This window comes from Halomonas sp. HMF6819 (assembly GCF_044335525.1).
In the GTDB taxonomy this organism is placed as follows: domain Bacteria; phylum Pseudomonadota; class Gammaproteobacteria; order Pseudomonadales; family Halomonadaceae; genus Vreelandella.
Window position 1 is genome coordinate 336,693 of the sequence record NZ_JBIQVY010000004.1, and the last position, 55,405, is coordinate 392,097.

The 55,405-nt window shown below is 64.0% G+C and carries 55 protein-coding genes (2 of these 55 only partly in view); 17 read left to right on the forward strand and 38 right to left on the reverse strand.

Going from position 1 to position 55,405, the window contains the following annotated elements:
- On the reverse strand, positions 1-257 hold the start of the coding sequence (glp, locus tag ACGLWX_RS13865; RefSeq protein WP_396240510.1) for a gephyrin-like molybdotransferase Glp. It extends 1,039 nt beyond the left edge of the window; the window shows 257 of its 1,296 coding nt (coding positions 1-257); it begins with the start codon at positions 255-257; the stop codon falls past the left edge of the window.
- Complete coding sequence (mobA, locus tag ACGLWX_RS13870) at positions 254-862, reverse strand: molybdenum cofactor guanylyltransferase MobA (protein WP_396240512.1); 609 nt, start codon at positions 860-862, stop codon at positions 254-256. Before mobA ends, glp (ACGLWX_RS13865) begins: the two co-directional genes overlap by 4 nt.
- Before the next feature lie 177 nt (positions 863-1,039).
- Between mobA and ACGLWX_RS13875 the strand changes: the two genes are divergently transcribed.
- From ACGLWX_RS13875 to glp (ACGLWX_RS13885), 3 genes are read left to right on the forward strand one after another with little or no spacing between them, the layout of a single operon-like run.
- The gene (locus tag ACGLWX_RS13875) at positions 1,040-1,366 is read left to right on the forward strand and encodes a DUF1244 domain-containing protein (protein WP_396240513.1); all 327 of its coding nucleotides are present in this window, start codon (positions 1,040-1,042) and stop codon (positions 1,364-1,366) included.
- A gap of 34 nt (positions 1,367-1,400) precedes the next feature.
- The gene (gene moaB / locus ACGLWX_RS13880) at positions 1,401-1,910 is read left to right on the forward strand and encodes a molybdenum cofactor biosynthesis protein B (RefSeq protein WP_396240643.1); all 510 of its coding nucleotides are present in this window, start codon (positions 1,401-1,403) and stop codon (positions 1,908-1,910) included.
- Positions 1,903-3,108 carry a gephyrin-like molybdotransferase Glp gene (gene glp, locus ACGLWX_RS13885; protein ID WP_396240515.1) on the forward strand — a complete coding sequence of 402 codons (1,206 nt, stop codon included), beginning with the start codon at positions 1,903-1,905 and terminating at the stop codon, positions 3,106-3,108. Before moaB ends, glp (ACGLWX_RS13885) begins: the two co-directional genes overlap by 8 nt.
- 14 nt (positions 3,109-3,122) lie before the next feature.
- Here the strand turns inward: glp (ACGLWX_RS13885) and ACGLWX_RS13890 are convergent, their stop codons facing one another.
- From ACGLWX_RS13890 to ACGLWX_RS13925, 8 genes are read right to left on the reverse strand one after another with little or no spacing between them, the layout of a single operon-like run.
- Positions 3,123-3,503, reverse strand: a complete 381-nt coding sequence (locus ACGLWX_RS13890) for a hypothetical protein (RefSeq protein ID WP_396240517.1) — start codon at positions 3,501-3,503, stop codon at positions 3,123-3,125.
- Between the two features lies 1 nt (position 3,504).
- A complete protein-coding gene (locus ACGLWX_RS13895; RefSeq protein WP_396240519.1) occupies positions 3,505-4,044 on the reverse strand; it encodes a chemotaxis protein CheW in 540 nt (179 codons plus the stop codon).
- On the reverse strand, positions 4,016-5,704 hold the full coding sequence (locus ACGLWX_RS13900) for a diguanylate cyclase (RefSeq protein WP_396240521.1): 1,689 nt from the start codon (positions 5,702-5,704) through the stop codon (positions 4,016-4,018). Before ACGLWX_RS13900 ends, ACGLWX_RS13895 begins: the two co-directional genes overlap by 29 nt.
- A 47-nt stretch (positions 5,705-5,751) precedes the next feature.
- Positions 5,752-6,108 (reverse strand): response regulator, encoded by a 357-nt coding sequence (locus tag ACGLWX_RS13905; protein WP_396240523.1) that lies wholly within the window; start codon positions 6,106-6,108, stop codon positions 5,752-5,754.
- 24 nt (positions 6,109-6,132) lie between these two features.
- Positions 6,133-8,208, reverse strand: coding sequence for a response regulator (locus ACGLWX_RS13910; RefSeq protein ID WP_396240525.1), 2,076 nt, complete (start codon positions 8,206-8,208; stop codon positions 6,133-6,135).
- Complete coding sequence (locus tag ACGLWX_RS13915; protein WP_396240527.1) at positions 8,198-9,562, reverse strand: CheR family methyltransferase; 1,365 nt, start codon at positions 9,560-9,562, stop codon at positions 8,198-8,200. The genes ACGLWX_RS13910 and ACGLWX_RS13915 overlap by 11 nt, the downstream gene beginning before the upstream one ends.
- Positions 9,559-10,602, reverse strand: a complete 1,044-nt coding sequence (gene cheB / locus ACGLWX_RS13920) for a chemotaxis-specific protein-glutamate methyltransferase CheB (protein ID WP_396240529.1) — start codon at positions 10,600-10,602, stop codon at positions 9,559-9,561. The genes ACGLWX_RS13915 and cheB overlap by 4 nt, the downstream gene beginning before the upstream one ends.
- Positions 10,603-10,618: 16 nt before the next feature.
- Positions 10,619-12,634, reverse strand: a complete 2,016-nt coding sequence (locus ACGLWX_RS13925) for a methyl-accepting chemotaxis protein (RefSeq protein WP_396240531.1) — start codon at positions 12,632-12,634, stop codon at positions 10,619-10,621.
- A gap of 375 nt (positions 12,635-13,009) precedes the next feature.
- Here ACGLWX_RS13925 and ACGLWX_RS13930 point away from each other — a divergent pair, with 375 nt between their 5' ends.
- Positions 13,010-13,939, forward strand: coding sequence for a hypothetical protein (locus ACGLWX_RS13930; RefSeq protein ID WP_396240533.1), 930 nt, complete (start codon positions 13,010-13,012; stop codon positions 13,937-13,939).
- Positions 13,940-13,954: 15 nt separating this feature from the next.
- On the opposite strand, the gene ACGLWX_RS13935 is transcribed toward ACGLWX_RS13930, so the two are convergent.
- From ACGLWX_RS13935 to ACGLWX_RS13960, 6 genes are all read right to left on the reverse strand, one after another.
- On the reverse strand, positions 13,955-15,121 hold the full coding sequence (locus ACGLWX_RS13935) for a glutathionylspermidine synthase family protein (RefSeq protein ID WP_396240535.1): 1,167 nt from the start codon (positions 15,119-15,121) through the stop codon (positions 13,955-13,957).
- A 5-nt stretch (positions 15,122-15,126) separates the two neighbouring features.
- A complete protein-coding gene (locus ACGLWX_RS13940; protein ID WP_396240536.1) occupies positions 15,127-15,732 on the reverse strand; it encodes a DUF1190 domain-containing protein in 606 nt (201 codons plus the stop codon).
- Positions 15,733-15,742: 10 nt separating this feature from the next.
- Complete coding sequence (locus ACGLWX_RS13945) at positions 15,743-16,153, reverse strand: DUF350 domain-containing protein (protein ID WP_252106107.1); 411 nt, start codon at positions 16,151-16,153, stop codon at positions 15,743-15,745.
- A 53-nt stretch (positions 16,154-16,206) separates the two neighbouring features.
- Positions 16,207-16,926 carry a DUF2491 family protein gene (locus tag ACGLWX_RS13950; RefSeq protein ID WP_396240538.1) on the reverse strand — a complete coding sequence of 240 codons (720 nt, stop codon included), beginning with the start codon at positions 16,924-16,926 and terminating at the stop codon, positions 16,207-16,209.
- A 77-nt stretch (positions 16,927-17,003) separates the two neighbouring features.
- Entirely contained in the window at positions 17,004-17,696 is a 693-nt protein-coding gene (locus ACGLWX_RS13955) for a PspA/IM30 family protein (protein WP_252106109.1), read from the reverse strand.
- A 15-nt stretch (positions 17,697-17,711) separates the two neighbouring features.
- A complete protein-coding gene (locus tag ACGLWX_RS13960) occupies positions 17,712-18,173 on the reverse strand; it encodes a DUF2170 family protein (RefSeq protein ID WP_252106110.1) in 462 nt (153 codons plus the stop codon).
- Between the two features lie 174 nt (positions 18,174-18,347).
- Between ACGLWX_RS13960 and ACGLWX_RS13965 the strand changes: the two genes are divergently transcribed.
- Positions 18,348-18,971, forward strand: a complete 624-nt coding sequence (locus tag ACGLWX_RS13965) for a cyclodeaminase/cyclohydrolase family protein (RefSeq protein WP_396240539.1) — start codon at positions 18,348-18,350, stop codon at positions 18,969-18,971.
- On the opposite strand, the gene ACGLWX_RS13970 is transcribed toward ACGLWX_RS13965, so the two are convergent.
- From ACGLWX_RS13970 to dctP, 5 genes are all read right to left on the reverse strand, one after another.
- Positions 18,966-20,486 carry a malonyl-CoA synthase gene (locus tag ACGLWX_RS13970; RefSeq protein ID WP_396240541.1) on the reverse strand — a complete coding sequence of 507 codons (1,521 nt, stop codon included), beginning with the start codon at positions 20,484-20,486 and terminating at the stop codon, positions 18,966-18,968. The genes ACGLWX_RS13965 and ACGLWX_RS13970 overlap by 6 nt on opposite strands.
- Positions 20,483-21,841: a malonyl-CoA decarboxylase gene (locus ACGLWX_RS13975; protein ID WP_396240543.1), complete on the reverse strand. Its 1,359-nt coding sequence runs from the start codon at positions 21,839-21,841 to the stop codon at positions 20,483-20,485. Before ACGLWX_RS13975 ends, ACGLWX_RS13970 begins: the two co-directional genes overlap by 4 nt.
- Positions 21,842-21,853: 12 nt before the next feature.
- Complete coding sequence (locus ACGLWX_RS13980) at positions 21,854-23,188, reverse strand: TRAP transporter large permease (protein ID WP_396240545.1); 1,335 nt, start codon at positions 23,186-23,188, stop codon at positions 21,854-21,856.
- A gap of 2 nt (positions 23,189-23,190) precedes the next feature.
- Complete coding sequence (locus ACGLWX_RS13985; protein ID WP_252106115.1) at positions 23,191-23,712, reverse strand: TRAP transporter small permease subunit; 522 nt, start codon at positions 23,710-23,712, stop codon at positions 23,191-23,193.
- 94 nt (positions 23,713-23,806) lie between these two features.
- Complete coding sequence (dctP, locus tag ACGLWX_RS13990; protein ID WP_252106116.1) at positions 23,807-24,796, reverse strand: TRAP transporter substrate-binding protein DctP; 990 nt, start codon at positions 24,794-24,796, stop codon at positions 23,807-23,809.
- A gap of 147 nt (positions 24,797-24,943) precedes the next feature.
- Here dctP and ACGLWX_RS13995 point away from each other — a divergent pair, with 147 nt between their 5' ends.
- The 4 genes from ACGLWX_RS13995 (at position 24,944) to ACGLWX_RS14010 (ending at position 28,061) form a co-directional block, all read left to right on the forward strand.
- Positions 24,944-25,627 (forward strand): GntR family transcriptional regulator, encoded by a 684-nt coding sequence (locus ACGLWX_RS13995; RefSeq protein WP_396240547.1) that lies wholly within the window; start codon positions 24,944-24,946, stop codon positions 25,625-25,627.
- A 90-nt stretch (positions 25,628-25,717) separates the two neighbouring features.
- The gene (locus ACGLWX_RS14000; protein WP_396240549.1) at positions 25,718-26,716 is read left to right on the forward strand and encodes a GlxA family transcriptional regulator; all 999 of its coding nucleotides are present in this window, start codon (positions 25,718-25,720) and stop codon (positions 26,714-26,716) included.
- Complete coding sequence (locus ACGLWX_RS14005; protein ID WP_396240551.1) at positions 26,707-27,855, forward strand: MFS transporter; 1,149 nt, start codon at positions 26,707-26,709, stop codon at positions 27,853-27,855. Before ACGLWX_RS14000 ends, ACGLWX_RS14005 begins: the two co-directional genes overlap by 10 nt.
- 32 nt (positions 27,856-27,887) lie before the next feature.
- On the forward strand, positions 27,888-28,061 hold the full coding sequence (locus tag ACGLWX_RS14010; protein ID WP_396240553.1) for a DUF1289 domain-containing protein: 174 nt from the start codon (positions 27,888-27,890) through the stop codon (positions 28,059-28,061).
- A 27-nt stretch (positions 28,062-28,088) separates the two neighbouring features.
- On the opposite strand, the gene ACGLWX_RS14015 is transcribed toward ACGLWX_RS14010, so the two are convergent.
- From ACGLWX_RS14015 to ACGLWX_RS14030, 4 genes are all read right to left on the reverse strand, one after another.
- On the reverse strand, positions 28,089-29,132 hold the full coding sequence (locus ACGLWX_RS14015) for an ABC transporter ATP-binding protein (protein WP_396240555.1): 1,044 nt from the start codon (positions 29,130-29,132) through the stop codon (positions 28,089-28,091).
- Positions 29,120-30,823 (reverse strand): ABC transporter permease, encoded by a 1,704-nt coding sequence (locus ACGLWX_RS14020; RefSeq protein ID WP_396240557.1) that lies wholly within the window; start codon positions 30,821-30,823, stop codon positions 29,120-29,122. The genes ACGLWX_RS14015 and ACGLWX_RS14020 overlap by 13 nt, the downstream gene beginning before the upstream one ends.
- Positions 30,823-31,800, reverse strand: a complete 978-nt coding sequence (locus tag ACGLWX_RS14025) for an ABC transporter substrate-binding protein (protein WP_396240559.1) — start codon at positions 31,798-31,800, stop codon at positions 30,823-30,825. The genes ACGLWX_RS14020 and ACGLWX_RS14025 overlap by 1 nt, the downstream gene beginning before the upstream one ends.
- An 85-nt stretch (positions 31,801-31,885) precedes the next feature.
- Positions 31,886-32,371 carry a peptide-methionine (S)-S-oxide reductase gene (locus ACGLWX_RS14030; RefSeq protein WP_396240561.1) on the reverse strand — a complete coding sequence of 162 codons (486 nt, stop codon included), beginning with the start codon at positions 32,369-32,371 and terminating at the stop codon, positions 31,886-31,888.
- A gap of 379 nt (positions 32,372-32,750) precedes the next feature.
- Here ACGLWX_RS14030 and ACGLWX_RS14035 point away from each other — a divergent pair, with 379 nt between their 5' ends.
- Genes ACGLWX_RS14035 through ACGLWX_RS14045 form a run of 3 tightly spaced genes read left to right on the forward strand, consistent with a single transcriptional unit; the run spans position 32,751 to position 35,748 of the window.
- Entirely contained in the window at positions 32,751-33,617 is an 867-nt protein-coding gene (locus ACGLWX_RS14035) for a putative selenate ABC transporter substrate-binding protein (RefSeq protein ID WP_396240563.1), read from the forward strand.
- Between the two features lie 2 nt (positions 33,618-33,619).
- Positions 33,620-34,273 (forward strand): phosphonate ABC transporter ATP-binding protein, encoded by a 654-nt coding sequence (locus tag ACGLWX_RS14040; RefSeq protein WP_396240565.1) that lies wholly within the window; start codon positions 33,620-33,622, stop codon positions 34,271-34,273.
- Complete coding sequence (locus tag ACGLWX_RS14045; protein ID WP_396240567.1) at positions 34,273-35,748, forward strand: PhnE/PtxC family ABC transporter permease; 1,476 nt, start codon at positions 34,273-34,275, stop codon at positions 35,746-35,748. Before ACGLWX_RS14040 ends, ACGLWX_RS14045 begins: the two co-directional genes overlap by 1 nt.
- 36 nt (positions 35,749-35,784) lie before the next feature.
- Here ACGLWX_RS14045 and ACGLWX_RS14050 read toward each other — a convergent pair whose 3' ends face one another.
- Entirely contained in the window at positions 35,785-36,069 is a 285-nt protein-coding gene (locus ACGLWX_RS14050) for a YrhK family protein (protein WP_396240569.1), read from the reverse strand.
- A gap of 144 nt (positions 36,070-36,213) precedes the next feature.
- Here ACGLWX_RS14050 and ACGLWX_RS14055 point away from each other — a divergent pair, with 144 nt between their 5' ends.
- Both ACGLWX_RS14055 and mtnK read left to right on the forward strand, forming a co-directional pair.
- A complete protein-coding gene (locus tag ACGLWX_RS14055; protein WP_396240571.1) occupies positions 36,214-37,455 on the forward strand; it encodes a diguanylate cyclase domain-containing protein in 1,242 nt (413 codons plus the stop codon).
- A 73-nt stretch (positions 37,456-37,528) separates the two neighbouring features.
- On the forward strand, positions 37,529-38,794 hold the full coding sequence (gene mtnK / locus ACGLWX_RS14060) for an S-methyl-5-thioribose kinase (protein ID WP_396240573.1): 1,266 nt from the start codon (positions 37,529-37,531) through the stop codon (positions 38,792-38,794).
- A 56-nt stretch (positions 38,795-38,850) separates the two neighbouring features.
- Here the strand turns inward: mtnK and ACGLWX_RS14065 are convergent, their stop codons facing one another.
- The 6 genes from ACGLWX_RS14065 to mtnB form a co-directional block, all read right to left on the reverse strand.
- The gene (locus tag ACGLWX_RS14065; RefSeq protein ID WP_252106131.1) at positions 38,851-39,900 is read right to left on the reverse strand and encodes a substrate-binding domain-containing protein; all 1,050 of its coding nucleotides are present in this window, start codon (positions 39,898-39,900) and stop codon (positions 38,851-38,853) included.
- Positions 39,901-39,984: 84 nt separating this feature from the next.
- On the reverse strand, positions 39,985-41,073 hold the full coding sequence (locus ACGLWX_RS14070; RefSeq protein WP_396240575.1) for an ABC transporter permease: 1,089 nt from the start codon (positions 41,071-41,073) through the stop codon (positions 39,985-39,987).
- A complete protein-coding gene (locus ACGLWX_RS14075) occupies positions 41,009-42,499 on the reverse strand; it encodes a sugar ABC transporter ATP-binding protein (RefSeq protein WP_396240577.1) in 1,491 nt (496 codons plus the stop codon). Before ACGLWX_RS14075 ends, ACGLWX_RS14070 begins: the two co-directional genes overlap by 65 nt.
- A 166-nt stretch (positions 42,500-42,665) precedes the next feature.
- Entirely contained in the window at positions 42,666-43,214 is a 549-nt protein-coding gene (locus tag ACGLWX_RS14080; protein WP_252106134.1) for an acireductone dioxygenase, read from the reverse strand.
- A gap of 30 nt (positions 43,215-43,244) precedes the next feature.
- Positions 43,245-43,931, reverse strand: a complete 687-nt coding sequence (mtnC, locus tag ACGLWX_RS14085; RefSeq protein WP_396240579.1) for an acireductone synthase — start codon at positions 43,929-43,931, stop codon at positions 43,245-43,247.
- A complete protein-coding gene (gene mtnB / locus ACGLWX_RS14090; protein WP_396240581.1) occupies positions 43,928-44,512 on the reverse strand; it encodes a methylthioribulose 1-phosphate dehydratase in 585 nt (194 codons plus the stop codon). Before mtnB ends, mtnC begins: the two co-directional genes overlap by 4 nt.
- An 82-nt stretch (positions 44,513-44,594) precedes the next feature.
- On the opposite strand from mtnB, the gene mtnA reads away from it, so the two are divergent.
- Entirely contained in the window at positions 44,595-45,611 is a 1,017-nt protein-coding gene (gene mtnA / locus ACGLWX_RS14095; protein ID WP_396240583.1) for an S-methyl-5-thioribose-1-phosphate isomerase, read from the forward strand.
- Between the two features lie 7 nt (positions 45,612-45,618).
- Here mtnA and recQ read toward each other — a convergent pair whose 3' ends face one another.
- From recQ to ACGLWX_RS14125, 6 genes are all read right to left on the reverse strand, one after another.
- Entirely contained in the window at positions 45,619-47,742 is a 2,124-nt protein-coding gene (gene recQ, locus ACGLWX_RS14100; protein ID WP_396240585.1) for a DNA helicase RecQ, read from the reverse strand.
- Between the two features lie 55 nt (positions 47,743-47,797).
- Positions 47,798-48,637 carry a carbohydrate ABC transporter permease gene (locus tag ACGLWX_RS14105; RefSeq protein WP_396240645.1) on the reverse strand — a complete coding sequence of 280 codons (840 nt, stop codon included), beginning with the start codon at positions 48,635-48,637 and terminating at the stop codon, positions 47,798-47,800.
- 13 nt (positions 48,638-48,650) lie between these two features.
- A complete protein-coding gene (locus ACGLWX_RS14110) occupies positions 48,651-49,535 on the reverse strand; it encodes a carbohydrate ABC transporter permease (protein WP_396240587.1) in 885 nt (294 codons plus the stop codon).
- Positions 49,536-49,598: 63 nt separating this feature from the next.
- Positions 49,599-50,870, reverse strand: a complete 1,272-nt coding sequence (locus ACGLWX_RS14115; RefSeq protein WP_396240589.1) for an ABC transporter substrate-binding protein — start codon at positions 50,868-50,870, stop codon at positions 49,599-49,601.
- Between the two features lie 33 nt (positions 50,871-50,903).
- Positions 50,904-52,028, reverse strand: a complete 1,125-nt coding sequence (locus ACGLWX_RS14120) for an ABC transporter ATP-binding protein (protein ID WP_396240591.1) — start codon at positions 52,026-52,028, stop codon at positions 50,904-50,906.
- Between the two features lie 83 nt (positions 52,029-52,111).
- Positions 52,112-53,509, reverse strand: a complete 1,398-nt coding sequence (locus tag ACGLWX_RS14125; protein ID WP_396240593.1) for a sigma-54 interaction domain-containing protein — start codon at positions 53,507-53,509, stop codon at positions 52,112-52,114.
- A 217-nt stretch (positions 53,510-53,726) separates the two neighbouring features.
- Here ACGLWX_RS14125 and speB point away from each other — a divergent pair, with 217 nt between their 5' ends.
- Both speB and ACGLWX_RS14135 read left to right on the forward strand, forming a co-directional pair.
- The gene (gene speB, locus ACGLWX_RS14130; protein WP_252106143.1) at positions 53,727-54,677 is read left to right on the forward strand and encodes an agmatinase; all 951 of its coding nucleotides are present in this window, start codon (positions 53,727-53,729) and stop codon (positions 54,675-54,677) included.
- A gap of 124 nt (positions 54,678-54,801) precedes the next feature.
- Positions 54,802-55,405, forward strand: partial view of a YjiH family protein gene (locus tag ACGLWX_RS14135; RefSeq protein ID WP_396240595.1) — the start only. 779 nt of this gene lie beyond the right edge of the window; 604 of the gene's 1,383 nt are visible here — the first part of the coding sequence; the start codon lies at positions 54,802-54,804; the stop codon falls past the right edge of the window.

Genomic DNA, 55,405 nt, shown 5'->3' on the forward strand with positions numbered 1-55,405 from the left:
CGCTGGCCGGCGAAGGCGCTACCGGCCAACTGCCAGCGCGCGGCAAGCGCTCCGCGCCAGCCAAGCGCGACGCCGTCCAGCGCCGCGTTGGTGTAGCGGGGCACGTCCGTGGGTGCGGTGATCGACTCATTCAGCCGGCGCCCGAGCGCCTGGTCGAGCCGGACCTCCTCGGTGCCCATCGGCCGGGTGGCGAGTGCGGCAAGCGCCTGGCGCGCCTGGTCGACGCTCAGCGGCGCGTCGCTTCGATCCAGCGTCATGGCCGCTCCCGGCGGGCGTCCGCGCGGCCAAGCTCCAAACGCTTAAGCTCTTCTTCGCTGTTGAGGTTGACGAACGCCTCTTTCGCGTCCGAGAAATCCACACGCTTCGCCGCGTGGCGCTCGAACCAGCGGCCGAGCTTGCGCTCGCCGCTGGCCAGAAAGGCGCCGAGATCGTCGGCGAGCGCGGTGGCGATCAGCGCCACCGTTGGGTGATCGCGCTCGCCGTCAAAGGCAATGGCCGCCTGGCCGCCGTCGAGCCCGTCGGTCAGGCGCTCGACGAGTGTGGCGGGCAGAAGCGGCGTGTCGCAGGGCACCACGACCAGCCACGGCGTCTTCGCCGCCAGCAGCCCGCTGTAGATGCCCATCAGCGGGCCGAAAAAGCCGGGCTTGGCATCCTCGATCACGCGCGGGCCTAAAAGCGCATAGGCATCCTGGTTACGGTTGGCGCTGACGAGGGTTTCGCTCACGCGCCCCTCCAGACGTTTCAAGACGTGGGCGAACAGCGGCAGGCCTTCGAAGGGCTCCAGGCCCTTGTCGCGCCCACCCATGCGGCGACCTTCGCCGCCGGCCAAAATCAGTCCGGTCAGTTGCTGTGACGCGATCATGAAAGTGCCCTGCGCGTAGTGAGTGAAGCCGACGACGAACCCCAAAAAGCGTGGCCTTCGAGTGTAGGCCCCGGCTGGTCCCGACGTGTTTAGAGTGTGCCATATTCGCAGCGGCGAAAACGTTTTTAAAGCGACTCTTTTGCTATGCTGAGCACCATTCAACCCCGGAGAGCTTTCATGCACGCCTTCAACGATCTGGATCAGACGACCCAAACCGAACTCGAAGCCGCCGCCTTTCGCCGGCTTTTGACCCATCTGGACGCCAACAAGGACGTTCAGAACATCGATCTGATGATTCTGGCGGATTTTTGCCGCAACTGCCTTTCGAAATGGCTAGTCAGCGCCGCCGAAGAGCGCGGCGAACGCCTCGACTACGAGGCCGCCCGCCAGCACGTTTACGGCATGCCCTACAGCGAGTGGAAAGAGCACCACCAAGCCAGGGCCACCCCGGAACAGCTCGCCGCGCTCGAGGCGCGCCAAGCGAAAAAGAGCCACGAGGAGTAGCGCTTTGGAAACGCAAAACAGTGCTCCAGAGGCAATGGAGGCACTGAACATCGCGGTGCTGACCGTCTCCGATACCCGCACCGAGGAGAGCGACCGCTCCGGGGCGCTTCTGGTCGAGCGGCTGGAAGGCGCCGGCCACCAGCTGGTGGAAAAGCGCATCGTAGCCGACGACATGTACCGCATCCGCGCGGTGGTGGCCGAGTGGATCGCCAGTCCTGAGGTGCAGGTGGTGATCACCACCGGCGGCACCGGCTTTACCGGGCGCGACTCCACGCCGGAGGCGGTATCGGTACTGTTCGATAAAGCCATCGAAGGTTTTGGCGAGCGCTTTCGCCAGCTTAGCGGCGACGAGATCGGCAGTTCCACCATCCAGAGCCGCTGCCTTGGGGGGTTAGCCAACGCCACCGTGGTCTTCTGCCTGCCAGGCTCGACTGGCGCGTGTCGCACCGGATGGGACCGCCTTTTGGCCGAGCAGCTCGACAGCCGCCATAAGCCCTGCAACTTCGCTAACCTGGTGATCCCCGGCCGGGGGCAGCATGGCTGAGCTCGCCCCGATCGAACAAGCCCTCGACGCGCTTCTGAGTGACGTGAGCCCGCTTGGCGCTGAGGACGTAGCGCTCGATGACGCCGCCGAGCGCGTGCTGGCCGCCGCCGTCACCGCCGCGCTCGATGTGCCCGCCCGCGATAACAGCGCCATGGACGGCTACGCCCTACGCGCCGCGGACGCCGGCAGCTGGCTGCCGGTGTCCCAGCGCATCGCCGCGGGCCACCCGGCCGCGCCGCTTGCGCCCGGCACCTGCGCGCGCATCTTCACCGGCGGCGAGCTGCCCGAAGGTGCCGACTGCGTGGTGATGCAGGAGGAGGTCGAACTCGACGGCGAGCGGGCGAACATTCCCGCCGGCATCGCGGTAGGCAACAGCGTACGCCGCCGCGCCCGGGACGTCGCCCAAGGCGAGGTACTGCTCGAGGCGGGCACGCGCTTGAACGCCGCCGCGCTTGGCCATTTGGCGGGGCAGGGCATCGCGCGGGTGAGCGTGCGCCGCCGCCCGCGGGTGGCGCTCTTGTCCACCGGTGACGAGGTCATCGAGCCCGGCACGCCGCTCGCGCCCGGCCAGCTCTACAACAGCAACCGGCCGATGCTCAAGCGGCTGCTGGAGAGCTTCGGCGCCGAGGTCGTGCATGTCGAAAGCGTGCCGGACAGCTTCGATGAGACCCGCGCCTGCCTGATCCGGGTAGCCCAAAGCGCCGATGTGGTCATCACCACCGGCGGGGTGAGTGTGGGTGAGGAGGATCACGTAAAAAAGGCGCTGGAGGCGCTTGGCCAGCTCGATCTCTGGCGCTTGGCCATTCGCCCGGGCAAGCCGTTGGCGCTGGGGCGATTGCCCCGGGGTGATGGAAGCGTAGCGCGCTTTGTCGGGCTGCCGGGCAACCCGGTGTCGGGCTTCGTCGGCGCGTGGCTGTTTCTGCGCCCGCTCATGGGGGCGCTTCTGGGCTGCCCTGCGCTCGCCACGCTTGCCCGGCTGCCGGCGGTAGCGCGCTTTTCCACCAGCACCGGCCCGCGCCAGCACTACATGCGCGTAAGGCTCTCCTTCACCCCCGGCGGTATCGAAGCGCACGCCTTCGAGGACCAGGACTCTTCGGTGCTCTCTTCCTGCGTGGCTGCCGACGCGCTCGCCGTGGTTGAGGCGCACGCAAGGGTTGAGGCGGGCGATGCCATTACCTGCCTGTGGCTTCAACCTTGATCGGTCTGAATGAATTAGTCGGGGCTGGGCGGCGCGAAGGGAGAGAGCCTGTCGGCCTCGAGTAGCCAAAGCGCGACGCGGTGGTCATCGAGCGCGACGCCGCAAAGCGCCGGGAGGGTGCTGCGCGCCAGTACCAGCGGCGGCAGCGGATGTAGCGTGCCGGCCGGCCACTCGATGAGTTCGACGCGGCCCTCCACGCCGAGCTGCCAGGCGCCTTCGCGATCATTCAGTGTCAGCCAGCGCTTGGGCGCGTGGTGTCCAGAGGCGCCGAGCAGGGTCGCGGCGGCCATGTGGCGCTCGGTGTCGATCTCAAGGCGCTGTCGCTCGACGCGGCTGGCCTCGAGTGCGTAGCGGTAGGGGCCAGCGTCGAACGCCACCAGCGCGACTCGTTTCACGTTAGCCCTGACCGGCCTGAAAGGCGGTGAGCAGCGCGTTGGCATCGAGGACGACGACCGCTTCGCTGGCGCTCTGGTGAATGAGCGCGTCGACGAAGGGCTTGAGCGCCGTGTCCAGCGTCTCTGGCGGCGCTTTCAATGCGCTGAGCGCGACGTCGCAGACATCGTCGAGCTGATCGATGCGCACGCCGGTGCGCAGGCCGGCGGCTTCGACGAGCAGCACTCGCCCGACCCCGTCGCCAGGTGTAAGCCTCAAAAGCGCATGAAGCGCGATGACGGATTCGATATGCCCGCGCAGATGAATGACGCCCTCCACACTGCTGGCCACGCCCGGTACGAAGTAGACCGGCGCCTCGCCGCTTAAAATCTCCCGAACGTGGGCGCCGTCGAACGCGAAGCGCTGCCCGGCCAGGCGAAACAGCACGAGCTGGCGGGTCGGCTCCTCAAGGGCCGTCGGCGAAGCATCTACTCGGTTGTCTTCCAGCGCACGGGAAAGGCTCGCGTGTTCGGCGTCACGGCTCGGTGGTGTCGGCGTGGTCACGATCCGTCTCCTGGCTGATGGCGACCCGGTTGCGCCCCTGGTCCTTGGCCTGGTAAAGCGCGCGGTCGGCGCTGACTCGTAGGGCCTCGGTCGAGGGCTGATCGGGGAAAACGCTGATGCCGGCGCTAAAGGTGCAGCTAAAGCGCGCGCTGCCAGCGTAGAACTCGACCCGTTCGAAATCCTCGCGCAGCGAGTCGATAAGGCGGGCGGCACCTTCGGCAGAGACGTCTCTGAGCAGCACGACGAACTCTTCACCGCCGTAGCGGCCGATGATGTCGGACACCCGCAGGCGAGTCTTGAGCATACGTGCCAGCGTAATGATGACCTGGTCGCCGGCCAGGTGGCCGTAGGTGTCGTTGATCTCCTTGAAATGATCGATGTCGATCATCGCCATGGCGTGCTGGCCGTCGTCACGGTAGGCCTGAACCAGGGTACGGCTGATCAGGTCGGTGGTGGTACTGTGATTGTAAAGACCGGTCATGCTGTCTTGGGTCATCAGCGTGCGCAAATGGCGCAGCCGCTCAGCGCGTAGTCGCACCGCCGAGACCAACTCCTCCGGGATGACCGGTTTGGTGATAAAGCCTTCGGCCCCAGCGGCCATGGCGGTGAACTGCTTTTGGCTGTTGGTTTCGCCGGACAGGTAGATGATCGGCAGTCCCACGTACTCTGGCTGCTGGCGAACGATGAGGGCGAGCTCTTCCCCGGAGCAAACCGGCATGTACATGTCCACCAGCATCAAGTCCGGGTTGAAGCGTTCGAGCGCCTCGAACGCCTGCGCCGGGTGGTGGGCCTGCTGGGTGATCATGCCCGCGCGCTCGAGTAACGCGGCGTGGTAGGCGGCCGCTTCGGGGTCATCGTCCACCACCAGCACGCGCAGCGGCTCATCGTCCGGCGGCGAGGTCAGCCCGTCCAGCACCAGCATCAAATCCAACGGCTTGACCGGTTTGGTGAAGTAGCCGCTGCATCCGGCCCGAGCGGCGCTCAGCCGGGAATCGAAATCGCCAAAGGCGGAAAGGACGATCGCCGGTAGCCGCTCGCCGGTGAGCTTGTTTAGGCTGGTCAGCGTTTCGGTGCCGGCGGTTTTTCCTTGGGGAAAGTGGACATCCATGATGATGGCGTCCGGCCGGCGTGTCAGTACGGCGTTGAAGAAGGCTTGCGGTTCGTCGAAGTAGACGACGTCGTGACCGAAACAGCGCAAGTGATGCACCAGTTGGCTGAGCGAGTCTGGCTCGTCGTCACACAGATAGATCAACCGTCGACGGTACTCGCCCTGACGCGGCGCAGCAATGAAATCGACGACGTTGAACGCGGGGGGCGGCGCTTTGCCGGCTTGGCGCTGCAACTGTGCCCGCTCCTGAGTGAGCCGCATCAGTAACCGCTCGATGGTGCGATCGATCTCTTCGGGCGGCGACGTCGTGAGCATCTCCTCGCCCTGATGGGCGAGGGCGGCGATCCGTTCGAAGCCTAGCGAGCGTCCAGTGCCTTTCAGGCTATGGAAAAAGCGGTGAAGCTCCGGCGCCAGCCGTGCCCGGGTATCGAGGCAGCTTTGGCTCTGCTGCCATTGGGAAAGGGTGTGCTCCAGCCGCGTGGAGAGCTGCTCGATAAAGCGTTGACGCAGCTCGTCGAGCTTGTCGTGCAGCGTCATGGCAGGAGAGGTCATGAGAATACCTGTAACGTTAGCGACCCGCGGCGGGCGGTGACACGGGACTATCCACTCAGGGCCTGATCGACGGCCTCGCCGAGCGTGAACGCCAGATCCGCCCGCTTTTGCAGGCACGCTCTAAGCCCTGGCGTATTGCCTGGCGTGGGGCCCGCATCGTCACCGGTCAGCAAAATGAACGGCAGCGTCACCCCCTGCTCGCAAAGCATCGTGTAAAGCTCCAGGCCGCTCACCAGCGGCATGTTGAGATCGCTGATGATCAAGGCGATGTCCGGTTCGGCCTCTAGCGAGAGCACCGCCTCCATGGCGTTGTGCGCAATGATCGGCACGTGCTGGCGCGAGGCGACAATCGCGGCCGTCAGCTCAGCGGATAAGGCGTCGTCATCGACCACCAGTATACGCATGTTTATCCTCCTGAACGGGAGCCATCAGCCTAACAGGGCCTTTAGGGTATCCACCAGGTGGTTCTGGTCGAAGCTGCCCTTGACGATATAGGCGTCGGCGCCGACGGCCATGCCGCGCTGACGGTCCGCCTCCTTCTCCCGCGAGGTGACGATCACGATCGGCACCTGACGGTAGCGCTCTTGATCGCGCAGCCGGGCCGTTAGTGTGAAGCCATCCATCACCGGCATCTCCACATCCGTGAGTACCGCGTCGAAGGGCTCGGCCAAGGCCTTGTCGAGCCCGTCCTGGCCGTTCTCTGCCAGTATAACGTGGTAGCCCCAGGCTTCGAGTACGTCCTTTTCGATTTCGCGCGTGTTGAGCGAGTCATCGACGATGAGAATGCGAGGCGCGCTCGGGCGTGCAGCGTTCACTACTGGCGCCCGGCCAGCTCCCTTTGTGATGCACGACAACAGGGCGGGCACGTGCAGCAGGCTAACCAGGGCGTTGCCGCCGGCGCTCGCCATGCCCGATACCAGCGGTATCTCACCCAGATGCGCGGGCAGCGGCTTGATGACCATGTCGCGCTCGTCGAGCACCGTATCGATGGTCAGCGCAAGCTTTTGCGTGCCCTGGCAGACGATCATCAAAAGCAGCCGCTCGCCCGGCGGCGTCTCGTCGAGTTCCAGCAGCGTGGCCAGCGACGCCACGGGAATGAATTCGTCGTTGTGCACCAGGGTGCGCTGGCCCGCCGTATCGATCAACTGCTCGAGGCGAACCTCGGTCAGGCTGCTCACGTAAGGCGCGGTCACCCCCAGGGTCTGCCCGCCCACGCGAAAGAGCAACACGCGCACCAGCGCGAGTGAAAACGGCAGACGCAGGGTAAAGGTGCAGCCCAGGCCCTGGCGCTGCTGCAGGCGAAGATCGCCGCTGAGCTCGTCCACCACCGTGCGCCGGACGACGTCCATGCCCACCCCGCGCCCGGACATATCGGTGATCATCGAGCGCGTGGAAAAACCGGGGTTGAAGATCAACTCGAGCAGCTGTTGCTCGCTGGCAAGCGTGAGCTGTTCAGCGCTTGCCAGCCCCTTGGCAAGAGCCTGCTGGCGTACCGCCTCGAGGTCGATGCCTGCGCCGTCGTCGCCAAGTTCGATCACGACGCCGCTGCCGTCCTGCCACGCCTTGAGCGTCACCCGCCCCTGGGGCGGCTTGCCCGCCCGGCGGCGTGCCTCGGGCGATTCCAGCCCGTGGTCGAGGGCATTGCGCAAAAGATGAATCAGCGGCTCGGAGAGGCGGTCGATCATCTGACGGTCGAGCTCGATGTCACTGCCCGACAGCGTGCAAGTCGCTTCTTTGCCAAGCGTTTGCGCAAGTTCGCGGGTCATTCTAGCGAGAGGGTCGAACACCACTGCCAGTGGCAGCATGCGCAGCTTGAGCGCGCGGTCGTGAAGCTCGCTCATTAGACTGTCCTGGCCTTGGGTGCTCTGCTTGAAGGCGCGATGAAATGTCGTTAGCGGGCGCTGATGTTCGGCCGGCAGGGAAGCACCAAGCGTACGGGCGCGCTCCACCAGCGCATGTTGCTCGTGATGGTTCGATAGCACCTCGCCCATCAGGCGAATCAGATCGTCCAGCTGCTCCATGCGCACGCGCACGGTATCGCTCAAGCGAAGCCGGGTGGGTAGCGCCTGAGCGTTAGGTATCGGCTCGGTCGCAGGCATCGAAATGGGCGCGCCGGGGCTGGCGGCGGTAGTTAGTGCCTGATGAAGCGCCGCATCTGGGGTAGGAAGTGATTCCGGCGGGTGTCCCTCGGCCAGCAGGTCGATCTGGGTATCGAGCAGGTCAGCGGCTTGCTCCAGCAGCGCCAGGGCGTCGGCGTCTGGGGCGCGCGTGCCGTCACGCAGCGCACTCAAAAGCTCCTCCAGCGCGTGGGTCAGCGCACTGATGGCCTCTAAGCGGAGCATGCGCGACGATCCCTTCAGCGTATGTACCGCGCGAAACAGCGCGTTGATCTCGCCAGCCTCGGCGCCCTGGGCGAGCGCGGTAATGCCCTCGCGCAGGCGTGGCTGGTGATCGCGCGCCTCTTCGACGAAGCGCTGGATAAAGCGGGTGATGTCAATCGCCACGGCGCGCGCTCCTGACGACCTCGTCGAGATGGGACCTGGCTAAAAAGCACGCGTCGCCCGGCGCCAGCGGCGAGCGAATGTCGGCGAGCCCGCCTCTGGAGGCCGGGCTCGCCGACAGCAGGCGCAGCGTGGCCTCGTAACCACGGCGAGGCTGGCCAGGTGAGTGTGAAAGCTCGCCGGCACGAAAAAGCTCTGCTTGGTAAAAATGCGCCGGCCAACACTGCGGCGCCACGTAGAGCGCGCGCTTGAAGTACGCCTGAGCCTTGGCGGGTTTTTGCTGCCAGCGAGCCACCAGCCCGGCCAGTAGCAGCGCATCGACGTTCCAGGGGTGCTCGTCGAGCAGCGCGTCCAAAAGCACCTGCGCCTGGTCGAAGCGATTGTGATCCAAGTGCGCGTGGGCCTGGTGCAGTTGCTGCGCAAGCGCCACCTCGGGCGTTGCGCTCGGCGCTGGGGGCGACACGTCGGCTTTCGTCGGTGCCCGCGCGCTCGACACGTTATCGCACCTGACAGGCTGCGGCCGCGGCTCGGAAGGTCGTGGGGCCGTCGCGATGGGGGCGATTGGCTGATCGGCGTGGTGAAAATAAAACACGCCGTCGCGTTCATTGAGCGCGAGTACCCCCAGGTCGTTGCCGAGGGTTTCGGCGACGCCGCACAGCAAAATGCCGCCGGGGGTCAGACGCTCGCCGAGTCGGCGCTGGATGACGGCGCGGGTTGGCTCGTCGAAGTAGATGGAGACGTTGCGAAACAGGATGACATCGAAGGTGTCGCTTTCATCGGCATCGAGCACGTTGAGCACGCGAAAATCGATCCACTCCTTGAACGAGGCATCGATCTCGTAGTGGCCGTTCGAGAAAGTGAAATAGCGCGCCTTGAGTGTTTCCGGCAGAGCGCGAAACGCCATGCCCCTGTAGCACCCGCACCGTGCGCGGGTCAGTGCCTGCTGATCGACGTCGCCTGCCGTAATGTGAAAGAGCGTGCGCGCACGATCGCCGAAACGCTCGGTCAGCAACATGGCCAGGCTATAGGGCTCTTCGCCGGAAGAGCAGCCTGCGCTCAAGATCCGCAAGGGAGGTGCCTTGTCGCCGAGGCGCGCCGGTAGGTAGCGCTCGGCCAGCCAGCCAAGCGCCTTGGGTTCGCGGTAGAAGTAGGTCTCGTTGACGGTCAGCCGACTGATGAAATCGTCGAACAGTGCCGAATTCTGACGCAGCCGTTCGACGAGGGCATCAGGCTGCGTCTCGCCAGTGGCGTCTCGGAGGGCTTTGACCGCTTGTACCAATCGCGCCTCGTGTAGGCCCTCGAGGTGAAGGCCGTAACGTTCGTGGACCAGCCGCTTGAACGGTGCGTAGGCGCTCATGAGTGTGATGACCCGCAGTGAAAGCTGCCTTGGGTGGTGGCAATGAGAAGTTCGGGCAACTCGTCGAGCGAGGCCACGCGTTGAACGGCACCGGCGTTGATGGCTTGGCGATTCATGCCGTAGATCACCGAGCTTGCCTCGTCCTGGGCGAGCGTCATGCCGCCCGCCGCGCAGATTGCTCGCATCCCCTGAACGCCATCACTGCCCATACCGGTCAAGATAACACCGATGGCTTTTCTGCCATAGACCGCCGCCGCGCTGGTCAACAGCGCATCGCAGCTCGGGTGATATAGCGCCCCAATGGGACTTTCGACGAGACGAAAGTGGTGATCGAACGTGATCTCGAGATCGCTCTCCGACGGCGCCAGATAGACCGTTGCGGGCGTCAGCACCTCGCCGTGGCTGGCCACCCGCACCGGCAAGCGGCAAAGCGAGTCGAGCCACTGGGCCATCCCTTCGATGAAACCATGGCTCATGTGCTGGGCGATGACCACGGGCAGCGCGAAGTTGCTGGGCAGCCGGCTCAAAAGCCGCGCCAGCGCCTGAGGGCCGCCGGTGGAGCAGGCGATGGTTACCACGTGGGCGAGCGAGCGGTGCGTGGGCGGAGCCGCCAATGTCTGGTAGGTCTTGAGCGCGCGTGGACGCAGGCGAGTGATCACCGCGACCCCGGCCAGCAGCCTGACCCGCTCTAAAAGCGAGGAGCTTTCGGTGTCGTCCAAGGCCGGTTTGGGCATCACCTCGAGCGCGCCGAGAGCGAGTGCCTGGCCTGCGATGGCCGCCTCGAAGCGATCGCTGACCACCAGAATCGGTAGCGCCCGGGTGTGCATGATCTCCTCGATCGCCGCGAGCCCCTCCATGACCGGCATCGAGAGATCCATGGTAATGAGCTGAGGAGCGAGGGTGCGGGCAAGCGCGACGGCTTCATGCCCGTTACGCGCTTCGCCTACGATCTGAATGTCCCCCTCGCGCGTGAGAAGATGGCGAAGCACGTCCCGCGCCACGGGACTATCGTCGGCGATCAAAACGCGTATAACGCTCATGGCGCGGGCCTTGCCATCAGCGCTCGTCCGTAGGCGGCACGTCGAAGGTGAACTCCTTGACCAGCGCATTGAGCTCGGCGGACATCCGAATCATTTCCTGGCTGATCTCGGTGATATGGCGGACTGACTGGGCGTTGCGGGCGCTGGCGGTATCTATGTCGCGCAGGGCGGTCACTACCTGACTGCTGGCGGTTTTCTGCTGCTGGGTAGAGAGCGATATCTGCTGCGCGGCGCTGCTGGTTTGGCTTGCGGCTTTCAGCACGGCCTCCAGGTCCTGGGCGGTCGTAAGGCTGACTTCAACACCTTTCTCGATCGAGGCCGCGCCTTTTTCCGAGGTCACGACCAGGCGGCTGATAGCACGCTGAATCTCCTCGGTATGGTCCTCGATTTCCTGAGTGGAGTCGGTGACACTATCGGCGAGCCGGCGGATTTCGCTGGCCACCACGGAAAAGCGCCGCCCGGATTCGCCAGCGCTCGACGCCTCGAGCGCGGCGTTGAAGGCGATCAGCTTGGTTTGCGCGGCCAAGGTGTTGATCAGCTCCATGACTTTGCTGATCTGCTTGGACTTGGCTCCCAGCGCCATGATGTCGGCAAGGCTTTGCTCGCTGTCGCTGCGGATCGCCTGCATGCGCGACTGTAAATGCTCCATCGCGCCGGAGCCCTTGCGGCTACGCTCGAGCGTCTGGTTGGCCACGTCCACCACCGATTGGGAGTGGTCGGCAATCTGCGTCGAGGACGCGGAGAGTTCCTCCATCGTGGAGGTAATTTCCGCCACTGACGAGGCCATCTCCTCGACGGCGGCGGCCATGGTCTGGTCGGTCTCGAATAGGGGATCGCTGCGGGTCACGCCGGATAGCCCTGCGGTTTGCGCCAGCCGGTCAGCCACGTGATTAAGTGCTAAGGCGTTGTCGGAAACGGCGGTCATGGCGCGGCTTAGGCGCGCCAACAGCTCGTTGGTTTGATCGGCCAAGTCACCGAGCTCGGCACGGTCGTCGGTGGCGACCCGGCGGGTCAGATCAAGGCTCAGCGTGATCTCCTTGAGCTGGCGCTGAAAGCGCGTCAGCGGGCGCAAGAGGCTTACGGTAAGCGGATAGAGCACCACCAGGCCGATCAGCAGAATCAAAAGCCCCCACCCGGTCGAAGCCAGAAAACGTAGTTGCGCGGCCCGTATATATTCGCTTTTGGCCACTTCGATCATCAGGTAGCGACCAAGCTCGGGCACCCAGCGCGTCGCCGTCAGGTAAGGCGTGTCGTCGCGCAGGACTTCGTCGACGTGGGTGCCGCTTCTTGGCAGTACCGTCGGCGCGGAGCCGACGGCCGGGTCGCCCCGTGCGCCGCTATCGCTATTGATCATCAGCTCGCCGGCAGCGTTGAGTAACGCCGCATGGCCGGTGGCGCCAAGTGAAAAATCCTCGATGAGCTGCGCCATCTGGGTGAGGTTCAGTGCCGCGCCGGCCACTACCACCGGGCGGGCGTTGGGCGCCAGCGCTTCGCTGCGAAAGTTTAGAAACACGAAGTCGTCGCCCGGAGTGAACGTGTCGCTGTCCAGATTGAGGTTGTAGGGCGCTTCGCTATCGGTGAACTCGTAATACCAGCGGTCGTCGCTGGTGGGGCCCTGAAGCGGACGCTGTAACAGATCGCCGTCGCGGTACTGAAAGTAATAGGCACCTACCGGCGACTGTACGGCAAAGAAGAGCAGGTCCGCCTCGAGTTGTTCGACCGGGCGCGCAAGATAGCGAGCGATGTTTAGTCGCTCCTCGACCGGCAGCCCGTCGCGTACCCATTGTTCCAGCACGTAGCTATTGGCAATGCCCTCCGATACCGCCAGCGACGGGCTCAAACGCAGCACCAGGCGCGTAGCCAGGGCCTCGACCCGCTCGGGCAGCTCCTCGTTGATCAAACGCTCCAACCGCGCTTGGCTTTGGGCGTGAGCCTGAAGATAGAGCGCCAGCAGTAACGTGAGCGTCAGCACCGCCGCAAAAGAGAGAAACTGTCTCAAACTCAGGGGCAGGGATTTCCAGCGTGCCTTCATCCGGGCGGGACTCCAAAAGGGTCTAGCGGCGAGCGGTGACCAGATAATTAATAACGTGTGATTAGTTCTATAGTACCTCTAAATGCGCTGAGCGTTACAGCTACTGAGCGCGCTTTAATTGGTCAATTTTGTGAATTAATGTGAAATCCCGAAAAAAACATAAGGTCATAACCTGATTCAATAATTGTACAGTACCCGTGTTGAGAGGATGGACGGATTCACAAGCGAACCGGACTTTTAAAGTAAAATATCGCTTATTAAATAGCGTTCGGCAGGATTTATACAGGTGTGGGCAAAGCGTAATTATTTTGACAAAAGTGATACAAGGCAGTAATTTATAGCGGTCAAAATGACATCTTTGCAGAGGAAGCAATCATGTTGTCACTCTCTCACCGGTCGACGTTGAGCGTTCTTCGCTCGGTCGCGGCTCAGCACCACAAGGTAAAGCATACGGACATGCTGCCCTGTGTCGGCACGCCGGAACGCGCCGGTCTGGCCCACGCGGTTGCCCATCTGTTCGGCACCCAAAAGCTGACGCTGGCGGATACCGCGATCACGCTTGATGAGTGGGCCGGCGCCATCGCCGAGCGCGCGGATATCGAGTATTTAAACCTGTTCGATACCTCGCCCAACGCGTTTTGTAACCGCTTGCAGCGCCCATACCGCCACGCGGGTACGGCGCTGGCGCAGGAGGCCCAGTCGCTCAAAGCGTTTTTGGGGCTGTCTGGCTCCAGTGAGCGCACGTTGATCAGTTGGCTCTCACTGCAAACCGTGTCCGGCTTCATGCTCGGCGTGCTGCTGCCCCAAGCGGGCGGCTGGCAAACACGTTCGCTGTTCGAAAGCGCCAGCGCGCTCTGGGAGCTCAATGCCGGTGACGTCGTGGCCACCGACAGCCAGCGCTGGCGCCAGCTCGCTCAGCGCCTGCCGTCGCTGCCCGCCGATATTACCGCGATCGCGACTTCGCCGCTGGACGCCGCCACCTGGCAGGCATTGAAGGAGAAAGGGGTAGCGCATATCGTCGAGCTATACAGCGAGCCGGCGCTGGGTGTGATCGCCGCGCGGCGCTCCCAAACAGAGGCGTTCGAGCTTTTAGCGCACTGGCATCCGACCGAAAGTGACGACTACCTTCTGTGCCTGTCCAAAGGCAGCGCGCCGCGGGAAGTCAGACTTGAAGAGCCGGTCGCCTGGACCGGCGCCCGCAACTTCAAGGCGATCGAGTCAGAGCCGCTCACCCACCAGACACTTTCCCGTTGGGTAAGCCGGTCGGCGATTTCGAGGCCGCTTCAGGACGCGACGGCCGCGTAAGCGATTTCGCTTAAGTTAAATGATCGCGTGGGGCACGAAGCAGGACGAATCCTTGGTAATGCGCCCCACGTCTTCGCGAATGCCCATACCGCAGGCGCGATCGCCCACCACCCAGCTGCCCACCAGCGCGTGAAACTGCCCGAAACGCGGCATCGGGTGGTAAGCCTGTCGAATCCAGGGGCTGTCCACGTAAGGCCCCGCCACGTCTTCGAACTCCCCGTCGTTGGTCTTGAGCTGAACGTTACTCCCCTCGCGGGAGAAAAACGGCTTGCGCACCCAGCCAGGCGTTAGCGCTTTCTCGTCCGGTTTTTCGAAGTAGGCGGGCAGCAGATTGGGATGATCCGGATACTCTTCCCATAAAAGCGGCAAAATCCCCTTGTTGGAGAGCACCGCCTTCCAGGGCGGCTCGAACCAATGGGTGGAAAGCTCGGGGATGAGTTTGCCGAATTCCTCCTGGGCCAGCTCCTCCCAGGGGTAGAGCTTGAACAGCGCCTTGATCGGCGCCTCACTCAGATCCACGAAGTAGTCGCAGCCGGGCTGAACGCCAATATCCTCGGTATGAATGAACGGTGCCTCGAGGCCCGCCTGCACGGCGATATCCTGCAGGTAGTGAACCGTGGCGCGCTCCTCGACGTTGTCCTTGATGCAGGAGAAGTGGAGCGTGTTATCACTCAGGCGTTGGCCGATATGCGCCAGCGCCCCTAAAAGTTTCTCCTGAATCGAGTTGAACTGATCCGCGTGGCGCGGGATCAGCCCCTGCTCGATCGCCTGCTCGAGCCATACCCACTGGAAGATGCCGGCTTCATAAAGCGAGGTGGGTGTGTCGTAGTTGAGCTCCAACAGCTTGGCCGGGCCGTCCCCCGAGTAGGCGAAATCCATGCGCCCGTAAAGATGAGGTTGGCCCGCGCGCCAGGAGTCGAAAATGGCGTCCCACATGAACTCCGGAATGCTCAAACGCTGCATCAGGGCGTTGGAGTGACACACCTTGTCCACCAGCGCCATGCACATCTCGTGAAGCTCTTCAGTCGGGGCCTCGATGTCGCGCTCTACCTGTTCGAGAGTGAACTGGTAGTAAGCACTCTCTTTCCAGTAGGGTTCGCCGTCGATGGTATGAAAATGAAACCCCAGCTCTTGGGCCAGGGCTTTCCACTGCGCGCGCTCCTTGATCTCGACTCTGAGCATGAAGGTCAGGAACCCCAACCGCCGCGGGCGGAGGAGCGCGAGCCGAAGCCGCTGCGCTGGGTCGCTTGGCGGTTTTGCATCGCCGAGGTGCGCATGGTTTGCTGGCGCTGATTGACGCGCTGGCTGGCCTGGTTGGTGGCTGCGTTCCAGTTGCCCTGGTTTTGCCGGTTGCGATAGACAGGCTCCTGATAAAGCCCTTGGCTCGTCGCGCCACGGCTGGTGCGGGACATCATGTTGCCCACCATGTAGCCCATCAGCGCCGGCATGAACCAGCCGCCGCCACCGCCGCCGGTCGCGGCCTGGGCCTGCTCCTCGGTCGGCGCCACGCAGGCACCTTCGCCGTGTTCGGCTTCGCAGGCCTCGAGCGAGTCAAAGCGCGGGACTTCCTTGATCGAGGCTTCGTAAGACTCCTCGCAGGCGCTTTGGGTATAGACGTTCGCCTCGACGCACTCCTCGACACTCTGGTAGCTGCGCGGGCTGTCGAAACGGACGTCGGTCACTTCCTCGGGCTGGCCACAGCCGGTCAGCGTGAAGGCGCCGGCGCCCATCAGTGCCAAAGAGAGCCGCGCGCTGCGCTTGCGCGAGGGCAGGTGATTGTCGTGCTGGTTCATGAAAGACTCCTTACCACGTCATCGAGGCGGCGTTGAGTAAACCGACCGCAATGCAAATACTGCCGACCAGAATCCCGTAGGCCATGTGGCCTTCGTTGATATGGGTCGAAAGGCTTTCGCCCTGATTCTGAAGAACGACTTTCAAGCCGAAGAACGTCGCCAGCTGTACGCCGAAGGCGATCACACCCCACAGCAAAAAGTCGATGAAGTTGATCGAGTTCGCCATGGCGCTATAAAGCGGCAGGGTAAAGCCGATGATCGAGCCCGCGTAGGCGGTAGCGGCCGCTGCGTTACCCTGACGAATCAGCGCCCACTCCTTGTGCGGTGTGATGCGGCTGTAGCAGTACATAAACGCGCCCAAAAGAATCAGCGCGCCGATTAGATAGCCGAGAAAGTGGGGCAGGCCTTGCAAATAGTTCATGGTCGAGTCTTCCGTGTTGACGAATGAGGTCTGACAGCATAAGACGCCGGGGGTCAAATAGCATCAATGTCTATCGAGGCGACGTCAACGCCCAGATTCTCTACCAGCATGAAGCCACCTTCGCCATCGTCCTCGGCGCTCAAAAGCACGTACTCCATGCGCTCGGCGCCTTCGATGGAGCGCTCGTACAGCATGGCGTGGTGCACCACTTGCCTTGTCATGACGCTTTCCTGAGTCATGACCTGCTCCTCGAACTGCACCGGCGGCGACCACTCGCTTTCCGGCTCGCCCCATACGCGGTCGAAGACGCGCTCGCCTTCGTCTGCGGTCGAGGCCACGGTAAGGCGCTTGACGCCGAGCGTGCTCGTCTGGCCCTCATCCGGGTTCAAGAGCGCGTCGAACTCGTCGTTTGAGAGATGGCTCACCCGGTAGAAGTCGAACACCTTGTACTCGATGACCTGCTTGCCCTCGACGTTGGCCTGAAGCCAGGTATCGTTTTCCAGATAAAAGCGCACCAGGTGCGCGCCCTGGCCCAGCTCCACGTGGCCCACGGCGGCGATGTGGTAATCACGCTCGCTTTTCCACTGAAACAGCGTATCCGGGTAGGCGGCGAGCTCGTTGAGCTTCAGCCGCACCCGCCCATCCAGACGCAGCCCGGCGAAGTCGCTCGACGACATGCCGATGGGAAGGCCAGCGGTGAAATCCGATGACGGCGCTTGCGCTTCAAAACGCTCGCGTTGCCCGCCAAGCAGCGCTTTCAGAGTTTTCAGCATTCGGCTCTCCAAGGGATCGGTCGACGCTCGGCGACGGCCTGGCGGCCATCGCCGTGGGCGTTACGGGTTAAAAGGGCTCACTCGGTGGGCGTCTTTTTTGCCCGAATGCGGGCCAATACGTCGTCCGCGCGGCGCTCGTTGGCACCGATACCTGCGGCCTTTAGGCGGCTTTCGAGTTCGCTTCCGCTCTCTTCGGCGCTGAGCTGCTCGGCGGCCTTCATCTGGGCGCTATCCAGCGCCTGGCGCTCGCGGATACGCTCGAGCGACTCCATCGCGCTACCCATGGCGCTGTTTTGGCCGGAGTGGCGAGCGGCCACGGCGGACTGGGCGCGCTGGGCGGACTCCGTCGCCTTGACCACGCTGACCTGCTGCTTGAGCTGGCGCAGCTGGTTTTCGGTGTTGCGAATGGTGTTGCGCAAACTCTCGATGCTGGTATCGAACTCGCCCACGATCTGCTGCTCGGCCTCGAGCGCCTCGGTCAGGGCAACGATGCGCTCGGCTACCTCGACGGCGAGCTGCTCTTCGCCGCGATCCAACGCCGCTTCGGCGCTGTGCTCGAGCTCATCGATCTTCTTTTCGAGGGTGGCGGCCTTGTCGCTATTGATCTGGCGCTGGCCCATCAGGCGGGCAAGCTCGGTTTTCGAAGCTTTCAGGTTCTGCTCGGCGTCGCGAATCTCTTGGTCGAGGATACGCAGGGCCTGGGAGTCGACGACGGCCTGGCCGGTTTCATTGGCCTTGCCGCGCAGCGCGGTCATGATCTTGTTGAGCATAAAAATTCCTCGGGGTTAACGCGGCGAATGGGAAAAATCGGACTGGATAAGGCGCGCCACTTCCATCGCCGCGCTCGCCGTGGCGTGAAGCTCAGCACAGATGGAGGCGAGTCGCGAGTCGCCGAAAAGCTGGCCGTAAGCCACGTAGTAGTCGCGCCCATCCAGGGTGACGATCCCGACGGAGGCCAGCGGCAGCATTACGCCTTGGCGCAGCAGCTCTTCGTTTAGCGCGGTCTGGTCCGGCACGCTGTCGACCGGCGTAATGGTGGTCATCGCCACCCACTCGTCGTCGCTTTTGGAAAGCGTGAGCGTCAGGTTGCCGTAGTCGTGCAGCGCAAAAATGAGGGTGTCGTTGTCCTCGTCGAGCTCCATATCGGCTCTGGGCCACTCGAGGGAGCCGTCGTGGGCGGCGCTGGCCACGATGCGCTCGTGAAGTTCGGCCGCGGAGGCGGCGGGTGTGTCGGTAAGCGTCGTCACAAGTGATACTCCCTGATAAAAAAGCGTCCATGAATAAAAGCGAAGATCGAAAGACAAGGATAGACCCTGACACTCCGATACGGCGCGGGACAAATGAATTAACCTGAAACGTGTCTTTCTAAGACCCGGCACGCCCGTGCGAGTTCTCGCACCCACCGCTTTCGAGGAACGTTCATGACTCATGATACAGCGCACACCGGTGTTTGGCAGATGCCGCTCGATGACTTTCGCGATGCCCTGGCCCTAAAACCCATGCCGGGCTGCGGCGCCGCGGCCGCCGTCAGCGCATGCGTTGGCCTGGCCCTGATACTCAAGGGGCTACACCTTGGCCAGCAGCACGCGCAAAGCGATGACCGTCAGGCGTTGATCGATGAGGGGGAGGCGTTAAAACAGGCGCTGTCGCCGCTGGCCGACGAGGACGTGGCCGCGTTCGAGGCGATGATGGCCGCGCTACAGCGGCCCAAACGCTCATTTGATGAGAAAGCCGCCCGGCGCGAGGCCATCCACGCGGCGGCCAGCCGGGCCGTTCAGGTGCCGCTGGATACCGCTCGGCGCTGCCTGGATGCGCTCACGCTTGGCCAACAAGCGCTTTCGCACATCGAGTCGCAGTTTGAAAGCGACGCCACCGCCGGCGCCTATCTGCTTCACGCCGCGGTTCAAAGCGTGCTGCTCAACGTCGACGCCAATCTCGACGCGCTGGGCGACGAGCAGGCCAAAGGCAGCGCGCGCGCGGCGCAAGAAGCGATTCGCGAGCAATCCCGGACGCTGATACAGGCGTTCGAGGCGCGCTCATCATGACCGGTAGGTGTCCTCGAAGCGCTGGCGCAGCTGGTTTTTCTGCACCTTGCCCATGGTGTTGCGCGGAAGCTCATCGACAAAAAACACCCGCTTGGGCTGCTTGTATTTGGCCAGCCGCCCTTGAAGGTGCTCGAGAATCGCTTGCTCGTTGGCCTCGGCGGCGGGCTTGAGCACGACCACGGCGGTCACGCCTTCGCCGAAATCCGGGTGGGGCAGGCCGATCACCGCGGATTCGTCGACCGCATCGAGCTCGTCGATCAACTGCTCGACCTCCTTGGGGTAGACGTTGTAGCCCCCGGAGATCACCAAATCCTTGTCGCGCCCGACGATATGCACGTAGCCCTGGGTGTCGCGCAGGGCCAGGTCGCCGGTGATGAAAAAGCCGTCGTCCAGTAGCTCCTCGCGGGTTTTTTCCGGCATGCGCCAGTAGCCGATGAACACGTTGGGCCCGCGCACCTGCAGAATGCCGATATCGCCGTCCTCGACATCACGGCCAGACTCGCGGTCGATGATACGGATCTCGACCCCGTCCAGCGGCATACCGACCGTGCCCGCTCGCCGCTCGCCTTCATAGGGGTTGGAGAGGTTCATGTTGGTTTCGGTCATGCCGTAGCGCTCGAGAATCGCCTGGCCGGTTTTCTCCTCGAAGGCCTGGTGGGTTTCCGCCGTGAGCGGCGCCGAGCCCGAAACGAACAGGCGCATGTGGGCCGTCGCCTCCGGGGTCAGGCGCGTATCCTGAACCAGCCGGGTGTAAAAGGTGGGAACGCCCATCATCACGGTGCCCTGCGGTAGCTCCTCGAAAATCACGTCGGCGTCGAATTTGGGCAAAAAGAGCATGCGCGCGCCGGCCATCAGCACCACATTGCAGGCGACGAACAGGCCGTGGGTATGAAAGATGGGCAGCGCGTGAATCAGCCGGTCCTCGGCGCTAAAGTGCCACGCCTTGGCCAGCGTTCTGGCGTTGGAGGCCAGGTTTTGATGGGTCAGCATGGCGCCCTTGGAGCGCCCGGTGGTGCCGGAGGTATAGAGAATGGCGGCCAGATCCCGGGAAGAGAGCTCGGCGATCTCCTCCTGCGGCGTTGCCTTGATGGCTTTTTCCCACAGCGTGCCGTCGGCACTTTGCCCCAGGGTCTCCACCGCGGGGCAGCCGGTTTTCTCGGCGATCTCGCGCGCCTGCTCCAGCGAGGCCGGGGCGCAGACGAATAGCGCAGGCTCGGCGTCGCTCAGGAAATAGTCGATTTCATCGCCGGTGTAGCCGGTATTGAGCGGCAGGTAGACGCCGCCGATACGCAGGCAGGCAAGATACAGCAGAATCGCCTCGGGGCTTTTCTCGACCTGCACGGCCACGCGGTCGCCTTTCTTGACGCCCAGGGCGACGAGCGCACCGGCCAGGTGCGCGCTTTTATCATGCGCGTCACGGTAGGTGTAGCGCCGGCCTTCGCGGGTAGTGATGAACTCGGCCTCGGCACGCGCGCTCATCGTCGCGGCAAAGGTGTCGAACAGGTTGTGGTTCATTTGGAAATCTCTCCCTTGGCCAGTGTTTTTCGCGCCCGGCGGGCCAGATCGCGGACCTCGCTGGTGCAGGCCACGGCCTTTTTAGCGGTGTAGTTTTCGTGATTGCGCTCGATGTCGTCCAGCACGTAGAGGTAGTTGACCATGAGCCCCGCCGCCTGCTGAACGCCCTTGGTCGAGGTGTCGCCCAGCCAGTTGATGCGGTGAAGCTCGGCACCGTTGCCCAGATGAAAGCGCGCCACCGGGTTGAGCGGCAGCCCGCCTGGATGTTTGACATCGACCAGGTAGTGGGCCGCCAGCGGCTTGATCACCTCTTTCAAGCGCTCCTCGCGCTCGCTGTCCGCCGGCCAGCCCGGGGTGTCGAGCGTCTTGAGCGCCGCTTGGACCTCTTCTGACCACAGCGGGCTTTGACGTTGCTCTGAAAGCCACTGGGTAAAGCCCGGCACCGGCGAGAGCGTGACGAAGTACTTGAGCGGGGGCAGCTCCTGTTTGAGCTCCTGCACGACCTGCTTGATCAAAAAGTTGCCAAACGAGATGCCGCGGAGCCCGGTCTGGCAGTTGCTGATGCCGAAAAAAGCAGCGGTATCGGCGTTGTCGGGCTCCTTCAGGCCGCTCTCCTCACCCTTGAGAATCGGCTGGATGCGGTTGGGCAGGCCCTTGTGTAGCGCCACCTCGACGAAGATTAGCGGTTCGTCGCCGATCGCCGGATGAAAGAAGGCGAAGCAGCGCCGGTCGCGCGCATCGAGACGGCGGCGCAGATCGTTCCAGTCCTGAATCTCGTGCACCGCTTCGTAGCGAATAATCTTCTCGAGGATCGAGGCCGGCGTGTTCCAGTCGATGCGCTTGAGCATCAAAAAGCCGCGGTTGAACCAGGAGCCGAACAGGTGGGCGAAGTCCTCGTCGATGGGCGCAAGCGCTGGCTGTTCGCGCAAAAGCCCGAGCAGGTCCTCGCGCATCTTGACCAGCTCGAAAGTGCCGTCGCTTGCCAGGTTCAAACGCCGAAAAAGCTCCTGACGCCGGGGCTCGCAGGCCTCGAACAGCGCCTGAAGCGTGAGGTTGTCGCGCTCTTTCGAGTACGCCGCGTAGGCGGTGTCGATCTGCGCCGGGTCGGCGGCGAAATCCGCGGCCAGGCGCTCGAAGAAAGCGGTTTTCTCGTTGGCAGCGAGGCGCTGGTAGAGCGCCAGCGCTCTGCTTGCCAGCGCAATACTCGACGCCTCGCCGTCGCTTGCCATCAAGGCGTTACATGCCTTGATCAGCTGGTGATGATCCGGCGTCGCCGCTTCCGGCTGCTTGCGCCGCAACAGCGCGTCACGCTGGGTGATGTTGTTGAAAAGCTCCTGCAGAAACGTCATGTTCACGATGCGCCTCCTCTAGCCCATGATCAGATTGGGCAGCCACAGGGCGATACCGGGGAAGAGGCACAAAAGCAGGATGCCCAGCACCATGCACAGCGCGTAGGGCAGGCTTCCCAGCAAAATGTCGCGCAGCGAAATATCCGGCGCGATGCCCTTGATGATGAACAGGTTCAGACCCACCGGCGGGGTGATCAGGCCGATTTCCAGATTGATGGTCAGGATGACCGCGAACCAGTAGGGGTCGAAGTCGGCGGCCAGAATGATTGGCAGCAAAATCGGCGCGGTCATCACGATCACCGCCACCGGCGGCAAAAAGAAGCCGGCGACCAGCAAAAACAGGTTGATGACGCCCATCAGCACCCAGCGATTGACCTCCAGATTGGCGATCGCCTCGGCCACGGTCTGGGTGATGAACATCGACGAGAGCGCGTAGGCGAACACCTCGGCGGTGGCGATCACCAGCATGATCATCACGCTTTCACGCAGCGAGTCGCGCATGATCAGCTTGATCGGCCCCACCTGCCACATGCGGTAGATGATCACCGCCAGGGCCAGACAGAGAAACGCACCGACGCCAGCGGCCTCCGACGGCGTGGCCACACCGCCGTAAAGCGCGAATAGAATGCCCGCGACCACGGCCAGGAAGGGCAGCACCCGTACCAGTGCTTTCAGGTTGGCATCGACATTCTCTTTGACCGTTTGAGTGAGCTTTTCCGCCGACGCCGCCATGGGGTTGTTATACCCACCGGCCAGCTTGCAGGCGATCATCGTCCACACCATGAACAGCCCGGCCAGCATGAAGCCGGGTACGACGCCGGCAATGAAGAGCCGCCCGATCGAGGTCTCCGTCGAGATGCCGTAAATGATCATGGTGACCGAGGGCGGAATCAGAATTCCCAGCGTGCCGCCGGCGGCAATGCAGCCCGCCGCCACGCCGTCGGGGTAGCCGCGCACGCGCATTTCCGGAATGCCCATCTTGCCGATCGCCGCGCAGGTCGCCGGCGACGAGCCGGAAAGCGCAGCAAAGATCGAACACGCCCCGATGTTGGACACGGCAAGCCCACCGGGCAGCCGGCCCATCCACAGATCCAGCGAGCGATAAAGATCGCGCCCGGTCGGCGAGGAGGCCACCGCCGCGCCCATCAGAATGAACATCGGAATGGCGATGAAGCCGAACTCGGCGATACGATCGAAGAAGGTTTCACCGAAGTAGGTAAGCTCTGACGGCCCGCGATCGTAGAGCAGGGCGAGCAGCGACACGCCGCCGAGGGCAAACGCGATCGGCGTGCCGATCGCCATCAGCACAATCAAGCCCACCGCCACCACGATACCCAGCGTAATCGGATCCATGGCTAGCCCTCCCCGCGCAGAATTTCGGCGACGTACTGAAGCGACAGCAGCGTCGCGCCCAGCGCCATGGGTAGAAGTGCCGGCCAGAGCGTCGGGTTCCAGACCGAGCCGGTGGTCCAGCCGCCGTGAAACGCCTCCAGCACGTAGACCCAAGCGCCGTAGGCAAGTGCGGCACAAAAGCCCAGCCCGAAGAGCGCGGCGACCAGCTGCATCGCACGCTTGATCACGCCCCCGAGAGCGTCGGGCAAAATGGTGATGGCGACGTGGCCGCCGGTCATCAGCACGTAGGGGCTGCCCAGCAGCATGGCGCCGGTCACGGAGAAGATGGTGAACTCGGTTTGCCAACTGGTGCTCATGCCCAGCGCGTAGCGGATGAACACCATTTGGCAGATCGCCAGTACCCCGGCGATGAAAAGCGCGCAGGCGAGATAAGCAAAAAAGCGCGAGAGCATATCCATGGAGCGGATATACCCGCCGATGACCCCGGCGCGCGCGGCGGGGCGTTGCGTCGTTGTAGTCGTCATAAAGGCCTCATCGAGCTAAGCGGGCGATACCCCTGGTTGGCCACTTCCTGCGTACTGACGCGCGAAGTGGCCAAGGGGGAGCGTGAGTAAGGGCTTACTCGACCGCTAATGCCGCATCGATGATGGCTTGGCCGTTGGGAACGTTATCGGCGAAGTTTTTGTATGAGGTCTCGCGGGCAATATCCAGCCAGGCGTTGTAATCCTCTTCGCTCATGCTGACTACCTCGACCCCGTTCTCCTCATAGACATCGACCATCTGCTGATCGATCGCCGCGGCCTCTTCGGCGAAGAACGCCTCGGCGGCTTCGCCGGCCTCCATCAGCGCGTTCTGCTGGGCCTCATCGAGGCCCTGCCAGACCTGCTCGGAGATCAGAATGGGCTCGTACATGAACCACAGTGCAAAGTCGCCAGGCTGGGTCATGCAGTCGACCTGCTCAAAAAGCCGGTAGGAGATGAACGACATCGAGGAGGTGTTGGCAGCGTCGAGTACGCCGGTCTGCATGGCGGTATAGATCTCGGAGGAGGGCATCGAGGAGATCGAGGCGCCAGCGGCTTCTAGCATCTCTTCAAACGCCGGGCCCGCCGCGCGGATAATCTGGCCGTCGACCGTATCGGGAGACGTAATACACTGCTCGCTGGAGGCAAAGCCGCCGGAGAGCCAGGCGTCCGCCAGCACGCGGGCACCGCCATCGATGATCACGTCCTTGATCATCGTCATGTACTCGGAGTCGTTGAGACGTTGGGCGTGAGCCTGGTTGCGCACCAGCCCCGGCATCAGTGTCGCCGAAAACTCCGGGTGGCGGCCGCTGGCATAATCCAGCGGCAGCGACGTGATATCGAGGCGGCCGCGGGTAATGGCGCCCCACTGTTCGCGAGCCTTGAACAGCGACTGACCGGGGTAGACTTCGATGGTCAGGCCCACATCGGCGGCGGCCACGTCGCGGGCCATCATCTGGACCATTTCATCGCGAATGTCGCCCTGGCCACCGGGAAACTGGTGCGAGGCGCGTAGAACGGTATCGGCAGAGGCGGCGGATGCGCAGAGCGCAAGGGCGGTCGCCATCGGAAGTACGATGGGTTTCATGAGGCATCTCCAACGTTTGTTTTTGTGTGTTTGGAAGCGCTTTTTAATGTTCATCAGTGAGACTGATGTATATTTCAATAGCGTTTCAGTGTGCTAATGTCAAGAAGCATGCATAACAAAAATAAGTGATAAGCACGAGGAAAAGCCATGGTTTCCACCAAGCGCTCCAGCGCTCAGCGACTACGCGACAGTCTCGAAGACGACATCATCAACGGCCGACGAAAACCCGGCGAGCGGCTCGACCCGGAAGAGCTTGGCCGCGCGTTCAACGTATCGCGCACGCCGGTTCGCGAGGCCTTCCAGCACTTGGTGGCGAGCGGGCTGGTCACCGTGTCGCCCAAAAAGGGCACCTTCGTGGCAAGCGTGGGGCTTGACCGGCTCATCGAGATGTTCGAGGTCATGGCGGAGCTCGAAGGCATGTGCGCTCGGCTGGCGGCGCGGCGCATCACCGAGGCGGAGCTCGACGGCCTGCAGGCTGCCCATCGGCGCTGCGAGGCGGCGGCGCTGGCCGGCGATACCGACGAGTACTACTACGAAAACGAGCGCTTCCACGAGTGCATCTACGCCGCCAGCCACAACACCTTTTTGGCCCTCGAGGCGCGCCAGCTCAAGCAGCGGCTCAAGCCCTACCGACGCCTGCAGCTGCAGGTCCGCCAGCGCATGCGCGGCTCTTTGGCCGAGCATCAAACGATCGTCGATGCGATCACTCAGGGCGACGCCGCCCAGGCCGAGCAGGCGCTTTGCGAACACGTGTTGATCCAGGGTGAGCGATTCAGCGATTTCGCCGCCAGCGTTCATCGCCTTCAAGCCCAGGTAGGCTCGACTGGCTAAGGGGATGTCCGGATCGGTGGGGTGATGGTCCTTGCCGACATAACGCCGGCGGCGGACACTGGGCTGATCCTTTCGCTTCGGAGACGCCGCGTGACGCGCCCCATCGCTTTCATCGCCTACCCCGACTGCCAGATGCTCGATATCAGCGGGCCCTGGCAGGTCTTTGCCACCGCCAACAAGCTCAGCGGTGAAACGCGCTATCGCTTGAGCCTCGCGGCGAGCGCCCCGGGCTTGATCACCACCAACGGCGGCCTCGCGGTAAAGGCCGACTGCGCCGTGAGTGAGCTTTCGCATCAGCCGCTCGATACGCTGCTCGTCGTCGGCGGCAGCGGCGTGATGCAGGCGCGCTTTGATCCGGCCCTGACGGCGGCAATTTGCAAGCTGGCACCCCAGGTGCGCCGGCTGGGGTCGATCTGCAGCGGGGCGTTTCTGCTCGCCGAGGCGGGGCTTCTGGACGGCTGCCGCGTGACCACCCACTGGCGCCGGGCAGAGCAGCTGGCGCGCGAATATCCGCGCCTTGCCGTCGAGCCCGACGCGCTGTATCTCGAAAGCCGCGGGCGCTACACCAGCGCCGGGGTCACGGCGGGCATCGACCTGGCGCTTTCGCTGGTCGAGGCCGATCAGGGCGCCACGCTTGCCGGGCAGATCGCCCGGGAGCTGGTGATGTTCTTGCATCGGCCCGGCGGGCAGTCGCAGTTCAGCGAAATGCTGCGTGGCCAGAGCCGGGCCGGGCCGCTCAAGCGCCTGTTGGATGTGCTTCACGCCGACCCCGGCGGCGCGCATAGTCTGGAGAGTATGGCGGCGGTCATGGCGGTTTCGCCGCGCCACCTCACGCGACTGTTCAAGCGCCACTTGGCGGTCACTCCCGGCACCTACCTGACCCGGCTGCGCCTGGAGCAGACGCGCACGGCGCTGCTCGACGTCCCGAACGTCTCGCTCGAGCAGCTGGCGGGGCGCTGGGGGCTTGGCGGCGCGGAGCAGCTGCGCAGGCTCTTTCAGCGCCACTATGGCGTGTCGCCGTCCGTTTACCGTCAGCGCTTTCACCACGGGCGCAGCGAACCCCTTCAAGGAGATACCCCATGCCGCTAACGGTCATCCTGCTATCGCTTTGCCAGGCGCTGCTGGTCAGCGGCAACATTTTGTTGATCGCGGTTTCGCCGCTGGTCGGCGCCGCGCTCGCCCCCAGTGCCTCGCTTGCCACGATGCCGGTGGCGAGCCAGTGGCTGGGACTGATGTGCGCCACCGTGCCCGCCTCCTTGATCATGGGCAGGCTTGGGCGTAAGCGCGGCTTCGTGCTGGGTAATCTGATCGGGCTTCTGGGTACCGGTGTGGCCATGGCGGCGCTGACGCTGGGCCGCTTCCCGCTTTTTTTGCTCGCGACCTTTCTGATCGGCGTGGGCATCGGCTTTGGCCAGCTCTACCGCTTTGCCGCGCTGGAAGCCGCCGAGGCGCGCCACCGCGAGCGCGCCCTGGGGCTGGTCATGGGCGGCGGCTTGCTCGCCGCCTTCGCCGGCCCCTGGCTTGCCCGGTTCAGCCGCGAGCTCTTTGATATACCGTTTCTGGCAAGCTTTTCGGGGCTCGCCGCGCTCTACGTGCTCGCGCTTGGTCTGCTGCTCGTCACGCGGCTGCCGCCGGCATTCAGCGAGGCACCGACGGGCGGTCAGCGCCCGCTTGGCGTGATTTTGCGCCAGCCCGCCTTCGTTGTGGCGGTCGTCTCGGCGATGGTCGGCTACGCGGTGATGAACCTGGCAATGACGGCAACGCCCTTGGCCATGGCGCATGCGGGCCACGGCTTCGACCACGTGGCGATGACCATTCAGTGGCACGTGGTGGCGATGTTCGCGCCATCGTTTTTCACCGGCCCCTTGATCGCCCGGCTGGGCGCTCGCAGGGTGATCGTCACAGGCTGCCTGCTGTTGGCGGCGAGCACGCTGGCCGCCCAGTTCTCGCTGACCGTTGCCGGCTTTAACGTGGCGCTGGTGCTGCTCGGGCTTGGCTGGAACTTTACGTTTTTGCCGGCCACCGGGCTCGTCGGCCAGGCCTACCGCCCCGCGGAGAAAGCGCGGGTACAGGCGGCCAACGAGTTTCTGGTGTTCGGCACCGTGGCGCTGTCGGCGCTGTTAGCCGGGCCGTTGGTGAGCACACTTGGCTGGGCGGCGCTCAACGCGTGGCTGCTGCCGGTGTCGCTTTTGCCTATCGCCTTGCTGGTGTGGCAAAAATATCGGTAGGATCACGCTTTTGGACAAGGTGCGCGCCACTCATGGCTCAGACGATCGAAAGCCCCTGTATCGGGGTCTGCAAGCTCAAGAGCGGGCTCTGCACCGGCTGCGGGCGCAACATGGACGAGATCAGCCGCTGGTCCTCCATGAAGCGCCCGGAAAAGATGTCAACGCTCAAGCGCGCCGAGCAGCGGCGCAAAAAGCTCGCGCGCTAATATCTTTCCGGCGAGTCCCTTTCGCGACTAATCCCTCTCCAGACACCAGCCCTCGGTCAGCGTGAGCGCCACTGATTGGCCGGGCGTCAGCGCGCGCGGGTGGTAGGCCATGAGCGCGGTGCCGTCTTGTAGTCGCAGGTGCAGCTCGAAGCGCTCGCCGCGAAACGTCTGGTGCTCGACGCGGGCGCTCAGATCCCGGGCGGTCGGGGCATCGGCTTTGATGCGAACGTGCTCCGGGCGCACCAGCACCGGCTGAGTGCGTGATGCGAGCGAGGTGGTTAGGCCCTGCATCAATGTGGCCTCAGTCAGGCGCTGGCCCGGGGCGCCGTTGGCGATGTAAAGCTCGCTGCCCTGGCCGATGAAGCCCGCGACCCACTGGCTTTTGGGCTCGCGGTAGAGCGTTTCGGGCGTGGCCCACTGAACGAGGCGGCCCTCGCGCATTACTGCGATGCGATCCGCCAGCGCCATCGCCTCGCTCTGGTCGTGGGTCACGTAGACCATGGTGGCCTGGGTGCGGCGGTGGAACGCGTGAAAGCTCTGCTCCATGGCGGCGCGCAGGTGACGATCCAGGTTCGCCAGCGGCTCGTCGAGCAGCACCACCGCCGGCTCCACCACCAGGCAGCGCGCCAGCGCCACCCGCTGGCGCTGGCCGCCGGAAAGCGCCTGGGGCGTGCGGCTGGCATAGCCTTCGAGCTCTACCAGCGCCAGCGCCCGATGAACGCGTTCGCGGTAGGCCGCACCGCGCACCTTTTTGAGCTTCAAGGGGTAGCCGACGTTGTCCGCCACGCTCATGTGCGGCCACAGTGCGTAGGACTGAAACACCATCGCCATGTGGCGCTGCTCCGGCTCGACGTGGTGCGAGGCGCTTGCCAGCAGCGTGTCATTCAGGCGGATCTCGCCCCGGGAGACCGGCTCGAAGCCCGCCAGCATGCGCAGCATCGTGGTCTTGCCGCAGCCGCTAGGGCCTAACAGGGCGACGAACTCGCCAGGCTCGACGGTAAGCGACAGCTCATCGACGGCGGCGTGCTCGCCAAAGAACTTGCTGACGCCTTCGATACTCAGCGCTGCCATGGCACGACTCCCTTGGGCAAGCGAGGCGCCAGCAGACTCAGGGCCAGCATCAGCGCGGCGACCAGCATCACCACCAGTATTGATACCGCCGAGGCCAGCACGCTTTCGCCGCCTTCATCCAGATTGAAAATCAGCACGCCCAGGGTTTCGTTGCCGGCGCTCCACAAAAGCGCCGAGACCGTGAGCTCGTTCACCGCGAGCAAAAACACCAACAGCCCGCCGGCGAACAGCGCCGGCGCCACCAGTGGCAGCACGATCGTGGCCATGCGCCGCCAGGGCCCGGCGCCGGCGAGCTGGGCGGCCTCCTCCAGCGACGGATCGAGCTGAGCGAGACTGGCCGCCACCGGTTTCAAACACACCACCAGAAAGCGCGCCAGGTAGGCGATGAAGATCAGCGTCAGCGTGCCGTATAGCGCCATATCGATGATCGGCAGCGGGCGCACGAACAGCAGAATGCAGGCGATGGCAAGCACCACCCCGGGCAGCGCGTAGGGCAGCTCCACCGCGCCGAGCGCCAGGCCTTGAAGCCTGGGCGGCAGTCGGTAAAGGCGGTAGGCCAGCGGCAGGCTCGCGGCCATCAGCAAAAGCGCTGCGCCGCCGGCAAGCCACAGGCTGTTGCTCACCGCTCGCCAGGTCGCGCCCTGGCGGCTCAGTACCTCTTCATAGGCTGCGAGCGTGGCGGTGGCCGCGTTGAGCGGCACGCCCATGGCGGGCACCAGCGAGCTGATCATGAGGGCAGCGAGCGGGGCGACGAGAATCACCAGCAGCACGGCCACCATCAGTGCCGTGACGGGAAGCTTGAGGCGACCAAGTAAAAAGTCGTGTGCGCGGCCGCTGTGGCCGGTCAGCCCAAAGCGGCTGCGGCGCTGATAGCGCTGCTGAAGCGCCACCCCGAGCAGGGCGATAATGCCGATCAACAGCGACAGCGACGCCATTTCCGGCAGCACCCCGGTGCCGAAGCTCGCCATGCGCTGATAGATCAGCGTGGGCAGCACGTAAATCCCGGCGGGAATGCCAAGCATGGCCGGAATGCCGAAGTTACCAAGACTCGAGATGAACGCCATGGCCGCCCCCGCCACCAGAGCGCCGCGCGTGACCGGCAGCACGATATGACCCCATACCTGGGACTGGCGAGCGCCGCTGATACGCGCGGCCTCGATGAGCTCTCGCGGCAGCGCCAAGAGAGAGGTGCGCAGCGCCAGAAACACCAGTGGCGCCGCCTGAATGCCGAGCAGCAGCGCAATGCCCTCGGCGGAGTAGAGCGGCTGGGGGCTACCGAGCGCCGGCGCGATACCTAAGCTTTTGAGTAGCGGGCTCGCCGGGCCGAAGAGCTGCAGCCAGGCAAGGGCCGTCACCTGAGGCGGAATCATCATCGGCAGCATGAAGCAGAACACCAGCGCCGCCTTGGCGCGAATGTCGGTCAGCGTGATCACAAAGGCGAACAGGCTGCCGAGCACGAGCGCGATCAGCGTCCCCAGCCCCGAGGTGTAGACGCTGTACCCGAGCGCCCGCCAGGTGGCGCCACTTTGCAGCACGCGCACAAGCGGCGCGTCGCTGCCCAAGCTTAAATCCCCCAGCGCCTCGAATAGAAGCCGCGCGCTAGGGGCCAGGCTCAAGGTGACGATGACGAGCGTCAGGGCCGTCAAAAGCCGGCGCTGCTGGCCGCCGGCACCGATCTCGAAGATCGCCATCAGCCGCCGAACAACTCGCTAAAGCGCGCCTTCAGCGCCTCTTCCTGCTCGAGGGCCTGGGCGGTATCCACCGGCATCAGCTCGATGGTGTCCCGCGCGGGGAAGCCGTCTGGCGGTGCGACGCCGTCGCGGGCGGGCAGGTAGCCTTGATCGCTGACCAGCTGCTGGCCCTCTTGCGAGAGCACGAAATCGACGAACTGCTGGGCGGCGTCGACGTTGTCGGCATCCGCCATGATCGCCACCGGCTCGGTCACCGCACTTACGCCCTCGTCGGGAAATACGAACGCGACCGGCGGGCCCTTGGCCGCTTCGCGAATCGGTAGAAAATCCACCACGATGCCGTAGGCCTTGGTGCCCGCAGCGACGGCGTTGAACACGCCGCCGTTGCCGCTTTGCGCCTCGACGCGGTTATCGCGAAGCCCCTCGTAATACGCCTCACCCAGCGCGGGGTTGTCGGTGATCGCCGCCATATGGATCAGCGCCGCCCCGGAGTAGAGCGGGCTTGGCATGGCCACCAGGCCTTCGTAATCGGGGTCGAGCAGGTCCTGCCAGCTCGACGGCCGATGCTCGGCGCCGGTGTTGTAGACGATGCCGGTGGTGATCAGCTTGGTGCCGTAGTAGTAGCCGTCCGGATCGAAAATACTCGAATCGAACGCCTCGCGCTCCGGGCTCTGGTAGGGCTGCAGGTGGCCGTCGCGCTTGAGCGACTCCATGGTCATGCTGTCGGCGATCAGGAGCACGTCCGGATTGCTCACGCCGGCGGCAAGCTCCGAGCGCAGCCGCGTCATCAAGCGCGTGGTGCCGTCGCGCACCCACTCCACCTCGATGTCGGGATGGGCGGCCATGAACGCATCGACGGTCTGCTGAGCGTCGCTTTGGGGCTGGCTGGTGTAGAGCGTGAGCGTGTCAGCGGCGCTGGCGCCGGCAAGCGTAAGGGCCGAGAGCACAACGGCAAGGCAAAGCGGGCGTTTGAGCATGGGGACGTCTCCAGAAAGGTGAGCGTCCACTAGCCTACGAGCGTTGGCTTACACTTCCATGACAGCGCCGCTTGGGTGAACACCTTCACTTGCAAACGCGATACTTGTGCAGCAGATCGAGCGGTATGTGGCAGTAGTCGTTGGGGTTGAGGATCAAGCGATCCTGATGTTCCGGGTCGCTTTTGACATAGTTGGAAAGCGGCGCCACTTCTACCGCGATCCTGTCGCTATCGTCACGCGCGTGAATATAGGCCCTGGCCGCCTCAAGGTGCGCCGCTTGTCGGCTGTAGACGCCGGTGCGGTATTTTTCACCGACATCTTCCCCCTGGCGGTTAACGCTGTAGGGGTCGATGATTTCAAAGAAGTATCCCATCAGGGCCGCCACGCCCACCTCGCGCGTATCGAACTCGACGCGCACGCACTCGGCGTAGCCGTCGTAGTTCGAGGCGGTGGTCGAAGACGCGCCGTTGGCCCGCCCGGCCTCGGTGCTCACGACCCCGGGGAGGTGGCGCATGAACTCCTGCACGCCCCACAGGCAGCCGCCGGCAAAAAAGATCTCGTGTATGGCCATCCGTTTTACTCATCACCCAAATACCGCCCGCTTAAAAACGAGAGAAGAAGGGCGGCGTTGATTTAATCGAGCGCTTTTTATAGAGGCTTTTACAGGGTCTATCAAATATAGGCTGATCAAATACAGAGCCTATCAAACGCGTCAGCGCCCGGTGTCGCTCCTGCCACCGAAATCACGCTCTGAAGCCTGGCGCGTTGTGCGGACCCATTTTCGCACGCAAGATGCCCGTCGCCCGATGAGCGTCGACAATCCTCTGGCGGTAAAGGATGATGTTTTTAAGCACCTTTTAACTGCCAACGACCGCGATGCTGGTATGCTGTCACGAGGTTTGCTTCGGCGTGCTCGGCGCCGATTTCTTCATTCATGAAAGGACGATCTTATGTCTCGCCAACCGCTACTGGCCCGCGCGGCCGTTCTGTTTGCGCTGGTGTCGCCGCTTGCCGCCGCCGATACGCTGGTGTTTACCGCCATTCCCGACGAGGATGAAACGCGTCTGCAGGAGCGTTTTCAGTCCGTGGCGGACTACCTGGCCGAGGAACTCGACGTCGATGTACGTTTTATCCCTGTGACCTCCTACGCCGCCTCGGTCACCGCGTTTCGCAACAACCAGGTGCAGCTGGCCTGGTTCGGCGGCTTTACCGGCGTACAGGCGCGCGAGCTGGTGCCGGGCTCTCAGGCCATCGCCCAGGGCGTCGAGGATCAGGCCTACAAGAGCTACTTTATCGCCAACGCGTCCACCGGCATCGAGCCGGTCGAGTCCGATACCGCCCCGGAGGCGCTCGAAGGGCTTACCTTTACCTTCGGTTCGCAAAGCTCGACCTCCGGGCGGCTGATGCCGGAGTACTTTTTGACCCGCGACCTCGGCGCCTCGCCGGACGAGCTTTTTTCGCGCGTGGGCTACAGCGGCAACCACAGCCGCACGGTGTCGCTGGTGCAGTCCGGCGCTTATCAAGCGGGCGTGTTGAGCTATACCGCTTGGGAGAACGAGGTCGAACAGGGCAACGTCGACCCGGAGCAGGTGCAGATCGTTTGGGAGTCGCCGACTTACCCGGACTACCACTGGACCGTGCGCGGCGACGTCGACGAGCGCTTCGGCGAAGGGTTCACCGAGCGGTTGCAGCAGGCACTTTTGGACATGGACGACCCGGATCTTCTGGCGAGCTTCCCGCGCTCGGGCTTCATCCCCGCCTCGAACGAGGATTTCCAGCCGATTCATGACGTCGCCGTGTCGCTGGATCTGCTGTAAGGGTGAGCGACTTCGTTTTACAAGACGCCGAGGCGCACTACGGCGCCACGCGGGTGCTCGGGCCGCTTTCGCTTTCGATCGACAAGGGCGAGCACGTGGCGCTGGTCGGCAAAAGCGGAGCGGGCAAGTCCACGCTGCTCTCGTTGATGTATGACCGCTGGCAGACACAGCCGGTGGCGCTGATGCCCCAGGCGTTGGGGCTAGTGGATACGCTGTCGGTGTTTCACAACGTCTATATGGGAAGGCTCGACCGCCACGCCTGGTGGCGTAACCTGGCAACGCTTGCCAAACCCTGGAAGCGCGACATCGATGAGATCGTCGCGCTGCTCGATGAGGTGGGTATTGGCGAGAAACGCTGGACCCCCTGCGGCGAGCTCTCCGGTGGCCAGCGCCAGCGGGTGGCGGCGGCCAGGGTGCTCTATCAGCAAGGGGCGCTCTTACTGGCCGACGAGCCGGTCTCAGCGCTCGATGGCCCCCAGGCAAGCGTGATCATGGGCAAGCTGACCCAAGGCTACCCGCGCACGGTGCTGGCGATGCACGATCTGGAGCTGGCGCTTGCGTTTTGCACCCGCATCGTCGGGCTCAAGGATGGCGCCATCGCGCTGGATGCGCCGAGCGAGACGCTCACGGCGGCCTCTCTTCAGGATCTCTACTGATGCCGCTCTCCGCCACGACCCGCGTCACACTCGGGCTCGTTGTGCTGGCGCTGGTGTGCCTGGCGCTTGGCGATTTCGAGATCAGCGCCCATGACCCCTGGCACTCGCTTGGCCAGCTCTTTTTAGGCGTGATCCAGCCGGATTTCACCGCCGTCGATTCGCTTGGCGAGGCGCTTTTGCGCACCGTGGCGTTTGCCTTCGTGGGCGTCGGGGTTGGGGCGCTGGCCGGGATGCTGCTGGCGCTGGTTTTTCACCGTTGGTGGGTGCGCACCTTCAGCGCCTTCATCCGCGCCATCCACGAACTCTTCTGGGCACTGATCTTTCTGCAAAGCTTCGGCCTGCACCCGATTACCGGGGTGCTGGCCATTGCCATTCCCTACGCGGGGATCTTTGCCAAGGTCTACGCGGAAATCCTCGATGAAACCGATCCGCTGCCCGATGAGGTGCTGCCGCGCGGGGCCGATCGGGTCTCCAAACTCGTTTACGCGCGCATCAGCCAGGCCTGGCCTCATTTGGTGAGCTACACGGCCTACCGGCTGGAGTGCGGGCTGCGCTCCAGCGCGGTGCTCGGTTTCGTCGGCATGCCGACCATCGGCTATCACCTGATGGCAGCGTTCGCCCAGGGCCACTACTCGACGGTCGGGGCGCTGCTGCTGATGTTCTACGCGCTGATCGGCACGCTGCGCTGGTGGGTGCGCCCGAAAATCCTGCCGCTGTATTTGCTCGTCGCACCTTTCCTGCTGGGCACCGGGCTTCCCATCATGTGGGCGAACGTGACGCGGTTTTTTACCGAGGACATCGTGCCCGCGCCGCTCAGACGAGGAGAGGGGCTTCCCGCACTATGGGAGTGGTTTACCCGGCTGTTCGTCGACCAAGCGCTGCCGGGCATCTGGAATACGCTGCTGCTCACCCAAATCGCGCTAGTGGCCACCGGAGCGCTGGCGCTGCTGCTTTTCCCGCTGATTTCGCGCCACTTCACGGGCCGCTTCGGCGGCGTGGCAGGCCACGTAGTGCTGGTGGTGATGCGCTCGACGCCGGAGTACATGCTCGCGTTCATCCTGCTGCAGCTCTGGGGGCCGTCGATGCTGCCGGCGGTGGTGGCGCTGGCGCTGCACAACGGCGGCATCATCGCGCACTTGGTAGGCCGGCGCAGCAACGAGGTGACACTTAGGCAGGATGCCCCGACGGGCGTCGACCGCTACGCCTATGAGATGGTGCCCCGACTTTACGGCCCCTTTCTGGCGCTTTTGTTCTACCGCTGGGAGATCATCATGCGCGAGACGGCGATTCTGGGCATCCTCGGCATCGCCACCCTCGGTTTCTACGTGGACAGCGCGATCCAGGAGATTCGTTTTGACCGCGCGATGGTGCTGATATTGATCACCGCGCTGCTCAACATTGGCGTCGACGTGCTGGCCAGGCGCCTACGCGGGCATTTGCGCCTGCGCCACGGGGTCAACCGCCAGCAGTGCTAGGCGCTCTCTGGCAACGTCGAGTCGCCCGAGCCTTGATCAGGCGTCCTGGTCGGTGTCCGGCAGCCGCCTGAAGTAGATGAAGCGGTGAAGTCGAATGAGCGGGCGGATCAAAAGCTGCACGCTGCCAATCAGAAAAAGCCATACGCCGATGGTCTGTACGCTGCCCTCGAAAAAGAAGCAGACGCTGCCAATCACGAACCAGATACCGATCAGAATATCGTTAACGATGCTGAGTGCTTCGTAACGCTGATGAACGACGAGTTCGCGCTGACCGATGGTAAAAAGCCAGTCGCCACTTTGGGGATGTTGTTGGCGCTGCATGGAAATCTCCTTCATTTAAAAACGAACGTTAATGATAGAACGTGTGTCACATGATGCTATTACCTAGGCTACGCGGCGTGTCATTGTCCAAAACGTGCCGTAAAATGTAATAAAAGGTAAAGCGTTGCGGGCATGGGAGAGCGTATGGAAGACAGGACGTTAGCGAAAGCCGTGGACACGGAACTTTCGCGAACCGAGTTTCGTCTGAGCTTTCCTTCCCCGCTTGAGGCGCAGTTCGAAGCCGATACCCAGAGCCGGCGGCGTCGCAGCCTGCTGGTTTCGACGCTGATCGCTACCCCCATTTATTTTCTGTTTCTGGCCAACGACTACACGTTTCGCTCCGGCATTTTTGATTTCGTCCTGATGGTGCGGCTGGGCGCCGTACTGCTGATCGGGGTTCCTGCCTTTTGGATGCTGTATCGGGGGGTAACGCCGTTTTGGCGTGAAACGCTCGTCGCAAATATCGTCGTGGGCGCCATGGTCGCCTCCTGTATCGTGCTACGTGCCTCACAGGCTCCCTTTTCGTACTACGACGTGTACTGTTTCGGTTTGATTTTGGTGGCCGGCAACACGTTTTTCCCGCTGCGATTCACGTTTGCCTGCGTGACCACGGCGGTATGTATCGCGTTCATGCTGGCGACCCTCGTCGGGTATGAGCCCATGCCGGCAGAGGCCAAGTGGTTAGCGTGCCTGGGAATCTTTTCCACGGCGCTTTTCACGCTGGTCACCTGCTATCGGCTGGAGCGCAACGAACGGCGCGCCTATTTGCTGCTGCTGCGAGAAAGAATGCGCTCCGGCCACTACCGGCAGGATAACGAAAAACTCTCGAAACTTTCGCTGACCGACCCCCTGACCAATATCGGCAATCGACGTCAGTTCGAAGCCGCGCTGGACGCCGGGTGGCAAGAGGCGCTCATCTCTCAGGCGCCGCTGAGTCTCTTGATCATCGACGTGGATCACTTCAAAGCCTACAACGACCATTATGGCCACCCCGAAGGCGATGAGTGCCTGCGACGGATCGCCGCCGCCTTGCAGGCCGAAAGCCGCGAGATCGACCAGGTCGCGCGTATCGGCGGCGAGGAGTTTGCGCTGCTGCTGGCGAACATCTCTTCATACCAGGCGTACCAAACCGCCGAGCGCGTGCGCCGGCGTATCGAAGCGCTACATATTCCCAATCCCGGCGTCGCTGAGTCAGCGATCGTGACGGTCAGCATCGGCGTTGCGGTATCGAGCCAAAGTGAGGTGACGGCGCCAAGCGATCTGCTGACCCTGGCCGACGCCGCGCTCTACCAGGCAAAGCTTGCCGGGCGCAACCGCACCTTCCTGGCCGAAGCGAGTTCCAAACATAGAGTGAATGAGGCGAGCGGGCTTTTGGACACACCATGAACGCCACGCTGTCGATTTGACTTTGCTTTCGCGCCAGGCACAAATAGGCCGACTATTTTCGAAGGAGACGGCTGTGCAGGGCGATCAAAGCGGTAAATCCGACGGTTACGAAGCGCTCGACGTGGCGACGCTGGGCGCACGGTTAGGGGGCGTCGGCGACGTTGCGCGACGCGTGGGCGGCGACCCCGCTCAGTGGGACGTGCGTGAGGTGGGCGACGGCAACTTGAACCTGGTGTTCATCGTCACCGGCGAGACGGGCAGCGTGGTGGTCAAGCAGGCGCTGCCCTACGTGCGCATGGTCGGCGAGAGCTGGCCGCTGCCGCTTTACCGGGCGCACTTCGAGTACTACGCGCTGGTGCGTCAGGCCAAGCGCGCCCCTGGCGTCGCCCCCGAGGTGTACTACTTCGACAAGGCCCAGGCGCTGATCGTGATGGAGTATCTGCACCCGCACGTCATTCTGCGCCGCAAGCTGATCAAGGGCCAGCGGGTCGAGGGGCTTGGTAAGGTCGTGGGCGAGTTCTGCGCGCGCACCGCCTTTCGCGGCTCGGAGCTTTCGCTCTCGAGCCCGGAAAAGAAAGCCGACGTCGGGCTTTTCTCCGGCAACGTAGCGATTCCCGCCATTACCGAGTCACTGGTGTTCACCGACCCCTATTATGGTGCCGAGATGAATCACCACACGCCCGAGCTTGCCGAGACCGTGGCGGCGCTTCGCGGTAACGCCCTGCTCAAGGCGAAGGCCCAGCGGATGCTTTTGAAGTTCACCGCTAACACCGAAACCATGATTCACGGCGACCTGCACTCCGGCTCGATCATGGCGACCGATGACAGCGTGCGCGTGATCGACCCGGAGTTCTCCCAGTACGGGCCGATGGCCTTCGATCTCGGCATGGCGGTGGCGAACTTTCTGATGGCCTACTTCAGCCAGCCCGCCCACCGGGCGCCGGAAGCACTCGAGGCGTATCAGGCGTGGATTCTCGAGGTGATCGGCGAGTGTTTGAACCGTTTCGATGACGAGTTTCGCCGCCTCTGGCACACCGAGCGTAGCGGCATTCTCTACCCCCGCGCGCTGTTCGAGGACCAGAATCAGGAGAGCGACACCGCCTGCGAAACGCTGCTGTTGGAGCTTCGCGACGACGCGCTGGCCTATTGTGGCATCGAGATGCACCGCCGAGTGCTCTCGCTTGCCCACAACGCGGATTTCGAAGAAATCGAGGACACGGTGCTTCGCGCCAGGCTGGAAACGCGTAATCTCAAGATGGGCGAGGAATTGGTGGTCAACCCCAGCGCGTACCGCAAGGCCCACGCGCTGCTGGCGCTGGCGCGTGCCTACCATCGGTGAGAGGAGAAGACACTAACGATAACGCGGGCCTCGGCCCGCGTTATCGTTTTTGGTCGTTACTGCGCGCCGGTGCCCGGTAGTGGCAGCCAGTCGGCCAGCGCGACATCGGCATGGGCGAACTGCGGCATCTTCTCGGCCAGCGTTTCCATATTAGTGATCGCGTTGTCGTTCAAAAATTCGCGGGTGATCAGCGTGGGCGGCACGACCACCTGTTGGCCCGGGTCTTCGCCGGCCATCAAAAGCGCCAGGGTTCGCAGCGACACTTCGCCGACCACCGTTGGATTGGTGGCGACCGTTGCCGCCCAGGGCGAGCCCGGCTCACGCATGGCGGCGATGTCCGAAGTGGAGATATCCGCCGAGTAGATCGAGATATCATCGCCCAGGCCCATTTCGTCCACAGCGATTTTCACCCCCGCCGCGAACTCGTTGTAAGGCGCGAAGAACACGTCGATCATCGGGTTGGCCTGAATCACCGCGCGGGCCTGGTTGGCGACCGAGTTGGCGATAGGGTTGTCCAGCGTGCCGAAAACGGCGGCCTCGGTGACGCTCGGGTGTTCGGCCTTGAACGCTTCCCAGGCCGCGTTGCGCCGGTCCAGCGGAGCGATGCCCGGCACGTAGACGTAACCCGCTGTGAAGGCGTCGCCGTTGTCCTCGAGGGCCTGGTCGAGTGCGAGTTCGCCGAGCAGGTAATCGGATTGCTCGATCTGTGGGATGGCCGGGTTGTCGACCTCTACGTCAAAGGCGACCACGTCGATGCCCGCCTCGACGGCGCGCGCGGCGGCGGCCTGCATGGATTCCGGCAGGCCGTGCTGAATGATGATCCCGTCCACGCCGAGTGCGATCGCCTGGTCGACCATGTCCGCTTGCAGGGCGGCGTCCTGGCGGCTATCCAGCACGCGCAGGTTCACCCCGAGCGCCTCGGCCTGGGCTTCGACGCCGGACAGATAGGCCTGGAAAAAGTCGCCGGTGGAGATATAGCGAATCAGTGCGATATCGATGTCTTCCGGGGCGTCGAAGGGCGCCGGACGCGGCTCGGCCGAGGCGGTGCCGATACCGGCGGCGAGGGTGGCAGCAGCGGTGAGGTGAAGCGCAAAACGTTTGAGCATGGCGTGTTCCCGTTAGTGTTGTGAGTGGTCTTGATGTTGTGAATGGCCTTGGTGCTGTGAGTAGCCTTAGCGCTGTGAGTAACCTTAGTGGCGTGAAACGGCCCCGCGCCGCGAGGCGAGGTAAAAGGTGAACATCAGCGCGAGCACCAGCACGGCGCCCTTGACGAAATCCTGGGTGTAGTAGGGCGCGTTCATCATCGTCATGCCCTGTAAAAGGATGCCCACGAAGAGGGCGCCCATGGCCGTGCCAAAGGCGTTGGGCCGCGCCGCGCCCAGCACCGCGAAACCGATCAGCGCCGCGGCGACGCTATCGAGCAGCAGGTTGTTGCCGCTGGCGATGTCGCCTCGGCCCAGGCGCGCGGCGAGCAGTACGCCGCCGATGGCCGCGGTGACGCCGGAGATCATGTAAGCCGCGATCTTGTAGCGCTCGACCGGCGCCCCCACCAGCGCGGTGGCGCGCTCATTGGAGCCGATGGCGTACATCAGCCGCCCGTGGCGGGTGAAGCCTAGAAAGAGCCACACCGCCAGCGCGATCAGCAGAAAAACGACCACCGGTACGGGGATCAGCCGCTCGATCACCAGATCGAAGCGGTGGCGGCCCAGCCACAAAAACGCTTCTGAGAAGATGCCCTGCGCCGTTGAGCCGTCGGTGAGCGTCATGCCGGTAGCGATCGAATTCCCTTGGGTGGGAATACGCTGGAGGCCGATCAAAAGAAACATCATGCCGAGCGTGGCGAGCAGGTCGGGAATGCGGCACTTCACGATCAAAAGCCCGTTGATCAGCCCGACCAGCGCGCCCATCAATAGACACAGCGCCACCGCCACCACGGCGGACTGTTCGAGCACCACCATGACGTAGGCGGCGAGCATCAGCGAGGTGGTGGCCACCGCGCCGATGGAAAGATCGAACCCGCCGACCACGAGCGTAGTGGTCACGCCCAGGGCCAAAATACCGGTGATGGCCACGGACTGCAGCACGAACACCGCCGAGCGCGGGTTGGCGAAGCCGGGCGCGGCCAAGCTGAAGTAGATCACCAGCCCCGCCAGCAGCAGCAAAAAGCCGTAACGAATGGCGAACTCGAGGGTCTGAGCCTTGGCGCTGGCCGTGCTAGCCGTTGCCGGCGGCCTGGGCGACGAGGGTGTCGAGGTCGAGGTTCTGGTTGAGTTGCTCACCGGCAATGGCTCCTTCGTGTAAAACAATGATGCGATCGGCGATTTCGATCGCCTCGTCGATATCGGAAACGAACACTAATGTGGCACGCCCGGGGGCGCTTTCGCGGATATGGCGGCCGATATCCCGACGCGCGCCGATGTCCACGCCCTGAAACGGCTCGTCGAGCAGCAGCACCCGGCAGCGCGTCTGCAGCCAGCGCCCGATCATCACCTTCTGCTGATTGCCACCGGAGAGCGTGGTGATGGGCTCATCCAGCGACTGGCACTTGATACCGAGCGTGTCGACCATCCGTGCGGTGGCGCGCGTTTGGCGGGCGGCGCTCAAAAACGGCCCGTGGGAAAACGCTTTCAGAAAGGGCAGGGTCAGGTTGTCGGTGATGCTGAAATCCTTCACCACGGCGTTGCTGGCCCGGTCCTTGACCGACATGAACACCCCCGCCGCCAGCGCCTCGCGCACGCTGGCGGGGCGGTAAGCGCGGCCATCCAGGCGCATCTGCCCGCTGTGTAGCGGGCGCTGGCCAAACAGGGTCTCGGCCAGTGCTTCCATACCGCTGCCCAGTAGCCCGGTAAAGGCCACCACTTCGCCGTCGCAGGCTTCGACATCGACCGGTGCGGCCTCCGGGGCCAGGCGCACGCCGTTTAGCGACAGCACCGGTGCGCCGGCGGTGACCGGGGTGACGGCGGCGGCGGCCATCGTCTGGCCCAGCATCGCGTGAACCGCGCCGCTGACGTCCAGCGGCGCCTGCTCGAACACGCCAGATACTTGGCCGTCGCGCAGGCAGATGATGCGGTCGGCCAGGCGCTTGATGTCGGACATGCGGTGCGAGATATAGAGAATCGCCACGCCCTGGTCGCGCAGGCGCTCGAGTACCTGGAACAGCCGCTCGGCTTCCCCGGCGGAGAGCGACGAGGTCGGCTCGTCGAGAATCAGCACTTTCGGCGTATGGGCCATCGCCCGGGCAATACCGATCATCTGCCGGTCCGCCACGGTGAGGTCCGCCACCCGGGCGTTGAGATCAAAAGTGAGTCCCATGGTGCGGGCGATCTCTTCGGCTTGCGCATTGAGCGTCCGGCGGCTCACCCACAGGCCGTACTCGCGGGCGGCGAGCCGGTCGAGCATCAGGTTGTCGGCCACGGACAAATCCGGAATGACGCCGTCGTCGATCGACTGATGAACGGTCACCACGCCCCGGTGGATCGCCGCGCGGGCACTCAAGGGGCGGTAGTCGTCGCCGGCCAGAGTCATCTGGCCGGTGTCCGCCGCGTGGTAGCCGCTGATCACTTTCACAAGCGTCGACTTGCCTGCGCCGTTGGCGCCCATCAGCACGGTGACCTCTCCGGCCTCCAGGCAAAGGTCCACGCCGCGCAGCACCTCGTTGCTACCGAAGGATTTATGAATCCCCTCGAGATCCAGTACGGTGGGCAAAGGGCGTCTCCTTGTGGTTGGGGAACGAGTCGTTGGGCGCGGGCGCGAGCCAATCTCAAGGCGCGAACGTGGGATCGCGCCCGAGTCGAGGGCGAAAAATCATCGTGAAAGGGGCGGGCAAAGTCAACCGCGCGGCGCAGGCCGCGCGGTGAACGGGAGGTTCGCTTTAAAGCTGGTCGAGACGATCGAAACGTCCGGCGATATCGCTCTCGGTCCAGTGCGGCACCCAGCCTTCGACGTTGTCGAAGAAACGCAGCGCGGTGAATTCCGGCGCGGGGCCCATGTCGAACCAGTGCGGGGTGTTGGCCGGCACGCTGATCAGATCCCCCTGGGTACAGAGCACTTGGTATACCTTGTCGTCGAGGTGCAGGCAGAAAAGCCCCTGACCCTTGACGAAAAAGCGCACTTCGTCCTCGTGATGACGATGCTCGTTGAGAAACTTCTGGCGCATCGCGTCCTTCTCCGGATGCGTGGCCACCATGTGCAGCACGTCCACCGTCTGGTAGCCGCCTTCGGCCTTGAGGCGTTCGATGTCCGCTTCATACAGCGCCAGAATCTCCTCCTGGGTGGCGTCATCGGCAATCTCGCCGGGCGTTTCCCAGCGTTCGAACCGCACGCCGACGCGGTCGAGTTCGGCCTTGATCTGCGCGCCGTCCTGGATATCCATCAGCGCGGCCTGCGGGTTCTGATCGGCAAACACCTTGAGTTGTGACATGGGGCGCTCCTTTGAAATTGGCGTTATCGGTTAAAGGGTAATGTCGTCGAAGCTTGCCACGACGCCGTGCTCGGTGCCCGCCTGCGTGCCTTCGCGTACCAGCTGCAGCGTCTTAAAGCCTGCCAGCGCGGCGGCGTCGAGCTCTTCGACCACGTCCGATAGAAACAGGATCGACGCCGGGGCGATGGCGAGTTCATCACTGATGCGCCGGTAGGCATCCGCCTCACGCTTGTGGCCGATGTGGGTGTCGAAATGGCCGTCGAACAGCGCCGTAAGATCACCGGCCTCGCTGTGGCCAAACAGCAGCGTCTGCGCCTGCACCGAGCCGGAGGAGTAGACGTAGAGCGCAAGGCCCTGGTCTTTCCACTGACGAAGGCGCGGGGCCACATCGTCATAGAGATGGCCCTTGAAGGCGCCCCGCTGGTAGCCGTCCGCCCAGATCATGCCCTGCAGCGCCTTGAGCGCGGTGACCTTCTGGTCGGTCTCGATCCAGTAGAGCAGCGCCTCGATGACCTCGTCGAGGCTCGCCTCGGGTTTTGCAAGCTCGCGGCGCACGGCGTCGATCTGCTCGGCGACCTCGGGCTGGGCGCTGTGGGTGTGCACGAACTCGGGCAACTGGTCGTGGGCGTAGGGGAACAGCACGTCGTGCACGAAACGGATGTCGGTGGTGGTGCCTTCGACATCCATGACCACGGCGCGGATAGTGGAATTACTCATGAGTAGCGACTCTCTTCCAGGACACAGGCAAGCAGAAATTCGATCGCTTCCAGATGGCGTCGGCACTCGGCGATGGACGCCCCCACAGCGTAGATGCCGTGGCCCTCGACCAGAAAGCCCCAGGGCATCGGCCAACCGGCTTCTACATGACGCGAAAGCTCGGCCATATCCTGAGAATTGGGAACGACCGGCAGCGTGATCGCTGCGTCATGGGTCGTGTTGCCCGACAGCGCTTTCTGCATCTCGAAGCCTTCGAGCGCAATGCCTTGGGGGAAGCGGCGCGAGAGCACGGTGCTCGCCACGGTGTGAACGTGCAGCACGCAACCGATCGTCGAGTCGAGCCGGTAGAGTGCGGCGTGCAAGTCGCTTTCGGCGCTCGGTTTACCCGTGCCTTCGAGCACGCGGCCGTGCGCGTCGCACAAGAGCAGGTCATCTTCGCGCACGCGGGTCTTGTCGACGCCGGAGGCGGTGACGAGATAACCATTATCCGTGCGTACGGAGAAGTTGCCGCCGGTGGCCGGGGTCCAGCCGTTGCTGGCGGCCCAGCCGATGGCCGCCAGCAGGTCGTCTTTTGAGGTCATGCGCGGTACCGGTCGTTATCCAAAGCGGTTCATTCTATATGATATGCTCCGCGCGTGATAAGCCGCCCTTTAGGAGTTGCCCATGTCCCTCGCCCAATCCCGTAGCCTGCGCGTCAGCGTCGACTCCCTCGAGTATCTGGACCAGACGCGTCTGCCCCAGGCCGAGCAGTGGGAGCCCTGCAATACGCCTGAGCAGTGGCAAGCGGCGGTCAAGCGTCTCGCGATTCGCGGCGCGCCCCTGATCGGGCTGAGCGCAGCCTTCGTGCTGGCGCAGTACGCCGCCCGCCACCCGGAAGGCAACTGGCAGGGCGTGAGCGACAATCTTCGTGCCACGCGCCCCACGGCGGTGAATCTGATGTACTGCCTGGACGCGATGGAGGCGTGCTTCGATGACGGCACCGAGGCGCTTTGGGCGCGCGCCACGGCGCTGTTCGAGGAGGATCGGGCGCTTTGCCAGGCGATGGCCGAGCGCGGCGCGGACCTGTTGAGCGATGGCGACCGGGTGCTCACTCACTGCAATACGGGGGCACTCGCCACCGCCGGCGTGGGCACGGCGATTGGCGCGTTGTCCGTGGCCAACCGCCGGGGGCTTGGGCTTCACGTCTACGTCAATGAGACCCGACCGCTTTTGCAGGGCGGGCGGCTCACCGCTTGGGAAATGGAAGATCTCGGCATCGACTACCAGCTCATTTGCGACAGCATGGCGGCGAGCCTGATGGCGGCGGGCAAGGTCGACAAGATCATGGTCGGCGCCGACCGGATCTGCGCCAATGGCGACTTCGCCAACAAGGTGGGCACCTACATGCTCGCCGTACTGGCGCACTACCACCAGGTGCCGTTCTACGTCGTCGCTCCCTACACCACGGTGGATGCGGCCTGCGCCACCGGCGCCGAGATTCCCATCGAGCAGCGCGACGGTGCAGAGGTGCGCGGCGTGACCGGTGCCTTCGGCGAGGCGAGCTGGGCACCCAAGGATGCCCCGGTGTGGAACCCGGCGTTCGACGTCACTCCGGCAAAGCTTGTGACCGGTTGGGTGCTGGATACTGGCGTGTTCGACCAAAGCGCCATTGCCCGCGGCGAGCACTGCCGCAAGCGCTAATGGCGCCTCAGCCAGGAGCGTTCATCGCGGCGCGCACGCAGGCCAGTACGTTGTAGTCGACCTGGCCGTCGAGGGCGTCGAACACCGCCCGCATGCCGCCCCCCGCGTGCTCACGGATCGCGCTCTGAATGCGCTCTAGCGCGCCGGGTTCCAGGGTGATTACCTCATCGAGGGGGAGTGCGCCGCCTTCGATCGCCTCCGCCAAGTGGCGGTAGATGGTATTGACGGTAAAACCGCGCCGGTTCGCGACGTCCTCGACGGTCAGACCCTCCCTTAACATCTCGGCGGACTGCCGAGCGCTGTCACCGACGCTGGCGGGTTGGGCGCTGCCCTTGTGCGCCGCGATCACGGCCAGAATCCCCTCGCCGTAATCCTCGAGCTTGCGCGCGCCGATGCCGGTGACGCCACCCAAGGCGTCCAGGCTTTCCGGGCGGCGCTCGACGAGCTCGTTGAGCGTGGCGTCGTTGAAGATCACGTAAGCCGGCACGCCCTGCTCGTCGGCAAGCGCCTTGCGATGGCCGCGAAGCGCCTCCCATAGCGGGCCGTGGCCCTGGGCGGCAGGTGCGCCTCGGCCGCGGCGCCGGGCAGCGGGCTTGACCGGCTTGCGCAGGGTCAGCGGCTCTTCACCGCGCAGCACGGGCTTGGCCTGGGCGGTCAGATGAATGCCGCCGTGGCCCTCCATGTCCACGCTCAGGTAGCCGCTCGCGATCAGCTGGCGGTAGAGCGCTTTCCACTCGTTGGCAGAGAGCTCGGCGCCGATACCGAAGGTGCTCACCCGGTCGTGGCCAAAGCGCGCGATTCGCTCGTTCGATTTGCCCAGCAGCACGTCGACCAGATAGGTCACGCCGAAGCGCTGCTCGGTGCGAAAGACACACGACAGCGCCTTTTGCGCGGCCACGGTGGCGTCCCAAGTGTCCGGCGGGGTCAGGCAGTTGTCGCAGTTGCCGCAGGGCTTCTCCAGATGGTCGCCGAAGTAGTGCAGAAGCGCCTGGCGGCGGCAGCTGATGATCTCACAAAGCCCCAGCATGGCGTCGAGTTTCTGCTGCTCGATGCGCTTTTGTTGGTCCCCGGCGCTCGAGTCCTGCTGCATCTGGCGCAGGGTGATCACGTCCTGCAGCCCGTAGGCCATCCAGGCGTCGGCGGCCAGGCCGTCGCGCCCGGCACGGCCGGTCTCCTGGTAGTAGGCCTCGATGCTCTTGGGCAGGTTCAAATGCGCCACGAAGCGCACGTCGGGCTTGTCGATGCCCATGCCAAAGGCGATGGTCGCCACTACGATCACGCCGTCCTCGCGCAGAAAGCGGCTCTGGTTCTCCTGGCGCTGCTCCGGGGGCAGCCCGGCGTGGTAGGGCAGCGCCGTAAGCCCTTGGCGTTCGAGCCAGGCCGCGGTCTCCTCCACCTTCTTGCGCGACAGGCAGTAGACGATGCCCGCCTCGCCGTCGTGGTTCTCGCGAATGAAGCGCAGCAGCGCCTCCCGCGTGTTGCCCTGATTTTCGGCGATGTGGTAGCGGATATTGGGTCGGTCGAAACCATTGTTGTAGAGCGCGGCGTTTTGAAGCTGCAGGTGCTCGATGATGTCGCCGCGGGTCGGCACGTCGGCGGTGGCGGTGAGCGCAATGCGCGGCACGTTGGGAAAACGCTCGTGGAGCTGGGAGAGCTGGCGGTACTCCGGGCGAAAGTCGTGCCCCCACTGGGAGACGCAGTGGGCTTCATCAATAGCAAAGAGCGCAATCGGCGCCTGATCCAGCAGCGCCTGCATGCGCGGGGTGGCCAGGCGCTCCGGGGCTACATAGAGAAGATCCAAGTCGCCTGCCCGAAGCTGGTTTTCCACCGCCATCGCGTCCTGAAAGTCGAGGCTCGAGTTCAGGTAGGCGGCGCGCACGCCGTTTTGCACCAGTGCCGCCACCTGATCCTGCATCAGCGCGATCAAGGGTGACACCACGATCGCCGTGCCCTGGCGCAAAAGCGCCGGAATCTGGTAGCAAAGCGACTTGCCGCCGCCGGTGGGCATCAGGACCAGCGCGTCGCCGCCTTGAGTCACGTGCTCGATGATCGCCTGCTGCGGGCCGCGAAACTGATCGAAGCCGAAGACTTCCTGCAACACCGACAGCGCCGGGTGGGGTTCGCCGTGCATCCTCGCTCTCTCCTCGCTCGTTTGCGTTGCGGGGATTGTCGCACGAAAGCGAGCGCTACCGGATGCCCGCGCGCAGAAACGACTGCACGAACTGGCGCTGAAACAGCAGAAAGGCCACTAAAAGCGGCGCGATGCTCAAAAGCGTCGCCGCGCTGACCGTGGCCCAGTTGACCCCGGTTTCCGGCGCGGAAAAAACGCCCAGGCCCACGGTGAGGGGACGGCTCTCGACCGAGTTGGTCACCACCAGCGGCCACAGGAAGTTGTTCCAGTGGTGGCTGACCGAGACCAGCGCGTAGGCCAGGTACGTCGGCTTGGCCAGCGGCACGTAGACCTTCCACAGCACCCCGAGCCAGCTACAGCCTTCGATGCGCGCGGCGTCCTCGAGCTCGCGGGGGATGGTCTTGAAGGTCTGGCGCAGCAGAAAGATGCCAAAGGCGCTGGCCACGTAAGGCAGCCCCATACCGGCGATGGTGTCGATCAAGCCAAGGCCGCTGGCGATACGGTAGTTCTCGACGATCAGCACCTCGGGAAATACGAACAGCTGGATCAGCACCAGCAGAAACAGCGCGTTCTTGCCGGGCACGGGGAAACGTGCAAACGCAAAGGCCGCCAGCGTGCACACCACAAACTGCGCCGCCACCACGCCGGTGACCAGCAAAAAGGTGTTGAGGTAGTAGCGCGCGAACGGCGCCTGGGCCGAGGCGGTTTTGAAGTTCTCAAGGCTCAATGGCGCGAAGAGCTCGAAGCGCACCATGAACGCCGGCGGATGAAACGCCGCCCATACCGCGTAGAGCAGCGGAAAGATCCAGACGATGGCCAGAAGCCAGGCGGCCAGAGTTTCCAGCGAAAGCGCCGGGACCAGGCGGCGGGGAAGGGCGGCGGCGAGCGTGCTCATGGGCATGAAGTCGTCATTGGTAGTGGGTTCGGCGATCGAGAAGCGTGAACTTGAGCGTGGCCACCACGGCGAGCACCAGCAGGATCACCACGGTAATGGTGGCCGCGGTGGTGCGGTCGAAAAACGCGAAGGCGTTCTCGTAGACGTAGTAGAGCAGCAGGTTGGTGGCGTTATTCGGCCCGCCCTTGGTGAGAATGAACAGGTGATCGACCACGCGCACGGCATTGATTAGCGCGTTGATCAAAACGAACAGGGTGGTCGGCATCAAAAGCGGAAAGGTCACCCGCCAGAAAAAGCGCGCGCGGCTCGTGCCTTCGAGATCCGCCGCTTCCTTGAGCTCCGGCGGAATCGCCTGCAGCGCCGCCAGATAGAAGATCATGAAAAAGCCGGCTTCCTTCCACACCGACATCACGATGATCGAATAAAGCGCCACGCTTGGGTCGCCCAGCCAGTTCACTCCGGAAAAGCCGAGTGCTGCGAGCAGCGTGTTGAACAGCCCGATCTGCGGGGCGTAAAAGAACATCCAGATATTGGCCGCGGCGATCATCGGCAGGATCGTCGGCGTGAAGTAGGCCATGCGCACAAGCCCGCGGCCAGGAAGTCGCCGGTTGACCAGCAGCGCCATGGCAAGCGACAGCGCGATGGAGACCGGAATGGTGCCGAGCGCATAGATCAGGTTGTTGCGCGCTACCTGCCAGAATTTCGGATCCTCGAACAGGTACCGGTAGTTCTCGAGACCGACGAATGCCGGCGGCGCGCCGCGAAAGCCGGGCAGATAAAGGCTCTGGATCACCGTGGTAATCGTGGGCAGATAGGCGAACAGGCCAAGCAGCAGCGCGGCGGGCAGTAGTAGCAGTGCCCCGTAGAGCTGTAGCTTGCGGTGGGCGGTCAGCGTCATGATGAAGGCTCGCCGGTGAGTGAGCGCCGGGCCAAGGCCCGGCGCCTGAAAGGTCAGGCCGGCTTAGCGGGCGTAGCGGCGCAGGATGCGGTCGGCCTCGGCTTGCGCCTGGGTCAGCGCCTCCTCTGGCGTCATCTGACCGGTGAGCGCGGCCTGGACGGCGTTATCGAGCGTGCGGCGAATGCGCCCGCCCTCATAGGTGGCAAGCTCGGCGGTGCCGAATTCCAGCTGATCGCGGGCGACCGCCGCCGGCGGGAAGGCCTCGACGTAGTCGCGTAGCGCCTCGGTCTCGTAGGCGGCGGAACTCACGCCCATGTAGCCGGTTTCGATCGACCAGTCTGCGGCGCGTTCCGGAGCGGTCATCCAGCGGATGAAGGTCATCGCGGCGCGCTGCTCCTCGTCACTGGTATCGGCAAAGATGTAGAAGTTGCCGCCGCCGGTGGGGCTACCGCGCTGGGTTTTGGCCGGCAGCATCGCCACGCCGAAATCGAAGTCGGCATCGCTCTTCACGGCACTCAGATTGCCGGTGGTATGCCACATCATCGCCGTGGACTGCTCAAGGAAGTTCTGGCGAAGCGTGCCCCACTCGATGGTGCCGCCGGGCATGACGCCGTCTTCGGCCAGCGATACCCAGTACTCCAGCGCCTCGATGGCGGCCGGGTCGTCGAAATAGACCTCGGTGCCGGCGTCGTTCATCAGCCGGTGGCCGTTCTGGTAAGCGAAGGCCTGAAACATCCAGTACGGGTAGCCGGTAGAGGGCACCATGACGCCCCACTGATCGCCGCTGGCTTCGCGCACGGTCTGAGCCATTTCGGCCATTTCGTCCCAGTTCTGGGGTGGGGTGTCCGGGTCGAGCCCGGCGGCTTCAAACGCGTCCTTGTTCCAGAACAGCACGATGGTCGAGCGCTGAAAGGGAATGCCGTAGGTCTTGCCGTCGAGCTGGCCGTTCTCCATCAGTCCGGGGTAGAAGCCATCGAGCCACGCGCGCTCCTCGTCGGTCTCGACCAGGTCGTCGAAGGCGACGATGGCGTCCTGTTCGATCAGCTCGAACAGATCGATGGAAAACATCACCGAAAGCTGCGGGGTATCGCCGGCCTCAATGGCGGACATCGCGCGCACCCGGGTGTCGTCGTAGTTGCCGGCGTAGATGGCTTCGACGTCGATCTCCGGGTGTTCGTCCTCGAACTCCTCGACCAGTTCGTCGATTACGTCGGTCAAGGCGCCGCCCACCGACACCGGGTAGTACATCGTAAGATCGACCGCGGCGCTGGCCTGGGTGGCGCTCAAAAGGCCGGCGGCCAACGCGGTAAGGGCAAAGGGAAGACGAGACAACATGACGAACTCCTTTTAGGGGGCGAGAGAGGGGAATCAGTGCTGGAACGAGCCCACCGTCGGCGGACGGGCAACGCTTTTCGGCGCGGCGGCGAAGGCGCGGGGCGTCAGGTGCTCGTGGCGCAGGCCGTCGGCGGCGAACAGGTGCGCCTTGTCCGGCGCCCAGTAGAGCCGGCACGCCGCGCCTTCGAGCGCCGGGCGGCCGTTGACGCGCACGCGAAGGGAGTGGCTGCCCACGCTCACGTGAACGACGGTGTCGGCGCCCAGGTACTCTTCACCGTTGATGCGCGCGGCCACGCCAGGCTCGCTTTCAGCGCGAAGCGTGATGTCCTCGGGGCGAACGCCGAGCTTTCCGCCGGCGGCTTCCAGCGGCGCGACGGGCGTGGTGTCGCCGTCGATCACGGCACCGGCATCACCGGCTATCAATGGCAGTAGATTCATCGCAGGGCTTCCTATGAAACTGGCGGCGAAGGCGCTCGCCGGGCGGTCGTAGAGCTCGCTCGGGGTGGCGTCCTGAACGATGCGGCCGTGCTGCATCAAAATGACCCGGTCGCCCATGCTCATGGCTTCCACCTGATCGTGGGTGACGTAGATCACCGTCATGTCGAGCCGGCGCTGCAGCGCCTTGATCTCGCGGCGCATGTCGGCTCGAAGGCGCGCGTCCAGGTTCGAGAGCGGCTCGTCCATCAGGCAGATCGGATGCTCGGAAACGATGGCGCGGGCGAGCGCCACCCGCTGGCGCTGGCCGCCGGACAGATTCGCCGGCTTGCGGTCGAGATAGGGCGACAGGTCGACCAACGCCGCCACGTGAGCCAGGCGCTTGTCGCGCTCGGGCCTGGGCACGCGGCGACTCTTCAGGCCAAAGACGATGTTCTCGGCCACGCTCAGGTGGGGAAAGAGCGCGTAGGACTGAAACACCATGGAGAGGCCGCGATCGCCCGGCGGGGCGCGGGTGACGTCGCGCTCACCGATATGAATCGCGCCACGCGTGGCCTCTTCGAGCCCGGCGATCATACGCAGCGTGGTCGATTTACCGCAGCCGGAGGGCCCCAGCAGAATGACGAACTGCCCTGGCGTCACCTCAAACGAGATGTCGTCGACGGCGGCGGTAGCGCCCCACTGCTTGGAAACGCCCGCCAGTTGAATGCGCGATTGGCTCATGGTGTTCACCAACGGTGGGTCTTGGCCAATCACTGTGGGTCAAGGAGGTTGCCGTTGTGTGACGCTTGTGTGGCAAAAGCGTGTCAGCGAAGCGTCAGCCCGTGGCGCTTGAGCTTGCGTACCACGCTTGACTGGCTGATCCCCAAGTGCTCGGCGAGGGCGTAGGTGCTGGCGTGCGTGCGACAGCCACGCTCAATAAGTTCGCGCTCCAGGCGGGCCAGGTAGGCGGGCAGGGTTTCGTCCTCCAGGGGCGGCGGCGCGCTTGGCGTCGGTGGCGTGTGAGGGGCGCTAGCGAGCGAAGAAGGGGATTCGAACCCTTCGATGCGATCGAACGCGCTCGAGAGCCAGGCGCGCTCCAGCCAGTTCTCGAGCTCGCGCACGTTGCCGGGCCAGTCGCTTCCCATCAGCGTCGACCAGACGTGGTTGTCGAGAAACTTCTGCCGCCCGTAGTGGGCGTTGAGCCGGGCCAGGCACGCCTCGGCAAGCGCGGGAATGTCTTCGCGACGCTCGCGAAGCGCGGGCAGCGTCACGGGAATCACGTTGAGGCGGTAGTAAAGATCCAGCCGGAAAAGGCCTTCCTGCACGCGCGCCGCCAGGTCCTGATTGGTGGCGACCACCAGGCGGAAATCGACCCGGCGGGGGCGGGTGTCGCCCAGGCGCGTCATCTTGCCGTCCTGGATCACCTTCAAGAGCTTGGTCTGCATCAACAGCGGAAGCTCGCCGATCTCATCGAGAAACAGCGTGCCGCCTTCGGCCTGCTCCAGAAGCCCTGCCTTGCCCTGGCGGGCGGCGCCGCTGAACGCGCCGGGCTGGTAGCCGAACATCTCGGACTCGAACAGGTTCTCCGGAATGGCGCCACAGTTGACCTCGATGAAGGGGCCGGCCGCGCGCTCGCTCCAGCGGTGAAGCTGGCGGGCAAACGCCGTTTTGCCCACGCCGGACTCCCCCAGCATCAGCACGCTAGCCCCGGAAGGCGCCACGCGCTTTAGGAGCCTTGCGACCTCGCGCATCGTGTGGCTTCGCACCTGAAGCTCCTCCAGGGCGCTGTCGAGCGCCGGGTCGTCGGCCACGCTCTGGCCGCGCTTGACGTGCTCGTTGAAGCGCTTTTGCAGCAGCGCGTACTCGTCCTGGAGAAGCTGCAAATCGGTCATGTCCCGCGAGCGGCTGACGATGCGCTCGAGCCTGCCGTTCACAAAGACCGGGTGGGCTTCGGCGATCACCCTTCGCCCGGTGCCGGTGACCTGCATCAGCTGCGCCGGGCGGTGGGTGCGCATGACCTCCATACTGATGGAGGGTTTGAGCACGCCGTCGCGCTCAAGCTCCCTGACGTTGCTGCCCAGAAGCGCCTCGCGCGGGAGCCCATACACCGCCTCCACGCCGGGGCTGATGTCCAGTATCTCGCCATCACCACTGACGATGAAGAAGTGGTCGTTGGCGGTCTCCACGATAGTCTTGAGCACGCTGCGATCAATCTCGTCCACGCCGTTCTCCTCGAACCGATAGTGACTCGTCAATGCAAAAACGACTCGATACTACGCTTTTTTGAGTCGGTTTTGCATTAATCGAAGCGCAAGAAGGCCGATTGGCGGGGCGCCGCCCGCCTGGCACGTTAAATGCAGTAGCTGAGTAAACCCCATGATCGGGCTCGGTGTTCAGGACGCTGGGCTCGAGAATCGCTACAAGGAAAGGAGAAGCGCAGTGAGTGACTTCAATCAGCCGCTGGGCGGCAACAGCGTGCCGCGCTTTGGCGGGCCGGCGACCATGATGCGCCTGCCCGCTCAAGAGAGCGCGAAGGGGCTCGATGCCGCGTTCATCGGCATTCCGATGGATATCGGCACCTCCAACCGGCCCGGCACGCGCATGGGGCCGCGCCAGATTCGCGACGAGTCGCGCATGCTGCGCCCTTACAACATGGCCACCCGCGCCGCGCCCTTTGAGTCCCTGCAGGTGGCGGACATCGGCGACGTGCCGATCAACACCTTCCATCTGCCCAAGAGCGTCGACATTATCACCGCGTTCTTCGACGACGTGCTCAGCCACGACTGCGTGCCGTTGACCCTCGGCGGCGATCACACCATGACGCTGCCGATTCTGCGTGCCATGGCCAAAAAGCACGGCCCGGTGGGCTTGATTCATATCGACGCCCACGCCGACGTCAACGAGCACATGTTCGGCGAGGAGATCGCCCACGGCACCACTTTCCGCCGCGCCCAGGAAGAGGGACTCTTGGCGAAAGAGAAGGTGGTGCAGATTGGCCTGCGGGGCACCGGCTACGCCGCCGAGGACTTCGACTGGTGCCGCGACCAGGGCTTTCGCGTGGTCCAGGCAGAAGCGTGCTGGTACCAGTCGCTGGCGCCGCTGATGGAGGAGGTGCGCGCGCAGATGGGCGATACACCGGTGTACATCAGCTTCGACATCGACGGCCTCGACCCGTCGGTGGCGCCGGGCACCGGTACCGTCGAAATGGGCGGTCTGACCTCCCATCAGGGCCTCGAGATCGTGCGCGGCGCGGCGGGGCTCAACATCGTCGGGGGCGATCTCGTCGAGGTTTCTCCGCCCTATGACACCAGCGGCAATACCGCGCTGATGGGCGCCACGCTTTTGTATGAAATGCTCTGCGTACTGCCGGGAGTGAAGAAAGGAGAGTGATCGCGTTGGGCGCCGTTCGGGCGCCCGTCTGAACGCGATACGGATACTACAAAAAGGAAGGTCGAACCTTTCGTATAAACGCCGCCAGCCCACCTTCGATAATCATTTCCAACAGGTGAACATCATGTCCGACCCTCAAGCGATACGCGATGAGCGCGCGCCCGACGAGGCCATCCCGCGCCGCCATCTGCTCAAGTTCCTGATTCCCTCGATCATCGGGGTGCTGCTGTTTCTGGTGCCGTTTCAAAGCGGTGAGTCGGTCAACATCGGCATGGGGATGATGGCCGATGGCCTACAGGCGCTACTCGGCGAGGCGCTGCCGCTGATCGCCATGGTGGTGCTGTGCGTGTCGGTCGTCGTCACGCTCTACGTGAAAGCCGCAAAACCCACTTGGGCTCAAGGCGGCCACTTTGGCGACATGTTCCAGGTCGGAATGATCTGGGTGGCGCTGCGCGTGCTGGGTGCCATTTTTGTGGTGATGACCTACTTTCAGGTGGGGCCCGAGTTCGTCACCGCCTCGTTTACCGGCGGTGTCATGCTCAATGACCTGGCGCCGGTGCTGCTGACGTTTTTCTTCTTCGCTGCGATTTTGCTGCCGTTTCTGGTCGAGTTCGGCTTCATGGAATTTATTGGAAGCCTGGTGCGCAAGCCGTTTCGCCTCATCTTCAACCTGCCGGGGCGCAGCGCCATCGATGCCACCGCCTCTTGGATGGGCTCGGGCACCGTGG

What these genes read in the sequence shown, in the direction of transcription:
- ACGLWX_RS14045 (WP_396240567.1), top strand. Translation starts at nt 34,273, where the DNA reads ATGCCGCTCTCCGCCACGACCCGCGTCACACTCGGGCTCGTTGTGCTG.
- ACGLWX_RS14080 (WP_252106134.1), bottom strand. Translation starts at nt 43,214, where the DNA reads ATGTCACAACTCAAGGTGTTTGCCGATCAGAACCCGCAGGCCGCGCTG.
- ACGLWX_RS13915 (WP_396240527.1), bottom strand. Translation starts at nt 9,562, where the DNA reads ATGAGCGCCTACGCACCGTTCAAGCGGCTGGTCCACGAACGTTACGGC.
- ACGLWX_RS14010 (WP_396240553.1), top strand. Translation starts at nt 27,888, where the DNA reads ATGGCTCAGACGATCGAAAGCCCCTGTATCGGGGTCTGCAAGCTCAAG.
- ACGLWX_RS14110 (WP_396240587.1), bottom strand. Translation starts at nt 49,535, where the DNA reads ATGACGCTGACCGCCCACCGCAAGCTACAGCTCTACGGGGCACTGCTA.
- ACGLWX_RS14055 (WP_396240571.1), top strand. Translation starts at nt 36,214, where the DNA reads ATGGAAGACAGGACGTTAGCGAAAGCCGTGGACACGGAACTTTCGCGA.
- ACGLWX_RS13970 (WP_396240541.1), bottom strand. Translation starts at nt 20,486, where the DNA reads ATGAACCACAACCTGTTCGACACCTTTGCCGCGACGATGAGCGCGCGT.
- mtnC (WP_396240579.1), bottom strand. Translation starts at nt 43,931, where the DNA reads ATGAGTAATTCCACTATCCGCGCCGTGGTCATGGATGTCGAAGGCACC.
- moaB (WP_396240643.1), top strand. Translation starts at nt 1,401, where the DNA reads ATGGAGGCACTGAACATCGCGGTGCTGACCGTCTCCGATACCCGCACC.
- ACGLWX_RS13965 (WP_396240539.1), top strand. Translation starts at nt 18,348, where the DNA reads ATGACTCATGATACAGCGCACACCGGTGTTTGGCAGATGCCGCTCGAT.
- glp (WP_396240515.1), top strand. Translation starts at nt 1,903, where the DNA reads ATGGCTGAGCTCGCCCCGATCGAACAAGCCCTCGACGCGCTTCTGAGT.
- ACGLWX_RS13950 (WP_396240538.1), bottom strand. Translation starts at nt 16,926, where the DNA reads ATGCTGAAAACTCTGAAAGCGCTGCTTGGCGGGCAACGCGAGCGTTTT.
- ACGLWX_RS13940 (WP_396240536.1), bottom strand. Translation starts at nt 15,732, where the DNA reads ATGAACCAGCACGACAATCACCTGCCCTCGCGCAAGCGCAGCGCGCGG.
- ACGLWX_RS14030 (WP_396240561.1), bottom strand. Translation starts at nt 32,371, where the DNA reads ATGGCCATACACGAGATCTTTTTTGCCGGCGGCTGCCTGTGGGGCGTG.
- ACGLWX_RS14120 (WP_396240591.1), bottom strand. Translation starts at nt 52,028, where the DNA reads ATGAGCCAATCGCGCATTCAACTGGCGGGCGTTTCCAAGCAGTGGGGC.
- ACGLWX_RS13930 (WP_396240533.1), top strand. Translation starts at nt 13,010, where the DNA reads ATGTTGTCACTCTCTCACCGGTCGACGTTGAGCGTTCTTCGCTCGGTC.
- dctP (WP_252106116.1), bottom strand. Translation starts at nt 24,796, where the DNA reads ATGAAACCCATCGTACTTCCGATGGCGACCGCCCTTGCGCTCTGCGCA.
- ACGLWX_RS14035 (WP_396240563.1), top strand. Translation starts at nt 32,751, where the DNA reads ATGTCTCGCCAACCGCTACTGGCCCGCGCGGCCGTTCTGTTTGCGCTG.
- ACGLWX_RS14015 (WP_396240555.1), bottom strand. Translation starts at nt 29,132, where the DNA reads ATGGCAGCGCTGAGTATCGAAGGCGTCAGCAAGTTCTTTGGCGAGCAC.
- ACGLWX_RS13980 (WP_396240545.1), bottom strand. Translation starts at nt 23,188, where the DNA reads ATGGATCCGATTACGCTGGGTATCGTGGTGGCGGTGGGCTTGATTGTG.
- ACGLWX_RS13945 (WP_252106107.1), bottom strand. Translation starts at nt 16,153, where the DNA reads ATGAACTATTTGCAAGGCCTGCCCCACTTTCTCGGCTATCTAATCGGC.
- ACGLWX_RS13900 (WP_396240521.1), bottom strand. Translation starts at nt 5,704, where the DNA reads ATGACCTCTCCTGCCATGACGCTGCACGACAAGCTCGACGAGCTGCGT.
- ACGLWX_RS13995 (WP_396240547.1), top strand. Translation starts at nt 24,944, where the DNA reads ATGGTTTCCACCAAGCGCTCCAGCGCTCAGCGACTACGCGACAGTCTC.
- ACGLWX_RS14115 (WP_396240589.1), bottom strand. Translation starts at nt 50,870, where the DNA reads ATGTTGTCTCGTCTTCCCTTTGCCCTTACCGCGTTGGCCGCCGGCCTT.
- ACGLWX_RS14020 (WP_396240557.1), bottom strand. Translation starts at nt 30,823, where the DNA reads ATGGCGATCTTCGAGATCGGTGCCGGCGGCCAGCAGCGCCGGCTTTTG.
- cheB (WP_396240529.1), bottom strand. Translation starts at nt 10,602, where the DNA reads ATGAGCGTTATACGCGTTTTGATCGCCGACGATAGTCCCGTGGCGCGG.
- ACGLWX_RS14025 (WP_396240559.1), bottom strand. Translation starts at nt 31,800, where the DNA reads ATGCTCAAACGCCCGCTTTGCCTTGCCGTTGTGCTCTCGGCCCTTACG.
- ACGLWX_RS13985 (WP_252106115.1), bottom strand. Translation starts at nt 23,712, where the DNA reads ATGACGACTACAACGACGCAACGCCCCGCCGCGCGCGCCGGGGTCATC.
- ACGLWX_RS13925 (WP_396240531.1), bottom strand. Translation starts at nt 12,634, where the DNA reads ATGAAGGCACGCTGGAAATCCCTGCCCCTGAGTTTGAGACAGTTTCTC.
- ACGLWX_RS14065 (WP_252106131.1), bottom strand. Translation starts at nt 39,900, where the DNA reads ATGCTCAAACGTTTTGCGCTTCACCTCACCGCTGCTGCCACCCTCGCC.
- ACGLWX_RS13935 (WP_396240535.1), bottom strand. Translation starts at nt 15,121, where the DNA reads ATGCTCAGAGTCGAGATCAAGGAGCGCGCGCAGTGGAAAGCCCTGGCC.
- recQ (WP_396240585.1), bottom strand. Translation starts at nt 47,742, where the DNA reads ATGCACGGCGAACCCCACCCGGCGCTGTCGGTGTTGCAGGAAGTCTTC.
- ACGLWX_RS14005 (WP_396240551.1), top strand. Translation starts at nt 26,707, where the DNA reads ATGCCGCTAACGGTCATCCTGCTATCGCTTTGCCAGGCGCTGCTGGTC.
- ACGLWX_RS13905 (WP_396240523.1), bottom strand. Translation starts at nt 6,108, where the DNA reads ATGCGTATACTGGTGGTCGATGACGACGCCTTATCCGCTGAGCTGACG.
- mtnB (WP_396240581.1), bottom strand. Translation starts at nt 44,512, where the DNA reads ATGACCTCAAAAGACGACCTGCTGGCGGCCATCGGCTGGGCCGCCAGC.
- ACGLWX_RS13955 (WP_252106109.1), bottom strand. Translation starts at nt 17,696, where the DNA reads ATGCTCAACAAGATCATGACCGCGCTGCGCGGCAAGGCCAATGAAACC.
- mobA (WP_396240512.1), bottom strand. Translation starts at nt 862, where the DNA reads ATGATCGCGTCACAGCAACTGACCGGACTGATTTTGGCCGGCGGCGAA.
- mtnA (WP_396240583.1), top strand. Translation starts at nt 44,595, where the DNA reads ATGTCCCTCGCCCAATCCCGTAGCCTGCGCGTCAGCGTCGACTCCCTC.
- ACGLWX_RS14050 (WP_396240569.1), bottom strand. Translation starts at nt 36,069, where the DNA reads ATGCAGCGCCAACAACATCCCCAAAGTGGCGACTGGCTTTTTACCATC.
- ACGLWX_RS13875 (WP_396240513.1), top strand. Translation starts at nt 1,040, where the DNA reads ATGCACGCCTTCAACGATCTGGATCAGACGACCCAAACCGAACTCGAA.
- ACGLWX_RS14105 (WP_396240645.1), bottom strand. Translation starts at nt 48,637, where the DNA reads ATGAGCACGCTCGCCGCCGCCCTTCCCCGCCGCCTGGTCCCGGCGCTT.